At 60.5% G+C, this 56,786-nt stretch carries 52 protein-coding genes (2 of these 52 cut by a window edge); 27 read left to right on the top strand and 25 right to left on the bottom strand.

The window, feature by feature from the left end; genetic code table 11:
* The 3 genes in view from hpaD to ACXAH0_RS16210 are tightly spaced (at most 39 nt apart) and all read right to left on the bottom strand, a layout consistent with a single transcriptional unit that may run on beyond the window.
* Window positions 1–134, bottom strand: the start of a protein-coding gene (gene hpaD, locus ACXAH0_RS16220) for a 3,4-dihydroxyphenylacetate 2,3-dioxygenase (RefSeq protein WP_475192821.1). 721 nt of this gene lie to the left of the window's left edge; 134 of the gene's 855 nt are visible here — the first part of the coding sequence; its start codon is at window positions 132–134; the stop codon falls past the left edge of the window.
* Window positions 135–173: 39 nt separating this feature from the next.
* Window positions 174–1,685, bottom strand: coding sequence for a 5-carboxymethyl-2-hydroxymuconate semialdehyde dehydrogenase (gene hpaE, locus ACXAH0_RS16215; RefSeq protein WP_475192817.1), 1,512 nt, complete (start codon window positions 1,683–1,685; stop codon window positions 174–176).
* A 3-nt stretch (window positions 1,686–1,688) separates the two neighbouring features.
* Complete coding sequence (locus ACXAH0_RS16210; RefSeq protein WP_475182455.1) at window positions 1,689–2,075, bottom strand: 5-carboxymethyl-2-hydroxymuconate Delta-isomerase; 387 nt, start codon at window positions 2,073–2,075, stop codon at window positions 1,689–1,691.
* Window positions 2,076–2,177: 102 nt separating this feature from the next.
* Here ACXAH0_RS16210 and hpaR point away from each other — a divergent pair, with 102 nt between their 5' ends.
* Window positions 2,178–2,630 (top strand): homoprotocatechuate degradation operon regulator HpaR, encoded by a 453-nt coding sequence (gene hpaR / locus ACXAH0_RS16205; RefSeq protein WP_475182459.1) that lies wholly within the window; start codon window positions 2,178–2,180, stop codon window positions 2,628–2,630.
* 40 nt (window positions 2,631–2,670) lie between these two features.
* On the opposite strand, the gene fahA is transcribed toward hpaR, so the two are convergent.
* From fahA to ACXAH0_RS16175, 6 genes are read right to left on the bottom strand one after another with little or no spacing between them, the layout of a single operon-like run.
* Entirely contained in the window at window positions 2,671–3,906 is a 1,236-nt protein-coding gene (gene fahA, locus ACXAH0_RS16200; RefSeq protein ID WP_475192813.1) for a fumarylacetoacetase, read from the bottom strand.
* A gap of 18 nt (window positions 3,907–3,924) precedes the next feature.
* On the bottom strand, window positions 3,925–4,554 hold the full coding sequence (gene maiA / locus ACXAH0_RS16195) for a maleylacetoacetate isomerase (RefSeq protein WP_475192810.1): 630 nt from the start codon (window positions 4,552–4,554) through the stop codon (window positions 3,925–3,927).
* Window positions 4,551–5,909 (bottom strand): homogentisate 1,2-dioxygenase, encoded by a 1,359-nt coding sequence (gene hmgA / locus ACXAH0_RS16190; RefSeq protein ID WP_475192805.1) that lies wholly within the window; start codon window positions 5,907–5,909, stop codon window positions 4,551–4,553. The genes maiA and hmgA overlap by 4 nt, the downstream gene beginning before the upstream one ends.
* A gap of 19 nt (window positions 5,910–5,928) precedes the next feature.
* On the bottom strand, window positions 5,929–6,123 hold the full coding sequence (locus tag ACXAH0_RS16185; RefSeq protein ID WP_475182480.1) for a DUF2783 domain-containing protein: 195 nt from the start codon (window positions 6,121–6,123) through the stop codon (window positions 5,929–5,931).
* A gap of 3 nt (window positions 6,124–6,126) precedes the next feature.
* A complete protein-coding gene (locus ACXAH0_RS16180) occupies window positions 6,127–7,749 on the bottom strand; it encodes an FAD-dependent oxidoreductase (RefSeq protein WP_475182484.1) in 1,623 nt (540 codons plus the stop codon).
* 23 nt (window positions 7,750–7,772) lie between these two features.
* Window positions 7,773–8,723 (bottom strand): MBL fold metallo-hydrolase, encoded by a 951-nt coding sequence (locus tag ACXAH0_RS16175; protein WP_475182487.1) that lies wholly within the window; start codon window positions 8,721–8,723, stop codon window positions 7,773–7,775.
* Between the two features lie 172 nt (window positions 8,724–8,895).
* On the opposite strand from ACXAH0_RS16175, the gene ACXAH0_RS16170 reads away from it, so the two are divergent.
* Window positions 8,896–9,381 carry a MarR family winged helix-turn-helix transcriptional regulator gene (locus tag ACXAH0_RS16170; RefSeq protein WP_475182489.1) on the top strand — a complete coding sequence of 162 codons (486 nt, stop codon included), beginning with the start codon at window positions 8,896–8,898 and terminating at the stop codon, window positions 9,379–9,381.
* Between the two features lie 54 nt (window positions 9,382–9,435).
* On the opposite strand, the gene ACXAH0_RS16165 is transcribed toward ACXAH0_RS16170, so the two are convergent.
* From ACXAH0_RS16165 to ACXAH0_RS16150, 4 genes are all read right to left on the bottom strand, one after another.
* Window positions 9,436–10,791 carry an aminotransferase class III-fold pyridoxal phosphate-dependent enzyme gene (locus ACXAH0_RS16165; protein ID WP_475192802.1) on the bottom strand — a complete coding sequence of 452 codons (1,356 nt, stop codon included), beginning with the start codon at window positions 10,789–10,791 and terminating at the stop codon, window positions 9,436–9,438.
* On the bottom strand, window positions 10,791–11,447 hold the full coding sequence (locus tag ACXAH0_RS16160; protein WP_475182495.1) for an HAD-IA family hydrolase: 657 nt from the start codon (window positions 11,445–11,447) through the stop codon (window positions 10,791–10,793). The genes ACXAH0_RS16165 and ACXAH0_RS16160 overlap by 1 nt, the downstream gene beginning before the upstream one ends.
* Before the next feature lie 31 nt (window positions 11,448–11,478).
* Window positions 11,479–12,963 (bottom strand): aldehyde dehydrogenase, encoded by a 1,485-nt coding sequence (locus ACXAH0_RS16155; protein WP_475192800.1) that lies wholly within the window; start codon window positions 12,961–12,963, stop codon window positions 11,479–11,481.
* Between the two features lie 307 nt (window positions 12,964–13,270).
* Complete coding sequence (locus ACXAH0_RS16150; RefSeq protein WP_475192798.1) at window positions 13,271–14,080, bottom strand: IclR family transcriptional regulator; 810 nt, start codon at window positions 14,078–14,080, stop codon at window positions 13,271–13,273.
* Window positions 14,081–14,199: 119 nt separating this feature from the next.
* Here ACXAH0_RS16150 and ACXAH0_RS16145 point away from each other — a divergent pair, with 119 nt between their 5' ends.
* From ACXAH0_RS16145 to ACXAH0_RS16105, 9 genes are all read left to right on the top strand, one after another.
* Window positions 14,200–15,135 carry a tripartite tricarboxylate transporter substrate-binding protein gene (locus tag ACXAH0_RS16145; RefSeq protein WP_475182505.1) on the top strand — a complete coding sequence of 312 codons (936 nt, stop codon included), beginning with the start codon at window positions 14,200–14,202 and terminating at the stop codon, window positions 15,133–15,135.
* Window positions 15,136–15,201: 66 nt separating this feature from the next.
* A complete protein-coding gene (locus tag ACXAH0_RS16140) occupies window positions 15,202–15,744 on the top strand; it encodes a tripartite tricarboxylate transporter TctB family protein (RefSeq protein ID WP_475192795.1) in 543 nt (180 codons plus the stop codon).
* A gap of 6 nt (window positions 15,745–15,750) precedes the next feature.
* Entirely contained in the window at window positions 15,751–17,241 is a 1,491-nt protein-coding gene (locus tag ACXAH0_RS16135) for a tripartite tricarboxylate transporter permease (protein WP_475182513.1), read from the top strand.
* A complete protein-coding gene (locus ACXAH0_RS16130; RefSeq protein WP_475192793.1) occupies window positions 17,234–18,529 on the top strand; it encodes an aspartate aminotransferase family protein in 1,296 nt (431 codons plus the stop codon). The genes ACXAH0_RS16135 and ACXAH0_RS16130 overlap by 8 nt, the downstream gene beginning before the upstream one ends.
* Window positions 18,526–19,482: a phosphotransferase enzyme family protein gene (locus ACXAH0_RS16125; protein WP_475192791.1), complete on the top strand. Its 957-nt coding sequence runs from the start codon at window positions 18,526–18,528 to the stop codon at window positions 19,480–19,482. The genes ACXAH0_RS16130 and ACXAH0_RS16125 overlap by 4 nt, the downstream gene beginning before the upstream one ends.
* Before the next feature lie 17 nt (window positions 19,483–19,499).
* Window positions 19,500–20,738, top strand: a complete 1,239-nt coding sequence (locus ACXAH0_RS16120) for a Tm-1-like ATP-binding domain-containing protein (protein ID WP_475192788.1) — start codon at window positions 19,500–19,502, stop codon at window positions 20,736–20,738.
* Window positions 20,739–20,746: 8 nt separating this feature from the next.
* On the top strand, window positions 20,747–21,532 hold the full coding sequence (locus ACXAH0_RS16115) for an SDR family NAD(P)-dependent oxidoreductase (RefSeq protein ID WP_475192785.1): 786 nt from the start codon (window positions 20,747–20,749) through the stop codon (window positions 21,530–21,532).
* A gap of 247 nt (window positions 21,533–21,779) precedes the next feature.
* Entirely contained in the window at window positions 21,780–22,331 is a 552-nt protein-coding gene (locus ACXAH0_RS16110; protein WP_475182531.1) for a cytochrome b, read from the top strand.
* A 156-nt stretch (window positions 22,332–22,487) separates the two neighbouring features.
* Window positions 22,488–23,231 carry an aspartate/glutamate racemase family protein gene (locus ACXAH0_RS16105; protein ID WP_475192783.1) on the top strand — a complete coding sequence of 248 codons (744 nt, stop codon included), beginning with the start codon at window positions 22,488–22,490 and terminating at the stop codon, window positions 23,229–23,231.
* Window positions 23,232–23,255: 24 nt separating this feature from the next.
* Here the strand turns inward: ACXAH0_RS16105 and ACXAH0_RS16100 are convergent, their stop codons facing one another.
* A complete protein-coding gene (locus ACXAH0_RS16100) occupies window positions 23,256–23,954 on the bottom strand; it encodes a GntR family transcriptional regulator (protein ID WP_475182539.1) in 699 nt (232 codons plus the stop codon).
* A gap of 274 nt (window positions 23,955–24,228) precedes the next feature.
* On the opposite strand from ACXAH0_RS16100, the gene ACXAH0_RS16095 reads away from it, so the two are divergent.
* The 7 genes from ACXAH0_RS16095 (at window position 24,229) to ACXAH0_RS16065 (ending at window position 31,861) form a co-directional block, all read left to right on the top strand.
* Entirely contained in the window at window positions 24,229–25,932 is a 1,704-nt protein-coding gene (locus ACXAH0_RS16095) for a thiamine pyrophosphate-binding protein (protein WP_475192782.1), read from the top strand.
* Between the two features lie 4 nt (window positions 25,933–25,936).
* Window positions 25,937–27,190: an NAD(P)/FAD-dependent oxidoreductase gene (locus tag ACXAH0_RS16090; protein WP_475192780.1), complete on the top strand. Its 1,254-nt coding sequence runs from the start codon at window positions 25,937–25,939 to the stop codon at window positions 27,188–27,190.
* A gap of 66 nt (window positions 27,191–27,256) precedes the next feature.
* Window positions 27,257–28,255, top strand: coding sequence for a TRAP transporter substrate-binding protein (locus ACXAH0_RS16085; protein ID WP_475182546.1), 999 nt, complete (start codon window positions 27,257–27,259; stop codon window positions 28,253–28,255).
* A gap of 69 nt (window positions 28,256–28,324) precedes the next feature.
* A complete protein-coding gene (locus tag ACXAH0_RS16080) occupies window positions 28,325–28,852 on the top strand; it encodes a TRAP transporter small permease (RefSeq protein WP_475182551.1) in 528 nt (175 codons plus the stop codon).
* A gap of 4 nt (window positions 28,853–28,856) precedes the next feature.
* Window positions 28,857–30,170: a TRAP transporter large permease gene (locus ACXAH0_RS16075; protein WP_475182556.1), complete on the top strand. Its 1,314-nt coding sequence runs from the start codon at window positions 28,857–28,859 to the stop codon at window positions 30,168–30,170.
* 71 nt (window positions 30,171–30,241) lie between these two features.
* The gene (locus ACXAH0_RS16070) at window positions 30,242–30,676 is read left to right on the top strand and encodes a universal stress protein (RefSeq protein WP_475182559.1); all 435 of its coding nucleotides are present in this window, start codon (window positions 30,242–30,244) and stop codon (window positions 30,674–30,676) included.
* Between the two features lie 60 nt (window positions 30,677–30,736).
* Window positions 30,737–31,861, top strand: coding sequence for an enolase C-terminal domain-like protein (locus ACXAH0_RS16065; protein WP_475192779.1), 1,125 nt, complete (start codon window positions 30,737–30,739; stop codon window positions 31,859–31,861).
* 270 nt (window positions 31,862–32,131) lie between these two features.
* On the opposite strand, the gene ACXAH0_RS16060 is transcribed toward ACXAH0_RS16065, so the two are convergent.
* The 9 genes from ACXAH0_RS16060 to ACXAH0_RS16020 form a co-directional block, all read right to left on the bottom strand.
* On the bottom strand, window positions 32,132–33,187 hold the full coding sequence (locus ACXAH0_RS16060; RefSeq protein ID WP_475182566.1) for a sugar phosphate isomerase/epimerase family protein: 1,056 nt from the start codon (window positions 33,185–33,187) through the stop codon (window positions 32,132–32,134).
* A gap of 44 nt (window positions 33,188–33,231) precedes the next feature.
* Window positions 33,232–34,827 carry a glycoside hydrolase family 43 protein gene (locus tag ACXAH0_RS16055; RefSeq protein ID WP_475192777.1) on the bottom strand — a complete coding sequence of 532 codons (1,596 nt, stop codon included), beginning with the start codon at window positions 34,825–34,827 and terminating at the stop codon, window positions 33,232–33,234.
* Complete coding sequence (mgrA, locus tag ACXAH0_RS16050; protein WP_475192775.1) at window positions 34,827–35,870, bottom strand: L-glyceraldehyde 3-phosphate reductase; 1,044 nt, start codon at window positions 35,868–35,870, stop codon at window positions 34,827–34,829. Before mgrA ends, ACXAH0_RS16055 begins: the two co-directional genes overlap by 1 nt.
* Window positions 35,867–37,003: a Gfo/Idh/MocA family protein gene (locus tag ACXAH0_RS16045; RefSeq protein ID WP_475192774.1), complete on the bottom strand. Its 1,137-nt coding sequence runs from the start codon at window positions 37,001–37,003 to the stop codon at window positions 35,867–35,869. Before ACXAH0_RS16045 ends, mgrA begins: the two co-directional genes overlap by 4 nt.
* A gap of 9 nt (window positions 37,004–37,012) precedes the next feature.
* The gene (locus tag ACXAH0_RS16040; RefSeq protein ID WP_475182580.1) at window positions 37,013–37,759 is read right to left on the bottom strand and encodes a sugar phosphate isomerase/epimerase family protein; all 747 of its coding nucleotides are present in this window, start codon (window positions 37,757–37,759) and stop codon (window positions 37,013–37,015) included.
* A gap of 31 nt (window positions 37,760–37,790) precedes the next feature.
* Window positions 37,791–38,879, bottom strand: a complete 1,089-nt coding sequence (locus ACXAH0_RS16035; RefSeq protein WP_475192963.1) for an ABC transporter ATP-binding protein — start codon at window positions 38,877–38,879, stop codon at window positions 37,791–37,793.
* An 83-nt stretch (window positions 38,880–38,962) separates the two neighbouring features.
* Window positions 38,963–39,790 (bottom strand): carbohydrate ABC transporter permease, encoded by an 828-nt coding sequence (locus tag ACXAH0_RS16030; protein ID WP_475192958.1) that lies wholly within the window; start codon window positions 39,788–39,790, stop codon window positions 38,963–38,965.
* Between the two features lie 88 nt (window positions 39,791–39,878).
* Complete coding sequence (locus ACXAH0_RS16025; protein WP_475182584.1) at window positions 39,879–40,772, bottom strand: carbohydrate ABC transporter permease; 894 nt, start codon at window positions 40,770–40,772, stop codon at window positions 39,879–39,881.
* 72 nt (window positions 40,773–40,844) lie between these two features.
* Window positions 40,845–42,077 carry an ABC transporter substrate-binding protein gene (locus ACXAH0_RS16020; RefSeq protein WP_475192773.1) on the bottom strand — a complete coding sequence of 411 codons (1,233 nt, stop codon included), beginning with the start codon at window positions 42,075–42,077 and terminating at the stop codon, window positions 40,845–40,847.
* Window positions 42,078–42,263: 186 nt separating this feature from the next.
* Here ACXAH0_RS16020 and ACXAH0_RS16015 point away from each other — a divergent pair, with 186 nt between their 5' ends.
* The 3 genes from ACXAH0_RS16015 to ACXAH0_RS16005 all read left to right on the top strand — a co-directional run bounded on the left by ACXAH0_RS16015 (window position 42,264) and on the right by ACXAH0_RS16005 (window position 47,339).
* Window positions 42,264–43,298 carry a LacI family DNA-binding transcriptional regulator gene (locus ACXAH0_RS16015; protein WP_475192771.1) on the top strand — a complete coding sequence of 345 codons (1,035 nt, stop codon included), beginning with the start codon at window positions 42,264–42,266 and terminating at the stop codon, window positions 43,296–43,298.
* Between the two features lie 331 nt (window positions 43,299–43,629).
* Window positions 43,630–44,433: a PstS family phosphate ABC transporter substrate-binding protein gene (locus tag ACXAH0_RS16010; RefSeq protein WP_475182594.1), complete on the top strand. Its 804-nt coding sequence runs from the start codon at window positions 43,630–43,632 to the stop codon at window positions 44,431–44,433.
* Window positions 44,434–44,447: 14 nt separating this feature from the next.
* Window positions 44,448–47,339: a bifunctional diguanylate cyclase/phosphodiesterase gene (locus ACXAH0_RS16005; protein ID WP_475192769.1), complete on the top strand. Its 2,892-nt coding sequence runs from the start codon at window positions 44,448–44,450 to the stop codon at window positions 47,337–47,339.
* A 203-nt stretch (window positions 47,340–47,542) separates the two neighbouring features.
* Here the strand turns inward: ACXAH0_RS16005 and ACXAH0_RS16000 are convergent, their stop codons facing one another.
* A complete protein-coding gene (locus tag ACXAH0_RS16000) occupies window positions 47,543–48,559 on the bottom strand; it encodes a 2Fe-2S iron-sulfur cluster-binding protein (RefSeq protein WP_475192767.1) in 1,017 nt (338 codons plus the stop codon).
* Between the two features lie 29 nt (window positions 48,560–48,588).
* Window positions 48,589–50,376 carry an ethylbenzene dehydrogenase-related protein gene (locus ACXAH0_RS15995; protein ID WP_475192766.1) on the bottom strand — a complete coding sequence of 596 codons (1,788 nt, stop codon included), beginning with the start codon at window positions 50,374–50,376 and terminating at the stop codon, window positions 48,589–48,591.
* A gap of 890 nt (window positions 50,377–51,266) precedes the next feature.
* Between ACXAH0_RS15995 and ACXAH0_RS15990 the strand changes: the two genes are divergently transcribed.
* The 6 genes in view from ACXAH0_RS15990 to ACXAH0_RS15965 are tightly spaced (at most 9 nt apart) and all read left to right on the top strand, a layout consistent with a single transcriptional unit that may run on beyond the window.
* Window positions 51,267–52,637: a V-type ATP synthase subunit B gene (locus ACXAH0_RS15990; RefSeq protein ID WP_475192764.1), complete on the top strand. Its 1,371-nt coding sequence runs from the start codon at window positions 51,267–51,269 to the stop codon at window positions 52,635–52,637.
* Window positions 52,637–53,260, top strand: a complete 624-nt coding sequence (locus ACXAH0_RS15985; RefSeq protein WP_475182613.1) for a V-type ATP synthase subunit D — start codon at window positions 52,637–52,639, stop codon at window positions 53,258–53,260. The genes ACXAH0_RS15990 and ACXAH0_RS15985 overlap by 1 nt, the downstream gene beginning before the upstream one ends.
* Window positions 53,257–55,050: a V-type ATP synthase subunit I gene (locus ACXAH0_RS15980; protein ID WP_475192762.1), complete on the top strand. Its 1,794-nt coding sequence runs from the start codon at window positions 53,257–53,259 to the stop codon at window positions 55,048–55,050. The genes ACXAH0_RS15985 and ACXAH0_RS15980 overlap by 4 nt, the downstream gene beginning before the upstream one ends.
* Entirely contained in the window at window positions 55,047–55,496 is a 450-nt protein-coding gene (locus ACXAH0_RS15975; RefSeq protein ID WP_475182620.1) for an ATP synthase subunit C, read from the top strand. Before ACXAH0_RS15980 ends, ACXAH0_RS15975 begins: the two co-directional genes overlap by 4 nt.
* 9 nt (window positions 55,497–55,505) lie before the next feature.
* Entirely contained in the window at window positions 55,506–56,207 is a 702-nt protein-coding gene (locus ACXAH0_RS15970; RefSeq protein WP_475182623.1) for a hypothetical protein, read from the top strand.
* Between the two features lie 2 nt (window positions 56,208–56,209).
* On the top strand, window positions 56,210–56,786 hold the 5' portion of the coding sequence (locus tag ACXAH0_RS15965) for a hypothetical protein (protein WP_475192760.1). Its footprint extends 170 nt past the window's final position; only the first 577 of its 747 coding nucleotides appear in the window; it begins with the start codon at window positions 56,210–56,212; its stop codon lies beyond the right edge, outside the window.

Below are 56,786 nucleotides of genomic sequence, written 5' to 3'. Positions count from 1 at the left end.
GCCTTGGCGCGGCGGGCGATTTCAGCGTGGCCGTCGATGGCCGCCTGCCGGGTCCCTTTCACCGGGCCGTCCTGTTCCGACATCAGCATGGTCGGAACGTGCGTGACCTTGGCGGCAAGAACGATTTCTCCCATGATTTCCTCCCGAAATCCTGTCGTTCAGTTCTAAGTGGTTCAGGCGCCGAGGCGCGGGATCTTGTGATGTCCTGTGGCGAAGGCGATGTTTTTCTGTTCCATGTAGAATTCGAAGGACCAGTCGCCGCCGTCGCGGCCGATACCGCTGGCCTTCACCCCGCCGAACGGGGTCGGCAGGTGGCGGACATTTTCCGAATTGACCCAGATCATTCCTGCTTCCAGCGCGTTGGTGAAACGCAGGGCCCGGGTCAGGTCATTGGTCCAGACATAGCCCGTCAGCCCGTAGTCAATGTCATTGGCCATCTGAAGGGCGTCATCTTCGGACTGGAAGCGGATGCTGGTCAGAACCGGCCCGAAAATCTCCTCCTGGGCAATGGTCATGTCATTGGTAGCCCCGGTGAACAGGGTCGGGCGGACAAAATAGCCTTCCTCGCCTACCTGGCTGCCACCAGCGGCAACGGTTGCGCCATTTTCCCGGGCAATGCCGAAATAGCTGGTGACCTTGTCGAAATGGGTCTTGTGAATGAGCGGCCCGATTTCTGTTGCCGGGTCCAGCGGATGGCCAACCTTGATCGCATTGACCCGCTCAACCAGTTTGGCTTCGAAGTCGTCAGCGATTGAAGCTTGAACCAGCAGGCGGGAGGACGAGGTGCACCGCTCGCCATTGAGCGAATAGATCATGAAAATTGCTGCATCCAGCGCCCGGTCCACATCCGCATCGTCAAAGACGATCACCGGGTTCTTGCCGCCCAGTTCGAAATGGACCCGCTTGAGCGTGTCGGCGCCCTGTTTCATGATCATGGAGCCTGTGCGGCTTTCCCCGACAAAGGCAATAGCCTTGATGTCCGGATGTTCGGTCAGCGCCTTGCCGGCGTCTTCGCCAAACCCGTTCACAAGGTTCCAACCCCCCTTGGGAAGACCGGCTTCTTCTGCGATTTCCATCAGGATACGGGCCGTCAGCGGGGAGAATTCCGCCGGTTTGTGGACGACCGTGCAGCCTGCGGCAAGCGCGGGAGCGATTTTCCAGGTGGACAACATGAAGGGCGTGTTCCACGGAGTGATCACGCCGACCGGGCCGATGGGGACACGTGTCGTCACATTCATGAGGGTTGGAGAGGGCAGAGCTTGGCCATCCCGTGCACTGGGGGCCTTGTCTGCAAAGAAACGGAAATTTTCAGCGCCTCTGAGGGCCGCCTTTGACATGAACCGCAGGGCTTGGCCGGTGTCCCAGCACTCGCACAGGGCAATTTCCTCTGCCCGGGCCACAATGCCATCTGCGATTTTGTGAAGGATTTTCTTGCGTTCGGCCGCGCCCAGGTCGCGCCAGGCAGGGAAGGCGGCACGGGCCGCCTTGGCTGCTGCGTCAATATCGGCAGCTCCACCCTTGGCAACCTGGCAGATCAGGCTTTCATCCACCGGAGAGGTGGTCTGGAATGTGTCTCCAGACAGGGCGGGAAGAGCTTCGCCGTTGATCTGGTTCAAGATCCCCGTTTCGCGGAAGCGGGCAAGATATCCGTCCAGTTTCTGAATGTTGGTTTGAAGATCTGACATGGTTCAACCCTCCCCAAGGTGGTCGCGGATGGTGCCGGTCTTGGGAGACAGGTCCGCGTCAATGTCGCGCATTTCCAGCGACAGGGCGAGCGAACTGGTGTTCAGAACCGGCTGCAGAAAGTCCCTGGCAGCATCGAACAAAGTTTGCGCTGCGGCCTGTTTCACAGCCTTCGACCGACCGGCGCGAAGGCGGACAGATATGTCGAGAAAGGCGTGTTTCGGGTTGCCATCTGCAATGCTGCAATGGTCGGCCTTGAAGGCCCGCACACGCAGGCCCGCCATCGGCAGGGCCTCGATCCCGGTGGCCACCGACCGCAAATGCCCGCACAGAGCCTGAATATCGGCCCGTTCCTCCAGATTGGCGGAATATTCGATGGATAGGTGCGGCATCAAAGTTCCTTAACAAGATAATATTTGCTATGTTAAATATATGAGAGGCCAAATGTCAAACTTTTTGTGTCAACCGTTCCACGTTTCCGCTAAGAGCCGACCATGACCGACAAAAAAGAACGCGAGGGCGCCCACGCCCTGCCCCCAACCCGGCGCTCGGTTCCCATCGCGCTCATCCGGGCGCGGGAAAAAGTCATGGGACCGATCCGGGAGATGCTGTCCGATTCCGGGATTACCGAACAACAGTGGCGCATCCTGCGGGTTCTGGAGGAATACGGCCCTCAGGACGCCTCGTCCCTGGCTGACCGGGCCTGCCTGCTCTTGCCGAGCCAGACACGGATTGTGCAGACGCTGTTTGAAAAGGGTCTGGTGATCCGCCAGCCCGATGCAAGGGACCGGCGCAAGCAAACAGTTGCGATCACCGACGCGGGCCAGAAAATCATCCACGGCAAGCTGGAGGAGGCGGAAGCCATCGCCCGGCGCATCGAAACCGTGATCGGTGAAGACAAGCTGGATCAGCTCCTGGAGATCCTTGAGGATTTCCAGAAGCTCTAAGGTTTTGCAACGCGTTCCGGTTGGAAAGTGTCTTTGCTGCTTATGTCAAGGCCGGCAGAAGCGTGCCGCTGCAATCGCCAAAGCCGATGCGGAAGCCGTTGCCCTGGGCGTGGCCGCGCAGGGTCATGGTGTCGCCATCCTCAATGAAGCTGCGGCTGCCGCCCGCAATCTCGACGGGCTCCTTGCCGCCCCAGCTGAGTTCCAGAAGCGAGCCGCGGCTGTCCTTGTCCGGGCCGGAAATAGTGCCGGAGCCGAGCAGGTCGCCAACCCGCATCGGACAACCGGACGTGGTGTGGTGGGCCAGCTGCTGGGCGGCCGAATAGTACATTTCCCTGTAATTGGTCCGGGCAATCACTGTCTCGGTGCCATTCTCAGGGGTCAGGCCGATTTCCAGGTTGATGTCGTAGAGCATCGGTCCCGGCTCTTCCAGATAGGGCAGAAGCGGCACTTCCCGTTCAGGTGTCGGAACGCGGAAGGCTTCCAGGGCTGCTGCCGTCACGATCCACGGGGAGATGCTGGTCAGGGTGGCCTTTGCCTGGAACGGGCCAAGCGGCTGATATTCCCAGGCCTGGATGTCCCGTGCGGACCAGTCGTTCAAAAGCACGTAGCCAAAAATATTCTCAAACGCCTGGGACACGGAGATCGGGCCATCGGAGGGCTCGCCGACAATCGCGCCCATTTCCAGTTCGATGTCAAACCGCTGGGACGGGCCGAAACGGGGTGCCGTATCGTTCGGGCCCTTCAGCTGGCCATTGGGGCGGCGCACGGGCGTACCTGAAACGGCAACGGAGGACGCGCGGCCATTATAGCCGATCGGAATGTGCAACCAGTTCGGCGGCAGGGCGTTTTCCGGACCCCGGAACATGGTGCCCACGTTGAAGGCGTGATGTTTGCCCGCATAAAAATCCGTGTATTCGCTGACCGCAAACGGCATATGCAGTGCCGCGCCGTCTTGCGGAACAAGATGGGGTTCCAGTGCATGCCTGTCAGCGGAGCCTTCAGCAAGAAGCGCTGTTAGTGTGTCGCGCAGGCGCGCCCAGTTGCTGCGGCCGGAGGCCATGAAGCCGTTCCAGCTGCCCTGCATCAACGTGCCGTCAAAGCCGAGCAGGCCGTATGCTTCCAGCGCATGCACATCCAGAATGAAGTCGCCAATGGCAACGCCCTGATGTCTGGCGCCGTCCACTGCGGAGAACACACCATAAGGCAGGTTGTTCAAGGGGAACCCGGATTCGGGCTTATTGGCGCTCTCCACCCAGGAGGGAAGAAGGTCTGTCATTGGTTTAAGATCCTTGTTTCAGGCGGCGTCGGGCTGATTGTCCGGACGGGCAGCTGCAAAGGCGGGAAGGTCGAGGCAGCGGGCCTCAATCCCGGTCAGGCGGGGAAAGGGTGTCAGATCGCAGCCCCAGCGATGGGCATTATAAAGCTGGGGCACCAGGCAGAGATCCGCAAGGCCGGGTGTCCCACCGAAGCAATAGGGGCCGGACACGTCGATCATCTTGTCAAAGGCCGTCAATCCCCGTGTCATCCAGTCATTCATCCAGGCCACTGCCGTCTCCTGGCTGTGGCCGAGGGATTTCAGCTTCGAGATCACCCGCAGATTGTTCACCGGATGGATGTCGGCGGCGATCACCTGCGCGGCAGCACGCACATGGGCCCGGTCCAGCGGATCACGGGGCAAAAGAGGCGGTTCGGGCAAGGTCTCTTCAAGCCATTCCAGGATGGCCATGGACTGGCGCAAAACCGTGCCGTCATCCAGCACCAGCGCGGGCACGCCCTGCGCCGGGTTCAGGGCCGTATAATCCGGCGCCATCTGCGCCCCGGCCACAAGGTCCACAGGGGCCGCCTCATAGGCGGCCCCTTTCAGGTTGAGGGCGATCCGGACCCGGTAAGAGGTTGTTGACCGCCAATAGGTGTAAAGCTTCATTTCGTGCCCGGCGTGCCGTCAAACTTCTTCTCAAGGGTGGTCCAGCAGTCGATATAGTCGTCCTGCAAGGGGGCTTCATTTCCGGCAAACGCGGTCAGGTGCTGCGGGAACCGGGTCTCGAACATGAACGACATAGTGTTGTCGAGCTTTTCCGGTTTGAGGTCGGCATTGGAGGCGCCTTCAAAAGCGTTCCGGTCCGGCCCATGGGGCAGCATCATGTTGTGCAACGACATGCCGCCCGGCACGAAGCCCTGGGGCTTGGCGTCATACTGGCCATAAATGTTGCCCATCAGCTCAGACATGACATTCTTGTGGTACCAGGGCGGACGGAATGTGTCTTCCATGACCATCCAGCGCTCACGGAAGAGCACGAAGTCGATATTGGCCGTGCCCGGCACGCCGGACGGGGCGGTCAGGACCGTGAAGATCGACGGGTCCGGATGGTCGAACAGGATCGAGCCGACCGGGCAGTAGGTTTTCAGGTCATATTTGCACGGCGCATAATTGCCGTGCCAGGCGACCACGTCCAGCGGGCTCTGGCCGATGTCGCAGCGGTGGAACTGGCCGCACCACTTCACGGTGATGGTCGACGGCACTTCCCGGTCCTCATACGCGGCCACGGGGGTCTTGAAGTCCCGGCGGTTGGCCATGCAATTGGCGCCGATGGGGCCCCGGCCCGGCAGCTCGAATTTCTGGCCGTAATTCTCGCAGACAAAGCCCCGGCAAGGGCCTTCCAGAACCTCCACCCGGTAGACCAGGCCGCGCGGGATGATCGCGATTTCCTGCGGCTCCAGATCGATGATGCCCAGTTCCGTTGCAAAGCGCAGACGGCCTTCCTGGGGCACCACCAAGAGCTCGCTGTCGGCGGAGAAGAAATATTCGTCCTTCATGGAAGCGGTGACAAGATAGACATGGCTTGCCATTCCGACCTGGGTGTTCACATCCCCGGCCGTGGTCATAGTGCGCATGCCGGTCAGCCAAGTAAGCGGGGCTTCGCTATGGGGCACCGGGTCCCAGCGGTACTGGCCGAGGGAGGTGACGTCCTCAACCACATTCGGCGCCGATTTCCAGTAGGGAAGATCGATCTTTTTATAGCGGCTGGAATGTTTGACGGAGGGGCGTATGCGGTAACACCAGGTGCGCTCGTTCTGGTGGGACGGCGCGGTGAAGGCGGTGCCGGACAGCTGTTCGCCGTAAAGCCCGTAGTTGCATTTCTGCGGGCTGTTCATGCCCTGGGGCAGGGCGCCTGGCAGGGCTTCGGTTTCAAAGTCATTGCCGAAGCCGGGCATGTAGCCAGGGGTCGTGGTGGTTCCGCTGGCCTGGATGAGATCGGTATTGGTGTGCGGTACGTTCATGACGTTTGTCCTTCTCCCTTCATGCGCGCTGCGCTGCGGCCGAGATCGCCCGGCTGAGCACCGCGCGGTCGCCGATATGGTTTGCCAGAATCAGGATCAGGCGGGCGTTCAGGGCCGCGCTGTCCTCGTCGCTCAACCCCTCATGGGCTGCAAGAAGCTCGGCGTAAAATCCGTCCGGGTCCTCGATGTTCGGGCGTGTGTTCAGATCAGACATGGCTTACTCCTTGCCGCAGGCTGTGCGCAAAGCTGCGCGCACGGCAGCCTCGTCAAACCGGTCCCACCGCGCGGCCACATGCTGGTCGGGCCGGATCAGGTAGACAGCGGACGGTGCCGAGCCCAGATAGCGTTCGCCCAAGGCTCCGGACGGGTCATCTGCGGCGGAGCGCTTGAGGCGCAGAACAGCAATGCCGTCTTCTTCCAGCCGGTCAGGGGCGTCCGCATCAAGGGTCAAGAGCACAAAGGCAGTGCCCAGTTGCGAGAGCAGATAGCCGTCTTTGACCGGTGCATCCGGGCAGGGGCTGCCCGGCCTTGTCCGGTCCGGACCGCCAGTCAGAGCGTCTTCACCGGTGAGGGAAAGGCCGCCATAGGTGCAGGGCATGGACAGACGGCCGGAATTGACCAGCGGCCGGGCGAAGTCAAAATGCTCGGAAAGGTCCAGCACGGCATTGCGGAAGAGGTGGCTGACCCTGGATTTCGGCGTGATGAAATCCGTGGACCGGGTCGAATTTAAAATGTTCTCATCCGCACCATGGATGCGTTCTTCGTCATAACTGTCCAGCAGGGTTTCCGGCGCCTTGCCCTTGATCACAAGACCCAGCTTCCAGCCCAGATTGTCCGCATCCTGCATGCCGGAATTCGCGCCCCTCGCCCCGAAGGGGGACACCTGGTGGGCGGCATCACCGGCAAAGATGACCCGGCCATGGCGGAATTTTTCCATGCGCTTGCACTGGAATGTGTAGATGGACGACCAGACCATCTCATAGTCCACATCCGGCCCGAGCATGGCGTCCAGGCGGCGGCGTATGTTCTCTTCCTTCATTTCTTCCTTACGGTCCACATCCCAGCCGATCTGGAAGTCGATCCGCCAGGTGTTGTCCGGCTGCTTGTGCAACAGGGTCGAGGCGCCGGAGCCATGGGAGGGCTCGAACCAGAACCAGCGCTCGGTCGGGAAATCGGCGGTCATGCGGATATCGGCGATCAGGAAACTGTCCTGAAACACCCGGCCGTCGAAATCGAGCCCGAGCATGCCGCGCAAGGGGGAGTTGGCCCCGTCACAGCCGATCAGCCAGTCTGCTTCCAGCTGATAAGGGCCATCCGGAGTGGTGATACTGAGGACCACGTGGTCGTCCCGCACATCGACACTGTCGACCCGGTTCTTGCCGCGCAAGTCAATCGAGGCACCCTCCGCCTGGGCTGCGCGCACCCGCTCGACAATGAATTTTTCGAAATAGGGCTGCTGCAGGTTGATGAAGGCCGGATATTTGTGGCCCTCTTCCGGCAGCAGGTTGAATTCATAGACCTTCCGGTCCTGATGAAACACCTTGCCCAGGTTCCAGACCACACCCTTGTCCAGCATGGGCTGGCCGCAGCCATATCGGTCCGCAATTTCCAGGCTGCGTTTGGCAAAGCAAATGGCCCGGCTGCCCATGCCGATGCCCTCATGGTCGTCCAGAACCACGACCGGAATGCCCTGAAGTCCCAGATCAAGCGCGGTCGCCACGCCAATGGGGCCGCCCCCCATAACCACCACCGGATGGCGGACGGGCTCGGCCGCGTCCTGATCCGGTGAGCGCTCATAAGGGTAGAGTTTGAATGCCAGCGAATAGCGATCATCAAACATGTTTGTCTCCTCCCTCTTGCTGCCTAGCCCTGAAGCTGCTCCCACATGTCCAGGTCGCGCTGCGCGGTCCAGATCCGCGGCGTGTCGATGCCCCGGGCCTCGTCATAGGCGCGGGCGACGTTGAACGGCAGGCAGTGCTCGTAGATCGCGTAATCCTGGAATTTCGGATCACATTCGGCCCGTACCGCGTCCCAGGCATCCTTCAGGCTGCCGCCCCTGGAGGCGATCTGCTGCACCGGCCGGTAGGTGCTGTCCACAAAGTCGCGGGTGGAGGCAAGCGCTGCATCAACCATTTCCCGGCCCACCAGCGCATCGCCGCGTCCGGGGGCAATCGATTGCGGGTCATAGGCTTTCACCGCGTCCAGGGTCTTGCCCCAGTCGTTGAAATGGCCATCGCCGCAATAGCAGGCGGAGTGGTATTCCACGATATCGCCGGTGAACATGGTTTGCTGATCCGGCACCCAGATCACGCTGTCTCCGGCCGTATGGGCCCGGCCGATCTGGGTGATCTCCACCTTGCGCTTGCCCAGATAGACGGTCATGGACTTGGAGAAGGTGGTGGTCGGCCAGGTCAGGCCCGGAATGCTCTCATGGCCTTCAAACAGGCGCGGGAAACGCTGGAACTCGCTGTCCCAGTCCTCCTGGCCCCGTTCCACCACCATGGCGCGGGCCGCATCGGACATGATGATCTGTGGCGCGCTGAAGGCGGAGGCCCCGAGGACCCGAACCGCGTGATAATGGGTCAGCACCACATGGCTGATCGGCTTGTCGGTGACCTCACGCACACAGTCGATCACCTTCTGTGCCAGACGCGGGGTCGCCTGGGCCTCGACGATCATCACGCTGTCGTCGCCGATGATCACACCGGAATTGGGGTCGCCTTCCGCCGTGAAGGCATACAGCCCTTCTCCGATCTCGGTGAAGGATATCTTCTTCTCGCCCGTGTCCCCTTGTGATGCGAACGCCTTTGCCATGGGTGGCTCCTCCAACATTAAACGGTCCGCGCTCGCAGCCGCCCGTGACGGATGGGGCGCGGGGGTTAGATCCGGTCAGGATCAGTTAGTTGCAAATGTAACAACATGGTTATCGTTGCATTTGCAACGAAAGTCAATATCATTTCACCTGCAACAACCATAAGGCCTGTGCATGTCCCGAACCACGTTTAATCTTTCTGCGTTTCTGCCCTACCGGCTGGCGGTGCTGGCCGAGCGGGTCAGTCGGCGCTTGTCTGTCGATTATGAGCGCATGCACAAGCTGACCATGGCCGAATGGCGCGTGCTGGTCCATCTGATGCGCTGTGCGGAAGTCTCGGTTCGGGAGATCCATGACTGCGTCAATCTGGACAAGCCCAGGGTCAGCCGTGCGGTGGCCCGGCTGGAACAGGCAGGGCTTGTCAGGAAAGGGCAGGGGGAAACGGATGGACGGCTGGTGGCCGTGTCGCTCACCGGTAAGGGCCGCTCGGTGTTGGCAGACATCCTGCCCACCGCGCAAGCGGTAGAGGATCATCTGATCTCAAGCTTGAGCGACGCGGAATATGAAAGCCTATGCGCGATCATGGAAAAACTGCACACGACCCTCGATCAGGATCCGAGGGCAAAACCAAGAGCGCGGATGGATCTTGAAGGGCTTTGAGGGCGCACCCTCAAAGCCGGGCGTGACGGGCGGGGGCAAACCCCGCAATGAGGCTTAGGAAACAGCTGCGAGCCCCTTGTCGAGCGCGTTCAACACCGTGGTCACATGTGCTTCTGTCAGGATCAGGGGCGGGGACAGGATGATATTGTTGCCCGACACCCGCACCATGGCGCCCGCCTCATAGGCGGTGCGGTGCACCTGGCCGATGGTTTTCTTGTCGATGGGGGTTTTGTCGGCGGCGTCCGAAACCAGTTCCAGCGCGCACATCAGGCCGTGCCCTCCCCGCACATCGCCGATCACGGAATGCTTTTTCTGCAATTCCAGAAGGCCCTGATAGAGCTGCGTGCCGCGCGTGGCAGCGTTTTCGGTTACGTTCAGCTTTTCGGTTTCCTTCAGGCAGGCAATGGCGGCTGCCGCCCCCACCGGATGGCCGGAATAGGTGTAGCCCGAGCCGATGGCGCCCTTGCCGGATGTGTCGCTTTCAAAGGTTTCTGCCACCCCGTCCGACACCATGACGGCACCAAAGGGGAAATAGCCGTTGGTAATCGCCTTGGCCGTGCACATCAGATCCGGCTGGACGCCCCAGTGCCGGGATCCGGACCAGTCGCCAGTGCGGCCGAAGGCGGTGATGACCTCGTCGGCAATCAGGAGAATGCCGTGTCTGGAGCAGATCTCACGCACGCCGGGCATGAAGCTTTTGTGCGGCGGCATGACACCACCGGCCCCCAGAACCGGCTCCATGATGAAGGCGGCAATGGTGGCCGCGCCTTGGAACTTGATCTCGTCCTCCAGGGCGGCAAGGCAGAGCTGGGCCAGCCGTTCCGGGTCGGTCTCGTTAAACGGGTTGCGATAGGGATAGGGCGCCGGAATGTGATAGCAGCCGGGCATCAGGGGTTCATACTGGGTGCGGAAATTGGCGTTGCCATTGACTGAGGCCCCCAATGTATGAGTGCCGTGATAGCCTTTTTTCAAGCTCAGGAATTTCACCCGGCCGGCTTCGCCCCGGATCTTGTGATATTGCCGGGCAAGGCGCAGCGCCACTTCCACACTGTCGGACCCGCCGGAGGTGAAGAAGGCGCGGGACAGGCCATCGGGGGCAAAAAAGTCTTTCAGCATCCAGCTGAGTTCGATCACCCCGTCGTTGGAGGTGCCCCGGAAGATGGAATAATAGGGTAGCTTGTCGAGCTGGGCGGCAATTGCGTCTTTCACCGGCTGGCAGGAATAGCCCAGATTGACGTTCCACAGGCCGCCAACCGCGTCCACGGTCTTGTGACCGTCCACATCGGTGATTTCCACGCCTTCGCCGCCGACAATGATGTCGGGCGGGTTGTTTAGGCTGTCCGCCGGATGAGCCATCGGATGCCATAGATGGCGGGCATTGTTCTCTTTCAGAAAATTGCCGTCCTTCATCACGTCACCTTTTCAGACAGAAGCAGGTCCAGGGCGCGGTCATAGCTTTCCCCCGGACGGGTTACATCAAAATGCACGAGCGTCATCCCGGCGGCCTCGCCGCCGCGGATATTCTTCATCTGATCATCCACGAAAACGCAGTCTTTGGCCGCGATCTCAAGACCATCTGTGATGAAGCCATAGGCGCGCGCATCGGGTTTGAGGATCTTGGTGTAGGTCGCGTCGACAATCAGGTCGAAATCTGCCAGGAAGGGCAGCTTGTCCCGGAAATCCGCACCATAAAAGAGATCCAGCTCGTTGGAGAGGATGGCCAGTTTGCATCCGGCCGCCCGGGCCTTGGAAATGGCTGCCAGCGCTTCCGGGCGGATGACAGCGGCAGGCTCTGCACCGCGCAGGCGGCCGACAAACTGCGGAAATTCCGTCCACTCCTCGCCAACCAGCTTGCCGGTTTCCCGCATCCGCAGCGCCCAGTAGTCGCGCTCGCTCATCTCCCCGGCCTGCATGGCGCGCCAGGCGTCGTCGGTGTCCGGCGCAAAGGGGCCGCGCCAGGTCAGCGTTCCCGGCGCAAGGCCAAGGGCCTGTTCGGAAAGGTCGTGGGTTTCAAACAGCGTCTTGGAAATCACGCCGCCGAAATCCAGCACCAGTGCTTTGCTCATTTAGGTCCCTCCGGAAAGGCGTGCCTGACCATCACAGTTTGATCCAGGCTGTTTTCAGGTCGAGATATTTGTCGAACGCATGCAGGGATTTGTCGTGGCCGTTGCCTGACTGTTTCACCCCGCCAAGGGGCACCGTGACATCGGCGCCGCCATAGGTGTTCACATGGACCACCCCGGCCTTGATCCGGCGCACCATGGTGTGGGCGCGGCTGAGACTGGCGGTCCAGACCGCCGCCGCCAGGCCAAAATCCGTGCCGTTGGCGATCGCGGCCGCTTCGTCTTCCGTGTCAAAGGGGATCACGGCCAGCACGGGGCCGAAGACTTCCTGTTGTGCGATCCGGTCTTGGGGGTGAACCCCGGCCACCACGGTGGGGGCCATGTAATAGCCGCCGGTTTCTTCCAGAATGCGGGTGCCTCCGGTCACGATGGTGCGGCCTGCTGCGCGGGCCTCCTCGACAAAGGCTAGGTTCTGCTCCAGCTGGCGCAGCGAATTCACGGCCCCGGCCTGGGTGGCCGGGTTCAGCGGATCGCCAATGACCATGGCGTTTGCATGGGCGGCGAGCTTTTCGACAAAGGCATCGTGAATGCTGCGCTCCACCAGAAGGCGGGACCCGGCAACGCAGACCTGGCCGGAATTGCGGAAAATGCCGTTGGCGGAGACTTTCGCCGCCTCCTCCAGATCCGGGGCATCGGCAAAGACGATGTTGGGCGACTTGCCGCCAAGTTCCAGATAAACCCGCTTGAGATTGCTGCGGGCGGAGGCTTCCAGAAGACGGCGGCCAGTGGCGCCCGATCCGGTAAAAACCAGCACATCCACATCCGGGGACAGGGCCAGAGCGGCCCCGGTGGTGGCGCCGTCCCCGGTCACCACATTGAGAACGCCGGCAGGCAGGCCGGCCTCCAGAGCCAGGGCGGCAATCTTCAAAAGGGAGAGGGAGGCTGTTTCGGCCGGTTTCAGAACAACGCAGCAGCCTGCTGCCAGGGCCGGTCCCAGTTTCCAGGCGCCGATCATAAGCGGGAAGTTCCAGGGCACGATGGCGCCGACCACCCCGACAGGGTCCTTGTGTACCAGCCCAAGTGTGCCGGGCGCGGTTGGGGCGATCTCACCATAGACCTTGTCGATGGCTTCTGCGTAATAGCGGATAGTTCCGGCGGCAGAGAGCGGCTCCGCCTTCAGGGCCATACCGATTTCCGTGCCGTTGTCACGTACGCCCAGAACGGCAATTTCCAGCGCATTGGCTTCAATCAGATCCGCCCATTTCTGAAGGATCTTCTTGCGCGTGGCCGGGGCGAGGCCGGACCAGCGGCCATCATCAAACGCCTGCCGGGCGGCGGCAACCGCGCGCGCTACATCCTCTGCCGTTCCTTTCGGCAGGGTGGTCAGCTCCTTGCCGTCAAGGGGAGAGACAGTCTTCATCACCTCGCCATTTGAGGCAGGGCAGGGCTCCCCATTGATCAGATGCGCGGCCGGGGGGATGGGGCGTGTGCTGAAACGGGCGATGTCGTCTGGGGTCATAGGCTCGGTTCAATATAATCAACGTCGGTTCATTTTTAATGATGACGGATCTATCTGCGAAAGTCAATCGGCCTTGTTCCCTCGGGCAAGGCTTGAGGGGCGAGCAGGATCGGGAGAAAGTGGCAAGGAAAGGAAGCGGGGGCCGAAAGTGGAGTGCGCATACTGGAGCACAGCGCTGCGGCGGCGGTGGCCAGCCTGCAGCGTCTTGGGGTTTCAAGAAGGAGGGCGCAAGAGTGCCCGCAGTCGGAGAGTGCCAGTCCGGCCATCTCGGTGCGGCCCTGATGGTCACTGAGGTGCCTTGGTCGGGTCAGCCCGCGTTTGCGTTCAGTCCGGCCAGGGTCTTCTCGGCGGCTTTCGAAAAACTGGCAGGCACGCGCCCGCCAGTGCCATTGGTAACTGTTCGCGCTTCATTCATCAGGGCAGTCAGGATTATGGCTTTCAGGGCCTCTGTCATACGGTGGGCCGGCGTTGCAACGGCCAGCGCACCGCAGGCAAGCCCCTCCCGGTCAAAGACCGGAACGGCTATACCGTAGACATCATCTTCATTCGTCTGGTCCGCAGCGGCAAACCCTTGGCTGCGGGTCCTGTCGATGGCTTTGACGAGGGCATTGCCTTCCGTCACGGTCCGGCTGGTTTTGGCTTCGAGACGGTCAGACAGAACCTTCTTGCTCAGATCTTCCGGTCCGAAAGCGAGTGTTGCCAGCCCCGAGGCGGTGGAATGAAGGGGCAGAATCTCGCCTGAAATCAGGGATACCCGGTTGCTGCGCGCGCTTTCGCTGATGCCGATCGTGGCAAGCGCACGGCCTGAAATGAGAGACGCATGGGCCGTTTCGCCGGTCTGTTCCGATATGGTCTCCAAGCCGGACTGAACAATTGATGAAACGGGAAAGCAGGTTTCCCGCACCCGCGCAAGGCGCAGTACCCCGGCGCCCAGCCGGTAGAGTTTGCTGTCGCTGCGCTGTTCCACCAGCCCGGCATCGGCCATGGACCCCAGCATCCGGTGGACTGTTGCCTTGTCGATTCTGGCCCGGCGGGCAAGGTCCGACAGGCCGATTTCCGGTTCATCTTCAGAGAAATAGTCCAGAAGAGCGAGGGCTTTGGCAACAGTAGACGACATGGGTGTTTCCTCAAAGAATTCCCGCTTGGCGGGGAGGTCTTCTCTTTTTGTTGACTTTGATCTGGCGCAAACTATAATTGAACCGACGTTGATAATAATGAACCAGAGGGATACTGTCAATGTTGAAGGGAAAATCTGCTTTAACCGGAATTCTGATGCTGGCCCTTGCCGGACCGGCCTTTGCCGAGTACCCGGACCGTCCGGTCAGTTTTGTTGTGCCGTTTCCCCCAGGGGATCTTGAAGACGTTCTGACGCGCATGATCGCGGAAGATTTTGAGGCGAAATACAATGTGGCCGCTGCAGTGGTGAACCGGCCGTCCGATGGCGGGCCGTTCCCGGGCGCAGCCTCCGTCGCCGCCGCCCCCGCGGATGGTTACACCATCGGTTCCTTCGTGGTGGATGTGCCGGTTGTCGGGCCGGAAGTCGGTGTGCCGGGCCTCAACCCGGATCCGTTCGACCCGCTCGGCATCTTCCTGACCTATCCGTTTGTCATTGCCGCAAGCGCTGACAAGCCTTTCTCCACGATGGAAGAACTGGCAGGCTACTCCAAGGAAAATCCGCAAGTGCTCGGTCACTTCGGTGCCTTCCTGCTGCCGACGCAGGCCACCTTTGCCGCTGCCAAGGAACTTGGTTTTGAATGGGGCGGGGAAGCCTCCGCAGGGGCTTTGGACTGCAACTCGCTGGCCTCCGGCGATTTTGACGTGATCAACACCACCATCCAGCAGCTTCTGCCGTGCCTCGACAAGGTGAACATCCTGGCGACGATCACGGAAAGCCCGATTTCTGTCGTGCCGGATGCCCCGACCCTGGCCTCCGTTGCGCCGAATCTGAACATCTCGCTCTGGAACGGCCTGTTCGTACGCAGCGACACGCCGCAGGAGGTGCGCGAGCGCATCATCGAATCCGCCAAGGAAACGATGGCGTCTGACCGGGCCAAGGACCTGGCCAAACAGACCGGTGCCATCATCTACTGGATGGATGTTGAGGATTCGAAAGCCCGGATCAAGTCCGACATCGAAACCTCCGCCCGCATCAACACCATGATCTCGAACTAAGCCGTTGCGCCCTACTTCCGGCCGCCTCCGGGCGGCCGGAATAGGGCTGCAGGAAGGAGTCCGGGCATGAGTGACGATGTCAATCACGAGCCCCATGTATTCCCCGAAGGGCGCCGGCCCGGGGAGATGCTCTTCTGTACCCTGATGCTGGTCATTGGCGGTCTTCTGATCGCCGCCATCGGATGGCAGACCACCTGGCTTCCGGGTAAGGGATTGGCCGCCCAGCCCCGGCTCTGGCCCTCTCTTGCCCTTGGCGGCATCGTGCTCTTTGCGGCTTTGAACTGGATGCTCAGGTCCAAGGTCATGCGCACACCGGGCCGTTGGCGGGAAGCCTTCACCTGGATCAGGTCGCTGGAATATGTCGGCTGGTATCTGCTTTATGTCTGGTCGATCCCGGTCATTGGCTATCTGCTGGCCACCATTTTCTTCTGCATCGGCCTGACGCTACGCCTCGGCTACCGGCAGGCACGGGCCCTTTGGTCGGCCTTTGGCTTTGCGCTCTTCGTGGTGCTGTTCTTCAAGTCGGCGATGAATGTGAAAATTCCGGGCGGGGCGATCTACGACCTTGCCCCTGAAAGCCTCCGTTATTTCCTCCTACGCTACTTCTGAGGACCCATGGATCTCCTGTTCTCCAGCCTTGAGCTGATCGCGCGCTGGGATGTGATTGCCGCGCTCGTCATTGGCTCCATCGGGGGCGTCATCGTGGGCGGACTGCCTGGCGTCGGCGCGGCCGTCGCCATCGCGATTGTCCTGCCCGTAACCTTCTCCCTTGAGCCGATTGTCGGCCTCACCGCCCTTCTGGGCATTTACGGGTCGTCCATGTTCGGCGGGGCCATCCCGGCGATCCTGGTCAACACGCCCGGAACACCGGTCAATGCGCTGACCACCTATGACGGCTATCCCATGACCCAGCGGGGCGAAGGCCGGCGGGCGCTCAGCCTCGCCTATTCCGCGTCCTTTTACGGGGCCGTCTTTTCCATCTTGTCCCTGATGCTGCTGGCGCCTGTTCTCGCCAGTGTCGCACCCATGTTCGGTGCCCGCGAGATCTTTCTGGCAGCGCTTTTCGGCATCACGCTGGTGATCATCACCCACCGGGGCCAGGTGCTGGCCGCTGGCATGCTCGCCTGTGTCGGCATCTTTTTGCAGACCATCGGCATTGAGACCACCGCCTACAGTCAGCGCTTTACCTTCGGCTTAGGCTGGCTGCAATCGGGCATTGACCTGATCGTGGTGGTGCTTGGCCTTTTTGCCATCAGCCAGGCCCTGATCCTGTTCATGGATAAGGACAAGCCGATGACCTTTCCCCATGTGGAGCGGCCGAAGATCCTGGCGCAGGTGAAAGAGCTCTGGATCTACAAGCGGGTGGCCACCGTCGGTTCGGCCTTCGGCGTCTTTTGCGGCATGATCCCCGGCGTCGGTGAATTCATGTCCCAGTTCATGTCCTACAGCTACGCGCAGCGGACCTCCAAGACGCCTGAACTTTTCGGCAAGGGCAATCCGGAAGGGATCGTCGCCTCTGAAGCGGCCAACAATTCGGTTCCGGCCGCTGCCATGATCCCGCTTCTTGCTCTCGGCATTCCGGGCGAGGAGCTGACCGCCATGATGCTGGCGGTGTTCTATGTCCACAATGTCATTCCGGGTCCGCAGCTGTTTGCCAACCAGATGGACTTTGTCCTGGCGCTCTATATCTGCCTGCTGCTTCTGAATGTCATTGTCGTGGTGTTCCTGTTTTTTGCGACCGACATCCTGACAAAGGTCATCCTGATCCCGAACCGGTTTCTGGGCATGATGATCCTGACTTTCAGCCTGATCGGGGTCTATTCCCTGCGCAACTCCCTGACCGATGTGGCAATTGCGGCCGGGTTTGGTGTCTTCGGCTTCATTTTGAAGCGGCTGGAATATCCGACCTCACCGATCATTCTGGGCATTGTTTTGGGCAAGCTGATGGAAGACAAGCTGCGCACCGCAATGGCGCGGGTGCGCGAGCCCTGGGACTTCATCGACCGTCCCATCGCCTTCATTCTTTTTGCCATGATCGTCATTGCCCTCGTGGTGCAGGCCTACACTGTCTACAAGGCCTGGAAAGGCAAGACCGCCCATGACTGACAGCTCCGTGACCGAACTGCTGGCGCGCCGCCGGGCGCTCCTGGGGCCTAATGTCTCGACCTTCTATCAGGACCCGGTTCACATGGTGAAGGGCGAGGGGGTCTGGCTCTGGGATGCAGATGGTAACCGCTATCTGGATTGCTACAACAATGTGCCTCATGTGGGCCATTGCAACGAGCGGGTGGTCGACGCGCTGTGCCGGCAGGCCCGCACTCTCAACACCCACACCCGCTATCTGCATGAGGGCATTCTGGATTATGTGGAGCGGCTGACGGCGACGTTTGACACACCACTCGACACGGCGATCCTGACCTGCACCGGCTCCGAGGCCAATGACATCGCCCTGCGCATGGCCGAAGCCATGACCGGCAAGCGCGGCCTTGTGGCAACGGATGCCACCTATCACGGCAACACCACTTTGGTCAGTCACCTGTCCAAGAGCAATGTGCCGGAAGTCGGCTTTGGCCTGGGCGGGTATCTGCGCCATGTGGAGGCGCCGGACAGCTACCGGATCGAAGACCCTGACGGAACGCGCTTTGCGCAGAAGGTGGCGGCTGCTGTTGCGGATCTGGAGGCAGATGGCACAGGCTTTGCGGCGCTCATCGTGTGTCCGCTGTTCCTCAATGAAGGGTTTCCGGCCCAGGCGGATGGCTGGCTGCGTCCGGCGGCAGAGGTGGTGCGCAAGGCGGGTGGTCTTTTGATCTGTGACGAGGTTCAGTCCGGGTTCGGGCGCTGCGGCAGCCATTTCTGGGCCCATCAGAAGCAGGGCGTTGTGCCGGACATTGTCTGCATGGGCAAACCCATGGGCAATGGCCATCCGGTGGCCGGGCTGGTGACCACTTCGGATATCATGGAACGCTTCCGCTCGTCCTTCCGCTATTTCAACACGTTCGGCGGGAACCCGGTGTCCTGCGCGGCGGCCATGGCGGTGCTGGACGAGCTGGAAGACAAGAACCTTCAGCAAAATGCCGCTCGCATCGGCCGTCTTGCGGCAGACCGCCTGTCGGCTCTGGCTGAAAAATTTGACGTCATTGGCGATGTCCGCCAGAGCGGCATGGTGTTCGGGGCTGAATTCGTGCACAGCCGCGATACGAAAGACCCGGCCAGTGACTATGCGGACAGGGTGATCAATGCCATGCGCCACCGCGGCATCATCCTGTCCAAGCTGGGCCGGCACAAGAACACCTTGAAGATCCGCCCGCCCATGCCCTTTGGCGAAGAGCATCTGGATCTTCTGATCACCACCCTGGAAGCCGTCATGGCCGAAACACCGGTGGGGGCAGCGTGAAGGATCCGCTTGCAAAGGCCCTGGCGCTTTGGGGCCATGAAACGGCTGTTTGTACCTTTGTCGCTGGACGGGAAAACCGGGTTTACCATGTGCGCACGGACAGTGGCGATTTCGCTCTGCGCTTGAAGCGGCCGGGCTACCGCACGCGGGCCGAGCTGCTGTCTGAACTGCAATGGCTGGAGGCCATGGACCGGGCCGGGCTGTCCGTTCCCCAGCCGCAGCCGTCTCTCTCCGGCGCGCTTCTGGAAGAGGTGGACGGATTGCAGGTGGATCTGATCGGCTGGCTGTCCGGCCAGCCCCTCGGCCGCAGCCGCGATCCGCTCAAGCTGGATGACGCTCAGGCCACATTCCGCGCCCTGGGGGCGGAAATGGCAAAGCTGCATGCGGCCTGTGATGCCTGGCAGGCGCCGGAAACCTTCAGTCGTTGTCACTGGGATCTGGACGGGCTGTTGGGTGAAGCACCTCTTTGGGGGCGTTTCTGGGACAACCCGACCCTGGACGGCGAGACGGCAGGCCTTCTGACAGAGTTCCGGGAGACGGCGCGGCGGGATCTTGCAGACCGCGCAGACGCTCTGGACTTTGGTCTGATCCATGCGGATCTGGTGCGGGAGAATGTCATGCTGGACGGACCGGCCCTCCGCATGATCGACTTTGACGATGGCGGCTATGGCTTCCGTCTCTTTGACATTGCAACGGCGCTTTTGAAAAACATGGCCGAGCCGGATTTCGCTCAGCTCAAGGCCGCGTTGCTTGAGGGCTATCAGGCGGTGCGGCCGCTGGATATCCAGGCGCTGGATCTGTTCATGGCCTTGCGCGCGGTCACCTATGTGGGCTGGATTGTGCCCCGCATGGAGGAAGACGGGGCGCCAGCGCGCAATGTCCGGTTCATCAATCATGCCCGTGAGCTGTGCAGCCAGTATCTTGAGCAGCCGGGCCGCCAAAGCTGCGGTTGATCCAGGGAGAAACAGTCATGACCAAAACCATCCTCGTGATTGGGACATTCGACACCAAGGCGGATGAACTCGTCTATCTGATCGGGCGCATCAAGGCCGGTGGCGGAAAGGTGCTGACCATGGATGTCAGTGTCCTGGGCGACCCGCCAATGCCGGTCGACATATCCAAACATGATGTGGTGGCCTCGGTTGACGAGACGATCGACGGGCTGATTGCTTTGGGAGAGGAAGGCGAGGCCTTTGCCAGGATGAGCTCCGGTGCGGCACTGACCACCCGGCGTCTTTATGAAGAAGGCCGGTTTGACGGCATGATCTCGCTCGGCGGCACCATGGGCACCGACCTTGCGCTCGATTGCGCCCAGGCGCTGCCCATTGGGGTTCCTAAATATATTGTCTCAACGGTAGCCGGCTCCCCCTTGATTGCGGCGGACCGAATGGCCGCCGATGTCCAGTTCATCTTGTGGGCAGGTGGGCTCTATGGTCTCAATCCCTTGTGCAAATCGTCCCTCAGCCAGGCGGCAGGCGCGGTTCTGGGGGCTGCCCAGCTGGTGGAGCCTCCGGCATTTGACCGGCCGATGATCGGCATGACCTCGCTGGGGTCGTCTTGCCTCAAATACATGAAGCCTCTTCATGCGGAGCTGACCAAGCGCGGCTATGATGTTGCCGTCTTCCATACGACCGGCATGGGCGGTATGGCGTTTGAGCGTCTGGCGGCGGAAGGCGCTTTTGCCTGTGTCATGGATTTCTCGCTCCAGGAACTGGTCAATGTGCTGCACGGCTCGGTGGTCAGCGCCGGGGCGGACCGGCTGACCGGGGCGGGCCGCAGCGGCACACCGCAAATGGTGGCGCCGGGAGCGATGGATATTCTCGATCTGGCAGGCTGGCAGGAGATCCCCTCCATTTTTGAGGACCGCCCCTTCCACCAGCACAACCGTCTGATCAAGAACATTGCCTTTAACGCCGAAGAGCGGATCAGCATCGCCAGACGCATGGTGGAGCGGCTTGCTGCGGCCAAGGGGCCGACCCACTTCTTCCTGACGCGGGGCGGGATTGAGGAATGGGACCGGCCCGGCGAAGCCGCTTATGACCCGGAGGCGTTGACGGCCTTTGTTGGGGCCGCCGCAGAAGCGCTTGAGGGCACGGTGCCCACTACGGATCTCGCGTGCCACATCAACGACCCGGATTTCTGTGCCGCGGTCCTGACGCAATTGGATGCCTGGGTGGCCGAAGGTATCGTGCCGCAAGGAAAAAGGTGAGTGGGCCTATGAGATTTGAAGGCAAGACAGCGCTCATCTCGGGAGCTGGCACGGGGATCGGGGCTGCGACGGCGCAGCGGCTGACCGGCGAGGGCGCACAGGTCGTTCTGATGGGCCGGCGCAAGGAACCGCTTGAGGCGGTCGCCGCCAGAACCGGCGGGCTGGTGGTGACGGGCGATGCGGCCGATCCGGATCAGGCCGCCGCTGCGATTGCCCAGGCCAAAGATCGGTTTGGCGGGCTGGATGTGGTGGTTGCCAATGCGGGCGGGCATGGCTTCGGCACCTTGACGGCGACCTCGGACGAGGAGTGGCGCCTGTCCGGTGCCGCCAATCTGGACACGTCCATGGTCCTGCTGCGCGCCGCAATGCCGGACTTGATCGCGCGCAAGGGGGCCATTTGCGTTACCGCCTCCATCGCCAGTCTGGCCGCACCAGCCGATGCGTTCGGCTATACGGTCATGAAACACGCCCAGATCGGGCTGGTCAGGTCCATTGCCCGCGACTATGGCAGCATGGGTGTGCGCTGCAATGCCATTTGCCCTGGTTGGGTCCGCACGGAAATGGCCGACGCGGAGATGGCGGAATTGATGGAGCGCTCGGATCTTGTCTCGGTGGACGCTGCCTATGCCCATGTCACCAGGGATGTGCCCCTGGGCCGCCCGGCAGACCCTGAAGAAGTGGCCGCTGCAATTGCGTTTTTATGTTCTGAAGATGCCTCGATCATCACCGGGGCTGTTCTGACCGCCGATGGCGGGTCAACCATTGTGGATGTGCCGACACTTGCCTTTGGTTAGGGGCTGTCTCCTGAAATGACGCTTGTTTGATCGCAGAGGAAATGGCCATTTCTGCGCTGTAACAACCAGAAAAAACGCGGTTTCCTGTGCTTTCACGCATTGAAGAGACTCGTTTGCCGTGCGGTTTGAAGGCAAAATTCTACGGGGTCGGACCCGTGTCCCTTTTCAGCTTCACACTCTTTGCGTTAGTCTTTGGAGCGCGCCGCGTTTATAGATGCGGCGCGTTCGCAAGCGTGAGGGAGACAAGATGAGTGAGCTGCCTGGGGCATCGTCTGGAACAGGCGGGATTGTCGAGCGGTATGGGGTGCCCGCACGGCTGTTGCATTGGGTCATTGCGGTGCTGGTGCTGCTCACCTGGCCCCTTGGCCTGATGATTGGCTTCGTGAAACAGGAATTCTCCTCCGCATTCTATCTTCTACATGAAAGTTTCGGCTTCCTGGTGCTTTGGCTGATGCTGTTGCGGGTGGGCAATACACTTTTGACCAAGGCACCGCTCCATGAGGGGCCGGCGTTTGTGCGCATCGCGGCCGCCAGTGTCCATGGTCTGCTGTATGTGTTCTTGATCATCATGCCGGTCTCCGGCTTTCTTGCAACCAATGCCCACGGCTTCCCGCTGAAGTGGTTCGGCGCGGTTGAGGTCTGGAGCCCGCTTGGCAAAAGCCCCGACATTGCCTGGACCCTTTCGGCGGTTCATGAATGGAGCGCCTGGATCCTTTTGGGGCTCTTTGCTCTTCACATTGGCGGGGTTCTCTTCCACCACATGATCCAGCGGGACACGACGCTCTACCGCATCTTGTAGGTCTGACGCGCACCAGCCCCGGCGGTTCGCCGGTGTCTCCCTTCTGTTTGCGAGGGAGACGGGGAGCTTTCCGGGTCATTTGCAAAAACTGTATACAGCACTGCATCCGATTTTATATAAGACCGTCGGAACGAACGTGAAGCGGAGGACCGGGCAGTGACAACCCTTCATGGCGGCAAGACCGTCTATGGTGCGAGTGTTGGCATTTTGATGCTGGAAACCCGGTTTCCCCGCATTCCTGGCGATATGGGGAATGCGCTGACCTGGCCCTTTCCGGTGCAGTACCGGGTTGTCCGGGGGGCAAGCCCGGACCGGGTGGTGAGGGATGACGCCTCCCCGCTTCTGGAGGATTTCATAGCGGCAGCGCGGGATCTGGTGGCAAGCGGCTGTGACGGCCTGACCACCAATTGCGGATTTCTGTCGATCCTGCAGGACCGGCTGGCCGCCGAAGTCGGTGTGCCGCTGGCAACCTCCTCCCTGATGCAAGTGCCCATGGTCCAGTCAACGCTTTCACCGGGCAGGCGGGTGGGCATTCTGACGGTCTCCCGCGAGACCTTGACCCCGGCCCATCTGGCCGCTGCCAATGTACCGCTGGACACACCCGTCGTCGGCACTGAAGGCGGCAAGGTATTCACGCGCGATATTCTGGGCGATGCGCCGGAGATCGATTTTGCCGCCTGCAGGGAGGATCTGCTGGCGGCCGCTGATGAGCTTGTGTCGGCCCACAAGGATATTGGCGCGATTGTGCTGGAATGCACCAACATGGTGCCCTATGCCGCCGACATCCGCCGGTTGACCGGCCTGCCGGTCTATTCCATCTACAATTATGTGCTCTGGTTCCAGCAAAGTCTGGCCCCCAGCCGCTTTCCCCTGGATCTGGACGATCCGCGTTTCGGGTAACTGGTGTGCCGTTGAAAGGCAGTCTCAGACGCTTGGTACATAAAGCTGGGAATAGGCGAGCCGGACCAGTTCAACGGTTTCCTCGCTGCGCCGCTCGATATGGTTGCGCAAGGCTGCCACAGCTGTGTCCTTGTCCCGCCGTTGCACGGCTTCCACAATCTTGCGATGGGCCGGAAGCGACGGGTCTTCCACCCGGTCCTCGGGCACCTGTGCCCGGATCTGCTTGAAATTGATCATCCGCACATAACGGATCCGCTCGTTCAGATTGCTCAGCATTCTGACCAGTTCACTGTTGCCGGAAAGGGCAGCAAGCCGCAGGTGGAATTCCTCGTCCTGCAGCAGCACCTCGCTCAGGTCGCCGCAGGTGAAATAGGTTTTTTCGAACGCATCCAGATAGGCGCGCAGGTCCGCGATCTGCTGGTCGCTTGCGTTTTCGATGCCTCGGATGATGCCTTCCGTCTCCACCGCGCAGCGGGCCTGATAAAGTTCCAGGACTTTCGCCGGTTCAAGCGGCCGGCAGAAAAAGCCCTGCCCTTTGGCAAGCGTCAGAAAACCTTCGGCCACCAGCCGGTTGAGCGCTTCTCGCAGTGGGGTCCGGCTGGCACCAAGCCGCGTGGACAGGGCGGATTCGTTGATCCGCTCCCCGGGCTTGAAATCGAAGTTGATCGCCATGTCGCGGAGGGTTTCATAAACCCGGTCCACGCTGCTGATCCGGTCTGACATAGGTTTCCTGCCCCTTGGCAAATGGCCCCTTTCCGGACGGTGCGTCCTGAAGTGGCTCCTGAGTGCGCACCGCGTTTATGCGGTTTCAAACCGGTTTGTCCGTTGCGCTGACGTCTCCGACTTCAGGCAGCCGATCAAATCCGGCCAAATGCGATGTGCCCTTGCTTAAATCAAAAAAAGCCGTTTGGGAACATTTGCGTCTTCACAAGTGCCTACAGAGCTGTATACAATTTTGAAAGCCGTTGGGATCAAGGGCGTTTCAAGAAGTAAAACTGTGGGGGTGACGTTGCGAAATACTCTGAATGGGGCCGAAGCATTGGTGCGGACCCTCGAAGCCCATGGTGTGCGGCACATTTTCGGATTGTGCGGGGACACGACCCTGCCCTTCTATGATGCCATGCACACTCTGGATCACAGTATCACCCATGTTCTGACCCGCGATGAACGCAGCGCCACCTATATGGCCGATGCCTATGCCCGGGTGACCGGGCGCGTCGGGGTCTGTGAAGGCCCGTCCGGTGGCGGCGCCACCTATATTCTGCCGGGCCTGATTGAAGCCAATGAAAGCTCCTATGCGGTCCTGTCGATCACGACAGACATTTCCGTAGCGTCTTACGGCAAATATCCCCTGACCGAAGTGGATCAGGAAGCCTTGATGCGGCCGCTGACCAAGTTCAACACGGTTTTGCGGCGCGCCGATCACATCCCCCGCATGGTGCGACAGGCGTTCCGGGCCATGACCACGGGCCGGTCCGGTTCGGCCCATCTGGGCCTGCCCTATGATATTCAATATGACCCGGTATCGGTGGACGACATCTGGGCGGATCCCAAACACAAGACCTTTCCCGCCTACCGCGCTGCCCCGGAGCCGGGGGTGGCGGAGGCGGCTGTAAATGCCATCCTCAGTGCAAAATCCCCCTTGATCGTTTGCGGCGGCGGCGTGGTGATCGCCGGGGCCATGGACGAACTGGACCGGCTTGCCAGCCGGCTGGATCTTGCAGTTGCCACCTCGATTTCAGGCAAGGGGTCGCTTGCCGACACCCATCCGCTTTCGCTTGGGGTTGTCGGGTCCAATGGCGGTACGGACGAGACCTGGGAAATGATGGAAGCAGCGGATCTGGTGATCTTCCTGGGATGTCGGGCCGGGTCCACCACAACCTCCCGCTGGGAAGCACCGAAGCCGGGGCAGCGTATTGTGCATTTTGACAATGACCCGATGGTCATCGGCGCGAATTATCCGACCGAGGTTGGGGTGGTTGCCGATCTGAAACTGGCGCTGGCGGCGGTCAACGCCTGTCTTGATGAGAGGGTGGACCCGCTGCCGTCTTTTGGCGGCGCAGCACAGGTGGCCGATATCAAGGCGCGCAAATTCGAAAAATTCCAGGCATTGGCCTGCCGTGAAAAGGAGCAGGTGATTCCGGAACAAATCATTGACACATTGAACAAAAATCTTCCAGATAGTGCGATTGTCGTTTCTGATCCCGGAACAAGTTGTCCCTATTACAATGCCTATTCGCAGCAGAAAAACGCTGGCCGTTTTTACATCACCAACCGGGCCCATGGGGCCTTGGGCTATGCGCTCTCCGCAGCGCTCGGTGCCTGGTATGGCCGGCCGGACAGCAAGGTTGTGGCCTTGATGGGGGACGGGTCTTTCGCCTTTGCCTGTGGCGAACTGGAAACCGTCGTGCGGGCCAATGCGCCCATCACCTATATCGTTTTTTCCAATGCGGCCTTTGGCTGGATCAAGGCCAGCCAACATGCCGACTGCGGCAAACGCTATTACAATGTGGATTTCAACCGGACCGATCAGGCCGCCGTTGCGGCTGCCTTTGGCCTGAAAACCTGGAAGGTGGAGCGGCCTGAGGATCTGGACGAGGCAATGAAACAGGCATTGCACCATGACGGACCGTCGCTGATCGACGTCATTTGCCAACCTCTTGAAGAGGCGGCCGCCCCAGTGCGCCGCTGGATGGGCTGATAGAATGGCCGGAGACGCTGCCCCCAATGTCGTGGTAATTGGCGCCGGGATTGTCGGTGTTTCGTCGGCAATCTGGCTGCGCCGGGCGGGTTTGGACGTCACTGTGGTCGACCGGGTCGAACCGGGGACCTCCGCCTCCACCTCCTATGGCAATGCCGGGGTCCTGGCGGCCTGTTCGGTGGCACCGGTCACTGCGCCGGGTCTGATTGCCAAGAGCCCGGGCATGCTCATGAACCCGGATTTTCCGCTGTTTCTGCGCTGGTCCTATCTGCCCAGGCTGATGCCGTGGCTCCTCAAATACCTCGCAAAGGCCAATGACGCGGACACACGCCGGATTTCGCAAGGCCTGACACCGATCCTTTACGATGCCCCGTCCCAGCATGAAGCGCTTGCCTCCGGGACCGAAGCGGAGGCCTGGCTGGTCTCCTCCGACTACAGCTTTGTCTATCCGACCCGCCAGGCCTTTGAGGCGGATCACTATACCTGGATGCTCCGGCGCAAGGCCGGGTTTGAGCCTGACCTGCTGGAAGGCGGCGAGGTGCGCGACTATGAGCCGAACCTGTCGAAAGACATGCAACTGCTCGCCGTCATGCAGGACCATGGGTATGTCCGGGATCCGGGCCGTTATGTGGCCGCTCTGGCCCAGGAAGCCCGCAAGCTGGGCGCCCGCTTTGTCACAGCGGAGGTCAAGGACGTGACCCTGGCGGACGGGCGGGTGAAAGGCGTTGTCACGGACGGGGGGGAGCTGACCTGCTCAAAGGTCATCCTGGCCACCGGTGTCTGGTCAAAGCCCCTGGCGGCGAAACTTGGGCTTCGGGTGCCGCTGGAATCGGAGCGGGGCTATCACATTGTGTTCCGGTCGGCTGAAAACGGGCCGGGCACACCCATGATGGTCACAAGCGGCAAATTCGTCGCGACCCCCATGAAGGATGGCCTGCGCTGCGCAGGTGTTGTTGAATTCGGCGGATTGAAGGCGCCCGCATCCAGCGCGCCCTTTGATCTGCTGCGCCGGAAGGTCCAGGAGACCTTCCCGGGTTTGATGTTCGAACAGGAAGACAGCTGGCTGGGGCACCGGCCAGCGCCTTCCGACAGTTTGCCACTGATCGGAGAAATCAGGGCATCCGGCATCTATGCCGGGTTCGGGCACCATCACATCGGCCTGACGGCCGGACCCAAGACCGGCCGTATCCTGGCGGGCCTCATTTCCGGGGACCGGCAGAATATCGACCTGTCGGCCTATGACCCGCAGCGGTTCTAGGCTGGCCTGAAAAAGACTGTGTCCCGCCGGAGTGGGGCACGAGGGGACAAAAGCAGGAGGTTTTCCATGTCCGGATTTGCAAAAGTACTTATGACCGGCGTTGCTGTTGCCACGCTGACAGCAGGCCCCGTTTCCGCCGAAACCTGGGACATGCCCATGGCCTATTCGGCAACCAATTTTCACTCCGCCACCGGCGAAAAATTTGCCGAATGCGTAACACTGGGCACGGGCGGTGCCCTTGAAATCAAGACGCACCCGGGCGGTTCTCTTTATGCGGGCTCGGAAATCAAGCGCGCAATCCAGACCGGCCAGGTGCCAATCGGCGAGCGGCTCTTGTCAGGCCACCAGAACGAGAACCCGATTTTCGGCTTTGACAGCGTGCCGTTCCTGGCCACGTCCTTTGAGGATTCCGAGACGCTTTGGGAAGTTGCCAAGGAGCCGCTGACCAAGATCCTGGCAGACCAGAACCTGCACCTGCTCTATTCTGTGCCGTGGCCGGCCCAGGGGCTTTATTTCGACCGGGAGGTGAACTCTCTGGAAGATGTGAAGGGCCTGAAATTCCGCACCTACAACACCGCCTCCGCACGCATGGCCGAGTTGGCCGGCATGCAGCCGGTTCAGATCGAAGCCGCTGAAATCAGCCAGGCCTTCGCCACCGGCGTCGCGCAGGGCATGGTCTCCTCCGGCTCTACCGGCTATGACCGCAAGATCTGGGAAAGCCTGACCCATTTCTATTCCGCTGACGCCTGGATGCCGCGCAATTACGTGATGGTGAACATGGACAGCTGGAACGGTCTTGATGACGCCACCAAGAATGTCATCAACGGCTGCGCGGCTCTGGCGGAATATGCCGGGGACTGGCGCTCCATCCAGTACACTGAATTCACCGTTGGTGAGTTGGCCAAGAACGGCATGGCCACCGGCCCCGTCAGTGACACCATGGCGGCCGAACTGCAGGCGATTGGCGAAACCATGACCGCAGAATGGCTGGAATCCGCAGGCGAAGAAGGCAAGGCCATTGTCGACGCCTACAAAGCGGCCAAGGCCGCCAAGGCGGCCAAATAACCGTCATCCGGCAAAGCATGGCCCGGCGGTTTCCGCCGGGCACACTCTTTTATGGGAAGGGGGACGGCAGTGGCCATATTCCGGGTGCTGCGCACCATTCTTGACGGGCTCTACAAGGGCGCCGGATATCTCGGGGCGGTTTTTCTCATCATGATCCTGTTCTTCGTCGCCTCCCAGATGGTGGCGCGCTGGGGCGGGGGCATCATCACCGGAGCGCCGGATTTCACCGGCTATTGCATGGCGGCGGCCTCGTTTCTGGCTTTGCCCTATGCGCTGAATTCCGGCAGCCATATCCGTGTCAATCTGTTTCTGACCAAGCTTGGCAGATACCGGAAGTTCGGGGAACTTTGGTGCTGGGGAATTGCCAGCTATCTCACCTTCCTGTTCGCCTATTATGCCATCAAGCTCACCTATGAAAGCTACCGGTTCAACGACATCAGTCAGGGGCAGGATGCCTGGCCGATCTGGATCCCGCAGCTGTCCATGGCCGCAGGAACGGTGATTTTGGCAGTCTGCGCCTTCGACAATCTGATCTGCACCCTTTTCACCGGCCGCGACAATATCAAGGCGGCCGGCATGAACCCGCACGGGGAGTGACACGATGGAACAGTTCTACCTGGTTGCGATTTTCCTGTTCGTCCTGTTCCTGCTTTTGGGAACGGGGGTCTGGGTGGGCCTCGCCCTGTTCGGGGTTGCCTATCTCGGGCTTGAGATGTTTACCACGCGTCCGGCGGGCGATGCCATGCTGACGCGCATCTGGACCGGTTCCTCCAGCTGGACACTCACGGCCCTGCCGCTGTTCATCTGGATGGGGGAAATCCTGTTCCGAAGCCGGCTGTCCCAGGACATGTTCCGGGGGCTCAGTCCCTGGATGCAGCGCCTGCCCGGCGGGCTGGTCCATGTGAACATTGTCGGCTGCACCATTTTTGCCGCCGTTTCCGGATCTTCCGCCGCCACCTTGACCACTGTGGGCAAGATGTCGATCCCGGAGCTGCGCAAGCGCGGCTATCCGGAATATATGACCATCGGCACATTGACGGGCGCGGCAACCCTGGGCCTGATGATCCCGCCCTCCCTGACTCTGATCGTCTACGGGGTGGCCGTGGAACAGTCGATCTCCAAGCTCTTCATGGCGGGCATCCTGCCGGGCATTGTGCTGGCCGGGCTGTTCATGGCCTATGTGGCCGGCTGGTCGGTGCTGCGGCCGGCAGAAGTGCCCAAGATTGCCAATCCCATGACCTTTCGCGAGAAGATCAAGGAAAGCCGGTTCCTGATCCCGATCATCCTTTTGATCCTGTTCGTGATCGGATCCATGTATCTGGGCTTTGCCACGGCGACGGAAGCCGCGTCCATCGGGGTAATCGGGGCTTTTGTGCTGGCCGCCGTGCAAGGGTCCCTGACCTGGGACACCTTTTTGGACAGTCTTCTGGGCGCAACGCGCACCTCCGCCATGATCGCCCTGATCCTGATGGGCGCCATCGCCCTGACGCTGGCCATGGGCTTTACCGGTCTGCCCAGAGCGCTTGCCGAATATATCGAGAGCCTGCAGCTCTCCCGGTTCTCGCTGCTGATGGCGCTGATGGTGTTCTACATCATTCTGGGCATGTTCCTGGACGGCATCTCCTCGGTTGTGCTCACCATGGCCATTGTCCAGCCCATGGTGGCAGGCGCCGGGATCGACATGATCTGGTTCGGGATCTTCATCGTGATCGTGGTGGAAATGGCACAGATCACCCCGCCCATCGGGTTCAATCTCTTCGTCATGCAGGGGATCACCAAGCACGAGATGGGCTATATCGCCAAAACCGCACTGCCGCTCTTCCTGATCATGGTGTTCATGGTCTTTGTGATGATCGGCTTTCCCGAACTGGCGACCTATCTGCCCGAGAGCATGCGCAACGCGGCCGGGCGGTGACAGAGCGCTGGTGGCGGGCCCGGGGGTCCGTCTCCGGCCCGTTTCTTCTTAAACAGCCTGAAGGGGGCATCATGGCAACCTGCAAGATCATTGCGGCCGTCGATCTGCATCACAGGGAAGCGGATTCCTGTGTGGTGCAGGAGGCCATCATGCTGGCCCAGAGCCACGGGGCCGAGGTTGAACTCGTCTTTGTCATTCCCGACGAGCAAAACACCTATGTGCAGGCCTATATCCCCGAAGACATGCGCAATCAGGTCGAAATAGATGCCCGCCGGGATCTTTCGGTCTATGCGGCCGACTTCGACTGGGGCAGCGTGCCCCACAAAACCGAAGTGCTGCGTGGCGGGGTCTATGAAAAGCTGATCGGCCATGCGGATGCGCTTTCGGCCCGGTTTATCGTCATCGGAGCCAGCCGTCCAAGTGTGAAGGACCTCTTTATCGGGCCAAATGCTGCCCGGGTGTCCCGTTTTGCCTCCTGCAGCGTTCTGGTCGTCCGCCCGTCTTGAGGCCCCAACCGGCAGGGTTGCGCGGCTCACCCTTTTCTTTTGTCATGTTCGGAGCCTCCCGTGAGCGACCATAAAATTGAAACCCTCCGGGTCCACCGGATCGAAATTCCGGCCAGGGCCGTGCATTCCCATGGCAGCGGTGATGTGGCTGGCATTCACGTGGCGGTTCTGGAAGTTACCACCGATACCGGCCTGACCGGCTGGGGAGAGGCCTCGCCCTGGCCGGTCTTCACCGGCACTGCGGAGGGCTGTGCGGCCGCCCTTCATGTGCATTTGCGGCCCCATCTCATTGGCCAGGACCCGGTGCAGGTGGAAAAGCACATGACCATGGCTGACAAGGTTCTGGTCGGGCATCCGGAAGCCAAGGCCAGCCTGGAAATGGCCCTTCTTGATATCACCGGCAAGATCACCGGCCTTTCCGTCTGCGAATTGGCTGGCGGGCGGATGCGTGATGACATGGGCATGAGCTTTTCCATCGCCAATCCGGATTTCGGCAAGGATCTGGAAGATGTGGCTGCCATGTGGGCGGACGGGGTCCGGATCTTCAAGTTCAAGACCGGCTTCAAGGATCACCGCTTCGATCTGATGCGCTTGGAGAAAATGCGCGGCATCTATGGGGAGGAGGCGGATCTGCGCATCGACTACAATCAGGGCTTGCCCGCCTATGATGCGGTCCGGCGTATCAAGGATCTGGAAGCGTTCCGTCCCACCTTTGTCGAGCAGCCGGTCAAGATGCACGAGCGCGAGGCGCTGGCCCATATCAGCCGGGTGATCGATACACCGGTCATGGCGGATGAAAGTGTCTTTGACCCGAAAGGGGCGCTTTATGGGGCGCAGATCCGGCTGGCAGATATTTTTTCCCTGAAGATCATGAAATCCGGCGGGATCCGCCGCGCACTGGAAGTTGCGGCCATTGCCCGGGCGGCCGGGATCGAAATCTACGGCGGTTGCATGTTCGAGACCGGTCTTGCCCATGCCGCAGGTGCGCATCTGATGGCCGCCGTTCCGGACCTGATCCTTCAATGCGAGTTCTATATGGCAACCTATTACGCCGAGGACGACATCCTCACCGAGCCGTTTCCAGTCCGGAACGGGCGGGTCCATGTGCCCGAAGGTCCAGGGCTCGGCGTTGAGGTCGATCCGGACAAGCTTGCGAAATATGCGGTCACGGAGCCTTTGGTTTAGGGCGTGCCGCGTCGATCCGGTTTCAAGTTTTTTGTCTTTTGCGTTGAAAACTCTGATGTCAGGCTTGGCACGGCAACTCCGATGACGCGCAATTTGCGCTAGATCACCCTTTCAAAGGGTCTGACCTTCATTCAGCAAAAGCAGAGAGAGCGAACTTTTCTTGAAGAAAACCACTCTCTCTCTGGCCTTCCAGCCCCTTGTGGGGAGGGGCTGGAGGGCGATCTGGCTCCGGGCTCACTTACGTTGTGCAGACTTATCGCCCGAGGCGCTCTAAAGGCCCAGCATTTTGCGGATCTGGTCTCGGTCCGTCTCGCCGCCGGCAAAATCGTCAAAGGCCTTGTCGGTGACTTCAATAATGTGGCTCTCGATGAAAGGTGCACCTTCGGCTGCGCCCTGTTCCGGGGACTTCAGGCAGCATTCCCATTCCAGAACGGCCCAGCTGTCATAACCATATTGGGCGAGCTTGGAGAAAATCGCGGAGAAATCGACCTGCCCGTCGCCGAGGGAGCGGAACCGTCCGGCCCTGTTCACCCAGCCCTGATAGCCGGAATAAACCCCCTGGCGGCCATCGGGATTAAACTCCGCATCCTTCACATGATAGGCGCAGATGCGCTCGTGATAGATGTCGATAAAAGCCAGATAGTCGAGCTGCTGCAGCAGGAAATGGGACGGATCATAGTTGATCTGGCATCGCTTGTGTCCTCCAAGGGCCTCCAGGAACATCTCGAAGGTCGCCCCGTCAAAAACGTCTTCCCCCGGATGGATCTCGTAGCCGACATCAACCCCGTTGTCTTCATAGACATCGAGGATCGGCTTCCAGCGCCGGGCCAGTTCCGCAAAAGCTTCTTCGATCAGCCCGGCCGGACGCTGGGGCCAGGGGTAGAGATAGGGAAAGGCGAGCGAGCCGGTAAAGCTGACCGACGCATCGAGGCCCAGGTTCCGGCTCGCTACGGCGGCCTTTTTCATCTGGCTGACAGCCCATTCCTGACGGGCCTGCGGGTTGCCGTGAACAGAGGCCGGGGCAAAGCCGTCAAAGGCAAGGTCATAAGCCGGATGAACGGCAACAAGCTGGCCCTGGAGGTGGGTCGACAATTCGGTGATCTCCACGCCCGCATCCGCGCAGATACCCTTGACCTCGTCGCAATAGGTCTGGCTGTCTGCAGCCTTGTCGAGATCAAACAGGCGGCTGTCGAAGGTGGGGATCTGGATGCCTTTATAGCCAAGACCGGCCGCCCATTCTGCAATGGAGGGCAGGGTGTTGAACGGGGCGTCGTCGCCGCCGAACTGGGCGAGGAAAATTGCGGGGCCTTTGATCAGTCCAGCCATGGGTGTCTCCCTGTTGTCCTTGGAAAGAGCGGCGGCAAAGCCGGTCAGGTTCCGGAAGGCGCATATGTAAATCTGAGGAAATCGGCCGTCTTGCCGCGACCTGTCACATCAAATGCCAGCATGCCGACAAAAGCGCCGGTAAAGGAGCCGTGTTCCCCACGGCCACCCTCATCTGAAATCACGCTGGCATCAAGCGCCGGGCCGGCGGCCAGCCAGCTGCCCTCCTGGCGCCAGAAAAACTGCTGGCTGGCTCCGTCCACCTCAACGGCCAGCTCGACCGGACCCTCGCTGACCGGGATATGATCTGCAGGATATTCCATCCGGCTGTCCGGCCAGACGCCGGGACAGGACAGCAGCATCAGGCAGCGCCCGGTCTCTTCCGTGCAACTCACGACAAGTCCGTGAAACTTGTGCCGGTTGTAATAGGTCACAAGGCCTGCCGCCTGCTGATAGGTGTCCGGCTCAAAGGCTGTGAGCAGTGTTTCGGCCCGGTAGGCCAGATGCTCCTGGCGGCGGGCAACCAGTGCCTGTTCATACCAGCTGCCGACGCTTTCGCGTCCGGTCAGGCGCAGGGCCGAGCCGGTGAGGGAAAAGAGCCGCGAGGGCTCCGGCGTGCGCAGCCACTGAAATTCCGGCGGCAGGATCTTGTCCTCAAACCGGCGCACGATTTTTTTCGGCGGCCGGGGCTGAGCCCCGGACGGGGCGGGCACCTCCATTTGCGGCAATGTGCCGCCGCTCTCCAGATAGAGCCAGTCATCGTCTTTCCAGACGCACTTTTGAAGGGCGGTTTCGCGCCCGAGCGGCGAGAACCGGCCGGGCAGGGGCCGGGAGCACAAGTGGGTGTGATAGACTGCGCCCTCGGGTGTCTCGATGATCTGGCCGTGACCGGCCCGTTGAAGCGGCCAGTCCTCCCGGTCCCTGGCGGTGATCAGATGGGTTTGCGGGTGCAAGTCATAGGGCCCGTCAATCGACCGGGAACGGGCCATGGTCACCGCATGGCCATAGCCTGTGCCGCCTTCGGCCACGGTCAGATAGTACCAGCCGTTGCGCTTATGAAGATGCGGTCCCTCGGTCAGGCCGAGAGCGCTGCCGGAAAAGATCTTTTTCGGTTGCCCGATCAGCCCCTCTGTTTCCGACCACTCCTGCAGCAAAATGCCGTCAAAGGCGGACGTCCGGGGTTTGCCGCCGACGGAATTCGACACATGGTTCCATTGCAGGACCATGTACCATTTACGGCCGTCGTCATCGTGGAACAGGGACGGGTCAAAGCCGTGGGAGGATACATAGAGGGGATCACTCCAGGGGCCGTCAATGTCAGGGGCAGAGACGATGTAGTTATGTGCGTCCTTGAAATTGCCGTCCAGCCGTTTGACATCCGTATAGACCAGCCAGAACCGCCCATCCGCATAGCTCAGGCAGGGCGCCCAGACCCCGCCGCTATCCGGGTTGCCGCGCATGTCCAGCTGGCTGGCCCGTGACAGCGGCCGGCAGGCAAGGTCCCAGTTGACGAGATCCTTTGAACGGTGGATCTGAACCCCTGGATACCACTCGAATGTGGAGGTCGCGATGAAATACTCATCGCCCTTCCGGCAGATGGACGGGTCCGGATTGAAGCCCGGCAGGATCGGATTGCGGATCATCAGCGCGACGGCCCCGTGCGTTCCGAAGAGGCAGCCCACAGGTTGATATTGGCGTCCACGGTGGTGGCCTCGATCTCCTGAAGCTCCGCTTCGGTGAAGTCCATATTGTTGACCACAGCCGCGCAGTCGCGCACCTGTTCGGCCCGGCTGGCGCCGATCAGGGCCGTGCTCACCCGGCCGTTGCGAAGGACCCAGGCAAGAGCCATCTGGGCCAGGGTCTGCCCGCGCCGTTCGGCTATGGCATTCAGGCCCCGGATCGCGGCAAGGGTGTCTTCGGTCAGGAACTCGTTTTTCAGAGACTTGCCCTGGGTGGCGCGGCTGCCCTCTGGAATGCCGTTCAGATATTTGCTGGTCAGCATGCCCTGAGCGAGCGGGGTAAAGGCAATGGAGCCGATGCCCAAATCATCCAGCGTGTCCAGAAGCCCGTCCTCCTCCACCCAGCGGTTGAGCATGGAATAGCTCGGTTGATGAATGAGGCAGGGGGTGCCCAGTTCCTTCAGGATCTCGGCTGCTTCCCGGGTCCGTTTGGAATTGTAGGACGACAGGCCCACATAAAGCGCCCGGCCGGAGCGGACGATATGGTCGAGCGCCATCATGGTTTCTTCCAGCGGCGTCTGCGGATCATAGCGGTGGGAATAGAAGATATCGACATAGTCCAGACCCATCCGTTTCAGGGACTGGTCACAGGACGCAATCAGATATTTGCGGCTGCCCCATTCACCGTAAGGTCCGGGCCACATCAGATACCCCGCCTTGGACGAGATGATCATCTCGTCCCTGTAGGGCTTGAAGTCCCGTTTCAGCATGTCGCCGAAGGCGGTCTCTGCCGCCCCCGGTTTCGGCCCGTAATTGTTGGCCAGGTCGAAATGGGTGATACCGAGGTCAAAGGCCGTGCGCGCAATTTCCAGCTTCCGCGCATGGGGCGTGTCGTCCCCGAAATTGTGCCACAGACCCAGCGAGACGGCCGGCAGTTTCAGGCCGGACCGTCCGCAGCGTCGGTACTCCATATGATCATAGCGGGAAGATGCGGCGTGCCAGGTCATGCGCTCTCCACCGGGGCCAGAAGGCTCTTGGCCGCCTGTGGATCCAGGGCGGCCGGCCGGTCGCAGGTCGTGCCGATGTCCACACCGTTGCCGGTCTCCCCGGAGGCCAGAATGGCGGTCATCACGTCCACAACATGCAAGGAGAACTCGCAGGAACACCGGTGCGGCCGGTTTTCCAGAATTGCAAGCGCCATATCCGCGAGCCCGGCGGTGCGGTAGTTCGCATGGCCCCTGTCATTGACCTTGGAGAACGGGTGATCCCAGTTCCGGGACACATTCACAAACCCGGCCAGCTCGGTCATGCGCACCTCACCGCCGAAGAAATTGGGGTCGGGCACATGCAAGGTGCCTGCCTGGCCGTAAAGCTCCATGTTGGAATGGCCGTGCTGCCACACATCCCAGCTGGCGCAATAGGTCACCTGGGCACCGGAATGGAATTGCAGGATGGCGTGGATCGTGGTTGGGGTCTCGACCTTGATCTTCTCGCCATAGCGCGGCTCAGAGGTGATCGTGCGGTACTCCGATCCGGACGAACTCATGGCCGTCACCCGCTTCACAGGGCCCAGAAGCTGCACCAGATTGGAAACGTAATAGGGGCCGAGATCAAGGACCGGGCCGCCGCCGGGCTGGAAGAAGAAGTCCGGATTGGGATGCCACATTTCCATACCCGGGCTCTGCACGAAACAGGTGCCAGAGGTCACCTTGCCGACAGAGCCGTCATCGATCAGCTGGCGGGCCAGCTGGTGGGCGCCGCCCAGGAACGTGTCGGGGGCGGACCCGACCCGAAGACCCATTTCCGAAGCCTGGGCCGCAAGCGCCTTGCCCTCGTTCACGCTCAGCACAAACGGCTTTTCGGAATAGACGTGCTTTCCGGCTGTCAGGATGTTCCGGGACACCTCAAAATGGGCCGCCGGAACGGTGAGATTGACGATGATGTCAATATCCTGTGCTGCCAGCAGCCCGTCCACCGTCTCTGCCCGCAGATTGAATTCTTCAGCACGGGATTTGGCGGCATCCGGGTTGAGATCGGCGCAGGCGCGCACCTCAATGCCGCGGAACAGCGGTGCAAGGCGCATATAGGCCGCCGAGATGTTGCCGCATCCAAGAATGCCGATACCGAGTTTCTCCGTCATGGTGTGTCCTCAGAATGTCTTGAGCGTTGCCAGGGAGCGGCGGGCGAAGCGTTCGAAATCGGACGGATTGTCGTGTTCCATCACGAACAGATCGACACCGGCCTTCTGAAGGGCCGCCATGATGCCGCTCCAGTCCATGACCCCGTGGCCCACATCGGCCCAGCCATCCTCATCCGCACATTGGCCGTCCGGGGCAATGTCCTTCACATGGGCGGTGGTGATGCGCTCCTGATAGCGTTCGATCCAGGCAATCGGGTCCTGTCCGCCGCGTACGATCCAGGCAATATCGGCCTCCCATTCAATGGACGGGGCGCTGTCCAGCAGAATGTCCATCGGCAGGCGGCCGTCTGAGCAGGCGGCAAACTCAAAATCGTGATTGTGCCAGCCAAAGCGCAGGCCGGCGTCCCGCACCCGTGCGCCGATGGCCTCCAGCCGCTTGCCAACGGCCACCCAGGCGTCCGGATCGGCCACCCGCTCTTCCGGTGGCAAGGCCGGGCAGAACAGGCGTTCCATGCCAAGGGTCCTGGCGGTGGCCAGAACCGTGTCCGGGTCGTCTTCAAACTGGGCCAGCGGGAAGAAATGGCCCGACGGCATGGTCAGCCCGTGCTCATCCAGCAGGCTGCGGAAGGCGGCCGGGTCTTCGTAGTTGCCGCCGAAGCCCTCGACCTGGGTGTAGCCGGTCTTGGCCAGATAGGCGATCACCCCGTCCCATGGGGCAAAGTTGCGGGCGGAATAGAGCTGAAAGGAAACGTCCATGACTGATGTCCTGAAGGTTGGAGGAAGACGATCAGATCCGGTCTTCACCGGATTTGCTGAAGAGATTGGCACGGGCCGGTTCGAAACCGACCTGAAGGGTGTCACCGGGCGCGACATTGGCCTGCCCGTCCAGGCGCACCCAGACAGAGCGGTCTGAAAGAGCCACCTGGGCCAGGGTGTCGGAGCCGAGCGGGTCGACCAGAACAACTTTGCCGGACAGGCGGACCGGGGCGGTGTCCGCCTCTGCGCCGGTCACCATGTGTTCCGGCCGGATGCCGAGCCAGGCGTCTCCCGGCAGGGCTTTGCCGGTCTTGAAGGCATAACCGGTCAGGGCGAAGTCATGCGGTCCGCTCAGAAAGCGCGGTGCGTCTCCGCCGGTCACCGAGCCGTCGAAGAAATTCATGGTCGGGGACCCTATGAATTCGGCAACATATTTGCTGGCCGGGTGGTTGTAGATCTCTTTCGGGGGGGCGAGCTGCAGGATCTGGCCGCCGCGCATGATGGCGATCCGGTCGGCCAGGGTCATCGCTTCGACCTGATCATGGGTGACGTAGATCATGGTGTTGCTCAGCTTCTGGTGCAGCTGCTTGATCTCGACCCTCAGATCCGCCCGCAGTTTGGCGTCCAGATTGGACAGCGGCTCATCAAAGAGAAAGACATCGGCATCGCGCACAAGGGCCCGGCCGATGGCGGCCCTCTGGCGCTGTCCGCCGGACAGGGCCGCAGGCTTGCGGTTCAGGAGCGGTTCGATCTGCAGAATTTTGGCCGCACGCGCCACCCGCTCCTTGATCTCCGATTTGGGCAGACCGGCATTTTTCAGGCCGAAACTCAGGTTCCCTGCCACAGTCATTTGCGGATAAAGGGCATAGCTTTGAAAGACCATGCCGATACCGCGCTTGGCCGGCTCCTCCCAGGTGACATTGCGGCCGCCGATGAAGATCTGGCCGTCGGTGATGTCCAGAAGTCCGGCAATGCAGTTCAGCAAAGTGGACTTGCCGCAGCCGGAGGAGCCGAGCAGGACCAGGAACTCTCCCTGGTGCACATCCAGACTGAGATCCTTGAGCACCTCCAGGGCACCGAAACTCAGGCACAGGTTGTTGATCGAGATGCTGGGTGTCAGAGCCTGCCCGGCTGCGCTCGTGTTCACCGGCTCTTCGGTGTCTTGAGGGGCGGGAACAGATGCGGTTGTCGGTTGCATGGGGCTCAGCCTTTCACAGCGCCTGCGGCGATGCCGCGCACAAAGAGTTTACCGGAGACGAAATAGACCAGCAGCGGGACAAGGCCGGTCAGGATCGTTGCGGCCATGTTGACGTTGTATTCCTTCACGCCCTGGACCGAGTTGACGATGTTGTTGAGTTGCACCGTCATCGGGTAGGTGTCCGGTTTGGTGTAGACGACACCAAAGAGGAAGTCGTTCCAGATCCCGGTGATCTGCAAGATGACCGCCACCACGAAGATGGGCAGGCTCATGGGCAGCATGATGCGGAAATAAATGCCCCAGAACCCGGCCCCGTCGACCCGGGCCGCCTTGAACAGTTCCTCGGGAACTGAAACAAAATAGTTGCGGAACAGCAGCGTCAGGATCGGCATGCCGAAGATCGTGTGCACGATCACCAGTCCGCTCAGCGAGCCATAGACGCCGATCTCCCGGAGCACGATCACGATCGGGTAGATCATCACCTGATAAGGAATGAAACTCCCGAAGATGAGAATGGTGAAGAACACTTCCGATCCGCGGAAGCGCCAGTTGGCCAGCGCATAGCCGTTGACCGAGGCAATGGCGATGGACATCAGCACGGAAGGAATGGTGATCTGGACCGAGTTCCAGAACCCCCGGCTGAGGCCGTCGCAATTGAGCCCTGTGCAGGCCTCCGCCCAGGCTTTGACCCAGGGTTCGAAGGTGATTTCGAGCGGCGGGGCGAAAATGTTGCCAAGGCGGATTTCCGGCATGCCCTTCAATGAGGTCACAACCATCACGTAAAGCGGCAGCAGATAGTAGAGGCTGATCACCATCAGTGTGCCGTAGAGCATGATGTTGCGGCGGGACAGAACGGGTTTTGGCCGCTGCCCGCGCGGACCTTGCACATAGATCGTGGACGCTCCGGGTTCGGTCGTGGTCTTAAGCACGGCGCTTCCCTCCGAATTCCAGATAGGCCCAGGGAATGACGATGATGGCGACCGTCAGCAGCATGATGCTGGAGGCGGCAAAACCCTGGCCGAGATTTTGCGACTGGAACATGTAGTCATAGACATATTTGGCGGGCACTTCCGAGGCGATGCCCGGCCCGCCGCCCGTCTGGGCCACCACCAGATCATAGACCCGCACAATGCCGGAAGTGATGATGACGATGGTGGTGATGAAGACCGGCCGCATCATCGGAATGACAATGAAAAGATAGGTCTTCCACATGGGAATGCCGTCGACCCGGGCCGCCTTCCAGATGTCCTCGTCAATGCCGCGCAGCCCCGCCAGCATCAGGCACATGACCAAGCCCGTGCCCTGCCATAGGCCGGCAATCAGAACCCCGTAAATGACAATGTCGGCATTGTAGAGCGGGTCGAAACTGAAGCTTTCCCAACCAAGGCCCCGCACAACGTTCTGGATGCCGAGATCCGGATTGAGCAGCCATTGCCAGACCAGCCCTGTGACAATGAAGGACAGGGCAAAGGGGTAGAGCATGATTGTTCTGAACGTGTCCTCGAACCGGATCTTCTGGTCCAGAAGGGCGGCCAGAAGAAAGCCGATCACCAGGGAGAAGATCAGGGACAGGCTGCCATAGATGAGAAGGTTTTCGATGGACACCAGCCAGCGGCGGGCGCCCCAAAGCCGTTCATACTGGTCGAAGCCGACGAACTTGGCCTTTGGCAGCAGCTTTGAATTGGTAAACGAATAGAAGATCGTCCAGGCCGTACACCCGACAAAGATCACCAGTGCGGTCAGCACCATGGGGATTGAGGCGATCTTGGCATTCAGGTTCCGGAACGGCTGAAACGGGCGGTTTGCGGTCGCCATCTGCTACGTCCTGAAGAAGGGAGAGAAAAACCGCAGAGCCCTCCGGGCCCTGCGGAGTTGGGCGGAATGGGCTCAATCCGCCTGAGCGATGATATCCACGAACCGGGACTGGGCGTCCTGCGGCGTGATGCTCTCGTCATTGAAGAACTCAACGAAAAGATCATTCAGCTGCGTGTTCGTGTCTTCGGTGTTGAGCTGGTTGACGTCTGGCAGCGTGTTGCCGGAGGCTAGGATGTCCAGTCCCTTCTTCATGCAGTCATTGGCCGTATCCAGATCGACGTCACCGCGCACCGGCAGGGAGCCTTTCTTCAGGTTGAAGGCGACCTGGACCTCAGGGGACATCATCAAGGCGGCCAGCTGGTCCTGGGCCTCTTTGACCTCCGGATCGTCAATCACCGGGAAATAGAAGGCATCACCACCGGTGGAAATCACCTCATGGACCCCAAGGCCCGGCAGGCAGGTATAGTCTTTTCCGGCGACCTTTCCGGCGATCTGGAACTCACCCTGGGCCCAGTCCCCCATGATCTGACCGGCTGCCTTGCCGGTGATGACCAGATTGGTGGCCTGGTTCCAGTCCTGCACCTTGGAGCCCTGGCGCATGCGGCGGGCATCTTCGGCGGCCTTGAACACCCGGGCAATTTCCGGGCCTGCGGCGACTTCCGTATCCTTGTTGCCATAGACCTGAACCAGCGTCTCCGGGCCGGCAAGGGTGGCTATCAGAACGTTGAAGAGGCCGGAATTCTGCCAGGGCTGCTGACCGAGGGCGAGCGGGATGATCCCGGCTTCTTCCAGCTTGGGCGCGGCAGCGGCGAATTCATCCCAGTTTTTCGGCACAGGCAGACCGGCCTTTTCGAAGGCTTCGTTGGAAAGCCACAGCCACTGCCAGGAATGGATGTTGATCGGAACGCAGTAAATCCGCCCGTCCTTGGTGCAGCTGTCCAGGAGAGAAGGCGGGTTAACCACATCCTTCCAGCCTTCGGCTTCGGCAAGCTCGGTCAGATCGCGCAGCAGGCCGGCTTCAATCAGTTCTTCGGTCTGGCGGCCGTGGTTGAACTGCGTTGCTCCCATTGGGTCTCCGCCAATGATGCGGCTGACCATGACCGGACGCGCGGTGCCTCCGCCGCCTGCAATGGCGCCGTCCACCCATTTGTTGCCGGTTTTGTTGAAGGCCTTGGCGAATTCAGCCACAGCGGCCGCTTCGCCGCCGGAGGTCCACCAGTGGGTCACTTCAAGATCCGTCGCCTGGGCCGCTCCGGCCAGGCAAAAGGTTGTTGTTGCGACAAGAGCCGCGCGTAAAGCTTTCATGTTTTCCTCCCATCGAACTTTGGCTGTTCGAAATCTCCTCCCGGCGGAACAGAAGCCGGATTTTGTAATCGATTACATTTTGTTGTATGTGTCATGTAATCGATTACATTCATCATCATTTGCCCGAAACGTCTTTCTGTCAACCCGGAATGTGAGACAGGGGCATCGCAAGCACAGGAGATGGGGTTGGTTCAGAAAAACGCACGCATACGTGATGTTGCCGCAGCGGCCGGAGTGTCGACCGCGACCGTCAGCCGCGCACTCAGCAATCCGGAATTGCTCAGCGAAGGCACCCGCACAACCGTGTTTGAAGCGATCCGGGCCACCGGCTACCGGGTTAACAAGGCGGCACGCACGCTCAGAACCCGCCGGGCTGGCGCGGTTCTGGTTCTGGTGCCCAATCTCGGTAATCCGTTCTTTTCCAGAATTCTGGCGGGGATCAGTGCGCATCTGGGGGAGCATGACATTTCGGTCCTGATCGCAGACACAAAGGACGGTGCGGCCTCCGGGACCTCTCTGGAGGATTATTTCCAAGATGCCCGGATTGACGGAGTGATCTGCCTGGACGGAGCGCTGCCTGAGGAGGAGCTTCTGCGGTGCCGGGACCATGGGGTTGATGGCAGGATTGTCTTTGCCTGTGAGTGGCCTCAGGGCTTGCTGATGCCGTCCGTGCGCAGCGACAATCGGGAAGGAGCGCGCCTGGCGGTCCGGCATCTCTATGATCTGGGCCACCGCGAGATCGCGCATGTGACCGGGCCGAAAGACAATGTCCTAACCCATGCGCGCCGCAAGGGCATGCTGGAAGAGCGGGCCCGTCTGGGCCTGCCCTTTCGGCAGGACTGGATCCTGCGCGGTGACTTCTCCCTGGCCTCTGGCCGGCAGGCGGCAGAGGCCATCTCGCGCATGGAGCACCGTCCGACCGCTGTCTTTTGCGCGTCGGACCAGGTGGCCTTTGGTCTGATCTCGGGCTTGAACGCGCAGGGTCTTCAGGTGCCGCAGGATATCTCGGTTATCGGGTTCGATGACATCGAGCTGTCGGAATATTTCGGACCACCTTTGACCACGATCCGGCAGGACCGGCACGGGCTCGGGGCGGGGGCGGCCCGTCTGCTTCTGGAGCGTATCAGCCAGCCACATGCAGGCGGGCCGGAGCCGGAAGGCCCGATGATAATAGGGGTTGAACTGGTGGTTCGCGAAAGCACGGCAAGGCTTTCGTCATGACCAGATCATTTCTCCCGCGCAGAGAATTCAGGATTGTCCAATGATTTCTCACAACGCAGGGAGAAGAGAACGGAAAAATCTGTTTAAAATATGTTTAATCTCAAATTTAACCAGCGTGGAAGTGGGTCGAGGCAATGAAAAATCGGGAAACTATTTGCCGGTCTCATGAAAATTTCACAGTCCAGAGTTGCGTCGAGGTTGTAAATGGTTTGGTATTTATTATCATTCTGGCCGCATACAGCAGCGTTATAGTAAAAAATATCGGTAATTTAGCCCTTAATTAACTTAGGTCCGCCAGTATGTTCAGTAAAATATACAGGGATTGTTAAAAATGCGGATGTTAAGCCTGAAAAGGGCGCTGTTTCTCTGCGTCATAGCGCTGCTTTCAGAAAAAACGCATGCAGGGCCGGTTCTGAACGTTGTCGGAACAGGTGATGGTCTGGAGATGCTTCAGGAGATCGGTGAAGGTTTCAAGGCAGCCCATCCTGGCATCGGTATCAAGATTCCTCCCAGTATTGGCTCTGGGGGCGGGATTGCCGCCGTCAGTTCCGGCACGGAGCGTATGGGCCGGGTCGCACGGCCGCTGAAGGACAGCGAAGTCGAGTTCGGTCTCAATTATGTGCCGGTCGCAAAGATCCCGAGCGCTGTTTTTGCACATCCCTCGACGGGGGTCACAGAAGTGTCGAGCGCAGATCTCGCGAAGCTATATGCGGGTGAGATCCAGAACTGGTCCGAACTGGGAGGGGCGGACTTGCGTGTCAAGATCGTGCGCAGGGAAGATGCGGACAGCACCCTGCAGGTTCTCAGGGCCACCATGCCCGGCTGGACAGATCTGAAAATCTCGCCCCGCTCGAAAACGGCTGTGACAACCCAGGAGGCCATTTCCACGGCCCGGGACGTGGAAGGAGCAATTGCGTTCGGACCCTATTCACGTCCGTTGGAGGAAGGGCTGTCCGTGCTCAAGATCGATGGTCACCATCCGACCGATGCGGCCTATCCGAGTACCGTCACCCTGGCCCTGATCTACAAGCAAGGCACCATGGATGACACCATGCAGGCCTTTATCGACTTCATCCGTTCCGGAAAAGCGAAAGAACTGATCCGGGATTTTGGCGGCGTTCCCGCCGCGCCCTGACCTTTGCAGTTCTGATGATCCGTCACGCGTCTCTTCTTTGGCACTTTACCTACGGCGCCGTCTTCACAGCGCTCTGCGCCTTTGCGGGGCTGATCGGACTGGTGGCCTATCAGCTGGAAGACAGCATGCAGCGCCAGCAGACGGAGCTGCTAAGACTATCCCATACCGGTCTGTTGGAGACGCTGACGGCGGATGTGAAACTGGCCGGAAAGCGCCTGGACTTCCTGTTCGAGGACCGGCTGCGCCGCCTCAGCGCCATTGGCGCGGATCCGGATACGGTCCGGGCCATCGAATCGCGGAACAATGTGGCCATGTCCGAATTGCTCGGGCCCCTGGCCGCGCTGGACGATATTGACGGCATCGTTGTTCTGGATGAGGCGGGCCGGATCATCGGCGCGTCGTCTTATGAGACAGACATGGTGGCCCTGGGCGCGAAACTCACCAAACTGGACTTTTATGAGGACATCACCAGATCGCTTGAGGAAAGCCTGCCCGGAACGGAGCTGAGCTATAGCGCGGTCCTGCCGGTTTCCGAAAGTCAGGTGTTTGTTCCGGGCCGGAACGAAAACACCGTTTCGGAAGTTATGTTCGTGCCCGTATTTGACGATTTCGGCTATGTGATCGGTGGCTTGCTGGCGCAGCGCTGGCTGCGGGAGAACGAGCCCCTGCTGGCGGATCTGACCAGCATCAACGCCTTTGGTCTGGTGATTGTTCACGAGGGCCGGATCATTTCAAGAGCCGGGTTCAATGGGAGTCTGGCCGATCTGAAAGTGTCTCTCGAGACACCCAATATCACGCTGAATGGCAGACATGTCATCAAATGCGGTATGCCGGTGCCACCGATCGAGATCTGCGCCCTTCTGCCCATCGGGAAGCTGACGGAAACCCAGAGCGAGCTGACCAGGATCGGGGCGGAAGAAGAGGCAAAGCTTTTGCAGAAGCTGCTGCTGTTCGGCTGTCTGGCCCTGATTGCCTTTGCGGCGATGGCTTATCTCCTGTCCCGCCGGATCACCTCGCCCCTGACCAAGATCACCCGGGTCCTGTCCGGGATTGTGGATGGCGACTTTGAGAACCGGGTGGCAGGTACGGAACGCCTTGATGAAGTCGGGGATATCGCCCGTTCTGTGGTCTCCCTGCAGCAGTCGGTGCGTGAGCGTGATGCGCTGCGGGCAAGGGTGCATGAGAAGAACACGATCCTGAAATCCCAGGAAACCAAGCTGCGGAAACAGAATGTCCTGTTTGATGCAGCCTTGAACAACATGTCCCACGGTCTGTGCATGTTTGACGCCAAGGGCAAACTGATCGTCTCCAACCAGCGCTACACGTCCCTGTTTGATCTGGCCCCCGAAACGGTCCTGCCGGGCATGACGGCCGCCGATCTTGCCGCGATCTTGAAAGTGGAGCCTATTGAGGCAGACGCGCCGGTTTCCGTGGATGGACGCCTTCCCGGTGCGCGCGCGGGATCGGTCCCGCACAGCACGGAAATGGTCAAGTTGCGCTCCGGCCGGATCATACTGACCACCCGCCAGCCCCTGTCCGACGGAGGCTGGGTTGAAATTTCAGAAGATATCACTGAGCGCCAGGAGGCCCGGGATAGGCTGGCGTTCCTGGCCCGGCACGATATCTTAACCCAACTGCCCAACCGGATCGAATTTCGCGACCAGCTGGACGCGCTGCTGAAGCGGCAGGAGTCCTTCGGGGGCGAGTTCGCGATCCTTTGCCTGGATCTGGATGAGTTTAAGACGGTCAACGATTCCCTTGGCCATCCGATCGGAGATGAGTTGCTGCGCCAGGTTGCCGAACGCCTGAAGAGACTGGTCAGCGAACGGGAGCTTGTGGTGCGGCTCGGCGGTGATGAATTTGCCATCCTCACCAGTCTGCCCGTGGACCTATACACCGTGGATGAACTGGCCCAGTCGGTCATCTGGGACCTGTCGAAACCATTCCGTATCGCCGACCACGAGATCGTCATCGGCGCGAGCATCGGCATTGCCGTATCGAAAGGCGACGGGGTTGCGGGAGACGACCTGTTCAAACAGGCTGATCTGGCACTCTACCGGGCCAAGGAAGATGGGCGCAACACCCACCGCTTCTTCAAGGCGGACATGGGCACGGCCGTCAATCAGCGGCGCGAGCTGATCACCGACCTGCGCGGGGCGATCGCCAATGAGGAGTTTGAGCTGTATTTCCAGCCGCAATATGCGCTGAAAACCAGTACGGTAACCGGGTTTGAGGCGCTGTTGCGCTGGAATCACCCAACACGCGGCAAGGTGCCGCCGATGGAGTTCATTCCGCTTGCCGAGGATACAGGCCTGATCGTGCAGCTTGGCGAATGGGTGCTGAACGAGGCCTGCCGGCTTGCGGCCAGCTGGCCCGGGCATTTGCGGGTGGCCGTTAACCTGTCGCCGCGCCAGTTGCGCGGCCATGCGTTCGGACCGGTTCTGATCGGGGCCTTGACCAAGTCCTGCCTAAAAGCGGAGCGGCTGGAACTGGAAGTGACCGAAAGTGTCCTTTTGATCGATTCAGAGGAAATTCTGGATGCGCTGCACCAGGCCAAGGCGCTTGGAGTGAAAGTGTCGATGGACGACTTCGGGACGGGCTATTCGTCTCTCAGCTATCTGCGCAAATTCCCTTTCGACAAGATCAAGATCGACCAGTCTTTCGTGCGTTCCATGGCCTATTCGGACGAATCCGTCTCCATCGTGAAGGCGGTGATCGACCTGGCCAAGAACCTGGACATGACCACGACTGCCGAGGGCGTGGAAACCGAGCTTCTTCTGGAGATGCTCAAGGATATCGGCTGCACCGATGCGCAGGGTTATTTCCTGGGCCGTCCCATGCCCGTCTGGGAAATGGATGAGTTGCTGTTTGAATGCAGGCGGCCCCTGATTGTGGCTGCCCAATAAGGAGCCGGCCGGTCCCGGTGGACGTCACAGGTGACTTCGCCTGCCCTTGAGGGAGCGCGGACGCACTTGGGCGCAACTGCCCCTATAGCTTGCAGTTTGTTTGAGTGCAGTCCGCATTCGATCGATTGGCCGCTCGCTGTCTGAAGAAAAAGATTTCGATGCAAAAGCCAAAACGCTTCTGCCCTATAGGAAAGCGGGGCGCTCTAATTGACAGGCGCGCCTGAGAACGGGGTTCTGGCCTTGCGCAGCAAGTGGGTGGCAAGGCTGCGCAGCCCGGAGCTTTCCTCCGCCACATAAAACGGATCGGCATAGAAAACGGCCCCGGCGTGGCGGGCGGCGTCGCGCGTGGTCTCCACATGGGACGGCGACCCTGCCGAATAGACAACATGGTCAGGTGTCAGTGCGCCCAGAAGTTCATAAGGCCGGGCGGTCATGACCGTTTCGTTGTCGCCATCGCCCGCGGTCAGGGTCACATCGACACCGCGGTTGCGCAGCCAGCGGATGGCATCGCGCATATAAAGGCCGTCTCGTGCTCGGGCGCCGACGATCATCCGGATGTCCCGCTCCGGCTGGCCCATCACGGCGGCAACAGCGATGGCCCAGATCGGAGCAAAGCCGGTGCCGGTTGAGGTCAGGACCAGAGGTTCCGACTGGCGGCGCAGGAAGCCGTTGCCAAAGGGTCCGCGCAGTTTGACGCTGTGGCCCTTGCCGATCTCCGTTCCCAGCCGGGAGGAGACGACGCTGCCGGGATAGACTTTGATGTGAAACGCGACCACATCCTGCTCCGCATCCAGATTGAGAGGGGTGGTCGGGCTGTAGTCCCTTGAAGGAAAGCCGGAGAATGTGGTGCGCAGATATTGCCCCGGCAGCCACGGCACCGGTTTGTCGACCTGGACCCTGACTTCCAGATAGCCCTCCTTGATGGTCCGGATGCTGTCCACCGTTCCCTTGACGGTTTTGACAATCGGCACCGGATCGTAGGAAATCTCCGCATCCCCCTCCAGCACCGCAAGGCATCCCAGGACGGTGCTCTTCTCCTCGGTTCCAAGGGCGTCCACCTTGCCATTCAGAACGCGCACACGGCAGGTCTCGCATTGGCCCGAACAGCAGTCATGGGGCAGGACCAGCCGGCCTCCCAGCCCTGCATCGATCAGCGTGTCGCCGACATTGGCCTTTATTTTCTTTCCGTTGATGGTGACGGTGCAGGTGCTTTTTGACATGAAGAGGGTCCGTGCTGGGCGTTGCGGCATCAGTTGAAGGTCAGGCGGAGCGGCCGGGAATGCCGCGTGTGGCGGGTCTGGTTGTGGTCAAAGACGGACAGCCAGACATAAAGCCCGTCCGCCATGGCCAGATCCTGGACGTGGCCGGTGTCCATGGCCCGGGTCACCTCCAGGGTCCAGTAGCCGTCCTGCCATCTGGCGCCGCCGGTCAGGTCGGCCCGGCTGCCGGTATAGTCTCCGGTAATCAGGACGCCGGGAATGATCGTGCCAACGGGAATTTCGGCATCTTTTTCCGGTGAATAGGGAACACTCTCCGCATCGAACATCCACCATTGCGAGCCTGCATCGTCACTGGCTTCCAGATCCAGATCGATCTTGCCCATCAGGGCCGCAGTCTTACGGTAGTCGGCCGGCAGGCGGCGCACGTCAACGGCATGCTTGTAGTCCGAGCCGCTGCGCTTCTTGTAGTTATAGACATAGAAGGAGGTGCCCTTGTCGGCGCCATAGCCGGCGCTGTATCGCTTCTGCCCGGCCAAATGGGCCTCGTCCGGCTCTTTCGGCGTGCCGAACCACATGTCGTCGACCCGGCCCAGCATGCCCCCGCGCGAGGCTTTCCATTGCCACACGTCCAGAAGGCTGCCATCGGTCGTGTAATGCAGGCCACGCCCGTGAAAGGCCGACGGTTTTCCTGCCAGCGGTTTGGGGCCCATATGGGTTGAGCCGCCACCGCCAAACGTATCCGTTTTCGAAAAGGCGATGGAGAACTTGTCCTCATAGTAGGCGGTTTCATCGGACATATCCGCCCGGTTGTTGAGCATTTTCCAGCCGTCTCCGGTCTTGATCAGGGGGTGGCGTTTCAAGGAGCGGTTCGCGTCCTGCCAGCGGAAGGCGAAGGCAATCTTGTCGCCGACCTGGACGGCTCTGGCTTCGACCGTAGAGGCCCCGGTGCCGTCCAGATTGGAGCCCTGGTGGGTCCTTAAGGACACCGGACGGGCATCCCGCCAGGCCGGGTCATCCAGGATCCCGTCCAGCTTGGGCAGGGCCGTGGCCTGAGCGACCACCAGATTTCCGCGCGTGGCAAAATCCAGCGACACGGCTGCGGCAATCACGACCACGCCGATGGCCACCGATTTCAGCAGCGGATAGTGGCTCATTCCGGGGAACTGGCGAAGGCTTTGCGGCCGGAACAGGCGCACAAGCTGGGCAAGGCCACCGTACAAATAATGCAGCCCCACATGGGCCACCATGTAGCCCATCACCATAAGGGCAGAGACATAATGCACGGTCACCCAGCCCCCTCCATGGCCGAGATAGAGAAGAACGCCAGTGGCGGTCAGGGTGAGAATGGCGGCAAACAGCAGCCAGTAGGCAATCACATTGACTGCGGCAAGGCGCAGTTTGGTGCTGGCCGGAAGGGACAGCACCACGATTTTTTTCAACGATATCCGCCGCTTCAGCCGGGCGGCGGACATGTAGAGAGCATAGGAAAAGATCAGAGCAAGCACGAAGACGGCGGACACGTAGTGCCAGGTCCAGATTTCCCCTTGGGGAAGTATCGGCTCGAACAGTTTTGAGAACCACGCGCCTTCCGCGTCCGAAGACAGGCGGAGGCCGGTTACGAGGCTGGTGACAATGGCGGCCACAAGGGGCCAGTGCAGCACAATTGTGCCGACATCGCTGCGCACCACGGCTTGCGGAGCGTTCGGGCTCCGGGACGCCCGGCCGGAATGCCCTGCGGCCGTGTCCGCAGAAACTCTCCTAGCGGAGCTTTGTGCGTCCGTTAGGTTAAGGTTGCGCTCGTTTACGTGATCCGACAAAGGCCTCTCCCGACATCGTCTTGGCACCGCATCTCAGGATTGTGTTTCGATTCGTCAGTCAATGACTAATCGAACACTATTCTCTTGATGTCTAAGAAGCTGATTTCAACAGAAAAGGAAAGGATAAAACCGCTATTCTGAAATTTACGGAAGCAAAAAAGCGAAGCAATGCATGCATTATCTGCAAAATAGTGCAAAAAGAGAAGCGTTCATAACTGTTAATTGTGATGCGGGTTGCAGTTTTGACTTGCAGATATGCTGATTGGTTTACTGAATATAATCAAAGGTAATTTCCTAATTTTCGCAGAGGTGAAAATCGCAAGGGGACAATTTCGAAGGAAAGGGCTGCGGCCTCCAGTGCGTGCCGGTCGCCGAGAAGCAAAATGCCGCGATTCAGCTTGCTGCAGGGACCGCAATGTGTGGGATTGAAGATGTTTGCTGAGTTTCTGCGGCCGCAGGAATGACAAGCAGATGAGACTGCCGCAAGTGGATCCTTCTGCTGCTGTCCTCTCGCTGCTGTGCCGCATTGCGCCGGGTCTTGGAAAGAGACGCAGCCACTTCCCCAAGTGTCATTCCCGGATTGATCGGTTCCTATCTAGTGAGGTTGGTATAACCTCGCCTCAGCATTTGCCCTTGCGTCGTGTTGTTCGAGACAAGCCTCTGGCCTTCCTCAGAATGATTGGTCCGGCAATGATCCAGGTCATACTGGCGTAATCTATTCTCGCTTACGCTCACTCCGGTTTCTTTAAGAGTAATCCGGAGAGGCTTGAAACGGGTTGTTGTGGTGTCAATTGCACGTCTAGAATGAGTTTTGCGATTGCAGGGCCGTGTTTTATCCGGTGGGCCGGATCAGGCTCTTGAAAAAAGCAGTGCATTCCCAGGGGGCCGTCATGCTCGTCTCGCATACCCGAATTGTCGACATTGTCGGAGATATCATCCGCATTCAGGTGTCTGCTTCAAACGCGGACTCTGAAGGCCGCCCCTGTCTGGGTGATCTGGCCGTGGTGGACGCCGGCAATGGCGCGGCGTCCCTCGCCCAGGTCATCAATATTGATGCGGAAATGGTGTCGCTCCAGGTGAATTCGGGCACCAAGGGGCTGGCCAACAACGCCTCTGTGCGGTTTCTCGGCGAAGCGGCCAAGGTGACCTATTCCGGTAATATCCTTGGACGGGTGTTTGATGGTGCGGGCCATCCCATTGATCAGGGGCCGGACCTGTCCAGCGATCCGGCGGTGCCCATCGGCGGACCGTCGGCAAACCCGATGAAACGGGTTCTGGCCTCCAGGATGATCCGCACGGATGTGCCGATGATCGATATTTTCAATTGCCTCGTCGAAAGCCAGAAGATCCCGATCTTCTCGGTCTCCGGAGAGCCCTACAACCCTTTTCTGGCCCGGATCGGCATTCAGGCGGATGCGGATATCGTGGTGTTTGGCGGTCTCGGCCTGATCTTTGACGACTATGCGTTCTTCCGGAAACAGTTCGAGGACGCAGGAGTCTTTCCGCGCACGGTCATGTTTATCAATCAGGCGTCCGATCCGGTGGTGGAGCGGCTGCAGGTGCCGGACATGGCGCTGGCGGTTGCTGAAAAATTTGCCGTGGAAGAAGGCAAGCGCGTGTTGGTCCTCCTGACCGACATGACCGCCTTTGCCGATGCCATGAAAGAGGTTTCCATCGCCATGGAGCGGGTGCCGGCCAATCGCGGTTATCCGGGGGATCTCTATTCCCAGCTGGCGCGGCGCTATGAAAAGGCCTGTGACTTCAAAGGGTCCGGCTCCGTCACCATTCTTACGGTCACGACCATGCCGGGGAACGATGTAACGCACCCTGTGCCGGACAATACCGGCTACATCACCGAGGGGCAGTTCTATCTGCACAGCGGGGTGATCGACCCGTTCGGGTCCTTGTCGCGGCTGAAACAGCATGTGATCGGCAAGGTTACCCGGGAGGATCATAATCAGATCATGAACACCATGATCCGGTTCTATTCCGGCGCACGCGATGCGGAACAGAAGCAGTCCATGGCGTTTGAACTGTCAGGTTATGACCGGCAGTTGCTTAAATTTGGCGCATTATTCCGAGAGCGGTTCATGGATATTGATGTCTCCAGGCCGCTGGAAGAGGCGCTGGACCTGTGCTGGCAGACGCTGGCGGAGTGTTTCGAGGCGGATCAGCTCCTGATGAAACAGGGCCTCATCGACAAGTATTTTCCGAAGGCGGCCCCGGCCACCGGCAGCACAGATGGTGAGGCTGCGGCCTGATGGCGAAGCTTGCGCTCAACAAGTCATCCCTGGCTCGGGAAAACACACAACTGGCCGAGTACCGCCGGTTTCTGCCCTCTCTTGAGCTCAAGCGGCTGCAGATCATGGCCGAGCGCGCCAAGGCGCGGCAGGTTTTGGCCCGGCTGGAACAGGACTGTGAACAACGCTTCAAGGATGTCGCGGCAGACCTGCCCATGCTTGCCAACACGCAGGTTCCCCTGGAAGGCCTGGTGACATTGAAAGCCGTCCGGCGCGGCGAGCAGAACCTGTCGGGCACGGTTCTGCCGGTGCTGGACAGTATTGAGGTGGAAACAAAGCCCTATTCCCTTCTGGCGCGCCCGCACTGGGTCGATCCCTATGTGTCGGCCATGCGTGATTTGCTCAAGCTCACTCTGGAACGGGATGTGGCCCGGGAGCGGATTGCCCGGCTGGTGGAGGCCGAAGCGGTGATCTCGCGCAGGGTCAATCTGTTTGAAAAGGTGCTGATCCCGAAGGCGGAGCAAAATATCAAGAAAATCCGCATGGCACTGGCCGATGCGGAACGGGATGCGGTGGTGCGCGCGAAAATATCCAAACGCAAGACAGCGGCCCGCAGCGCAGGCGTCAGGATGGCGCAGCTATGACCATTGTTCCGCTCGTCAAGGTCAGTCTGATCGGCATTCTGGAAGACAAGGACAAGGTGCTGGAAGCCGCTCAGGTGTTTGGCTCCCTGCATCTGATCCCGCTCGGTTCCGCGCAAAAGGAACTGGAAGCGGTTCCGGCCGGTCTCGGCCGGGAGGCGGTTGAGGCTTTGCGCTGGTTGATCGACGGCCCCGTGCAGCGCCACCCCCAGACCCTGGCAGAAGGCTTCGATCTGGAACATGTGGTGACGGCAGCCCTGGAAAACCGCAAGGCCTTGCAAGCCTGTCAGGACCGGTTGGCCCAACTGGCGCGCAGGATCAAGGATGTGGAGCCCTGGGGGGAATTCAGTTTCTCGGATCTTGCGGAAATCGGTGACAACAGGCTCTGGTTCTATGTGGTGCCCACCGGCACGCTCAAACATGTGGATCCGGCGGGTAAGGTCATGGAGATCGTCCACCGGGACAGGTTCCGTGCCTATATTGTTCTGCTTGCGCCGGAGGAGCCGCCTCAGAGCGCCATGCCTGTGCCCAGGGTCCATATCGGCGCCCAGTCCCTTTCCCAGTTGAAAAACGCCCGTGAGCAGGCACTGGTGGAACTGGAAGAGCTGGACCTGGAGCGGCAGTCTCTGACCAAGTGGCGCTATTTGCTGGCGCAGAACCTAGCTGCCGCCCGTGACCGGGCAGCCCGGCAGCGGGCGGCGCTGGAAACCGCCGATACCGCCCGTGTCTTTGTGCTTCAGGCCTGGGCCCGGCAGGATCAGGAAACTCGCATTCAGGACCTTGCCGCCGGGCTTGGTGTGGCCGCCGTCTTTGACAAGGTTTCGCAGGACGACCGCCCGCCAACCCTGCTGGAAAATCCGGCGGCCCTGGAGGGCGGCGAGGATCTGGTGGAATTCTACCAGACCCCCGGTTACCGGGACTGGGATCCGTCGGCAATTGTCTATGTGTCCTTCATCATCTTCTTCGGCATGATCATGACGGATGCAGGGTATGGCCTGCTGCTTCTGTCCCTGCTGGTCCTGCTCCGCAAGCGCTTTTCCGGTTCTGCCCAGGCACGGCGGCTCTGGCGCATGTCGGTCTGGCTGATGGTTTCCACAACAGTCTTCGGGGTCGCAACGGGCAGTTATTTCGGGCTGGCGCCGCCAGAGGGCGGTTTTCTGGCCCATCTGAAAGTGCTTCATCTGAAGGATGTGGACACGATGATGAAAATCACGCTGACCATCGGCGTCGTTCATATCGTTTTGGCCAATATCATGCGCGCGCTCCACGAGACCGGCCTGAGCGGCCGGTTGCAGCCCGCAGGCTGGTGTCTGGTGGCTCTCGGCGGTTTGGCCACCTTTCTGGGGCAGGGCACGGCACTGGCTGCGGCCGGACCGGCAGCGGTCGTCGGTGGTCTGTTGCTGGTCGGGATCTTTGGGAGCGACCGGAAGATCACCTCCCTGAAGGCCGGCGGCCTCAGGGTCTTTGACGGGCTGGCGGCGCTGGCGCGGGTGGTCAATGTCTTCTCCGATGTGCTGAGTTACATGCGTCTGTTCGCGCTGGGCCTTGCGGCGGCGTCCCTGGCGGAAACGATCAATTCGCTCTCCGGGCAGCTCAATCAGGCGGTTCCGGGCATTGGTCTTCTGATTGCGCTCGCGGTTCTGGTGCTCGGCCATGCCATCAATATCGGTCTTGGGCTGATTGCCGGCTGCGTCCATGGCCTGCGCCTGAATGTCATTGAATTTTTCAATTGGGGTCTGAAAGACGAGGGCATGCCCTTCCGTCCGTTCAAGAAAGAGGAGACACGCCTGTGAACGAATTCGTTGTGGCTCTCGGCTGGTTTGGGTTATTTGCCCCCGTGGCCCTAGGTGCCATTGGCAGCGCCTGGGGCTGTGCGCTGGGCGGCAGTGCCGCCATCGGCGCCATGCTGGACAGTGAGGGCGGCTATGGCCGCTTTATCGGCGTCTCGCTGATGCCGTCCTCCCAGGTTATTTACGGCATCGTCATCATGTTCTCGCTGCAGCAGTCAAGTGTTGATGCGGCCAATGGCGCAGCCCTGTTTGGCATCGGTGTCCTGTCCGGAGTGACCATGCTGTTCACCGGCATCCGTCAGGGCGAGGTCCTGGCCTCGGCGATCCATGCCTCCAAGGCCAAGCCGGAGATTTTTGGCATTTCACTGGCCCCGGCTGCCGTGCTGGAGGGCTTTTCCGTATTCGCGCTGGTCTTTGCGCTGGTGCTGGCCGGATCGATCCCGAACTAGGAGGCGCGCATGTCCAAACATGACGGCACGACGGATCTGGAAAATGCGGCCGGGGCCGGGGTCCAGGCGCTGATTGACCGCCTGAAACAGGAAGGTGTGACAGCGGGTGAAAGCGAACGGGACGAGATCCTGGCCAGGGCAAAGGCGCAGGCCGGGGAGATCGTTGCGGAGGCCCGCCGGAAGGCGGATGATCTGGTGAACAGCGCTCGCAGTGAAGCGGCCCGGGAAAAGGCGGCAACGGAAGACGGGCTCAAGGTTGCCGCACGCGATCTGGTGCTCAGCCTGCGCAATGAACTGGGCGAGCGCATCCAGCAGGAGGCCGCCCGTCTGGTCGGCACCACCCTGGGCGATGAGGCGTTTTTGCAAAAGCTCATTCTGGCCATGGCTGCGACGGCCCGTGACAATGCCTCCGTGAATGACAGCGAACCGATGGTGATCGTGCTGCCGGAAAAGATCGTGACCTTCGAGGAGCTGAAACAGTCTCCTGAGGCGGTCGAGCCGGGCACATTGACCCATTTTGTCATCGCCCTCGCGGGAGATGCCTTGCGGGAGGGGGTGACTTTCTCCACCGCGCCGGGTTTTGACGGCATCAAGGTGAAACTGACCGAGCGGGATGTTTCTATCGACCTGACCGAAGAGGCAATTGCCACCTTGCTCAAACGGCATTTGCAGCCGCGCCTGCGGGCGGTGATGGAAGGGGTGCTCCGCTAACCATGCCGCAGCCGCACCAATATATCGCGCTGGTGACCAGCCTGCCCCATTTGGGCAGCCTGTTTTCCCGCAAAGAGGTGCCGATCTCCGAATTCCGGCTCAGGCAGCGCCTTGCCATGCTGGAGGCGGAGCATCAGCGCCTGCTCAAAGAGCTGGTGGAAATCACCGCCTGGGCGGGTGTGGCCAAATATGACACCGACAGTGAGGTGATCGGGCGGGCCCGTCAGATCACCGCTGATCTGAAGAACATGCCGGATCTTCAGCATCTGGTCACGGCGCGCATGGAGACACGGACCCTGATTGCGGCGCTGCGCCGCCGCCGGGACGGACAGGAGAGCGCCGGAAACATTTCCGACTGGGGCTATGGCCGCTGGTGTAGCCGGATCAAGGCCAATTGGAGCGACCCGGCTTTTGGCCTCGGGCATTTCATGCCCTGGATTGGCGAAGCGCAGCGCCTGATGCAAGCGGGCGACCATATCGCCATGGAGCGTTTGGCCCTGACCCAGGTGTTCCGCCAGCTTGACCAGTATGGGGCACTGCATGAATTCGATTTCGAGGCTGTCTGCATCTATGTGCTGC

This window comes from Roseibium sp. AWQ4_290, from assembly GCF_056160985.1.
Note: the sequence above shows the minus strand (reverse complement) of the source record. Positions and strands in the feature narration are given on the sequence as shown.

What these genes read in the sequence shown, in the direction of transcription:
- hpaE (WP_475192817.1), bottom strand. Translation starts at nt 1,685, where the DNA reads ATGTCAGATCTTCAAACCAACATTCAGAAACTGGACGGATATCTTGCC.
- ACXAH0_RS16210 (WP_475182455.1), bottom strand. Translation starts at nt 2,075, where the DNA reads ATGCCGCACCTATCCATCGAATATTCCGCCAATCTGGAGGAACGGGCC.
- hpaR (WP_475182459.1), top strand. Translation starts at nt 2,178, where the DNA reads ATGACCGACAAAAAAGAACGCGAGGGCGCCCACGCCCTGCCCCCAACC.
- fahA (WP_475192813.1), bottom strand. Translation starts at nt 3,906, where the DNA reads ATGACAGACCTTCTTCCCTCCTGGGTGGAGAGCGCCAATAAGCCCGAA.
- maiA (WP_475192810.1), bottom strand. Translation starts at nt 4,554, where the DNA reads ATGAAGCTTTACACCTATTGGCGGTCAACAACCTCTTACCGGGTCCGG.
- hmgA (WP_475192805.1), bottom strand. Translation starts at nt 5,909, where the DNA reads ATGAACGTACCGCACACCAATACCGATCTCATCCAGGCCAGCGGAACC.
- ACXAH0_RS16185 (WP_475182480.1), bottom strand. Translation starts at nt 6,123, where the DNA reads ATGTCTGATCTGAACACACGCCCGAACATCGAGGACCCGGACGGATTT.
- ACXAH0_RS16180 (WP_475182484.1), bottom strand. Translation starts at nt 7,749, where the DNA reads ATGTTTGATGATCGCTATTCGCTGGCATTCAAACTCTACCCTTATGAG.
- ACXAH0_RS16175 (WP_475182487.1), bottom strand. Translation starts at nt 8,723, where the DNA reads ATGGCAAAGGCGTTCGCATCACAAGGGGACACGGGCGAGAAGAAGATA.
- ACXAH0_RS16170 (WP_475182489.1), top strand. Translation starts at nt 8,896, where the DNA reads ATGTCCCGAACCACGTTTAATCTTTCTGCGTTTCTGCCCTACCGGCTG.
- ACXAH0_RS16165 (WP_475192802.1), bottom strand. Translation starts at nt 10,791, where the DNA reads ATGAAGGACGGCAATTTTCTGAAAGAGAACAATGCCCGCCATCTATGG.
- ACXAH0_RS16160 (WP_475182495.1), bottom strand. Translation starts at nt 11,447, where the DNA reads ATGAGCAAAGCACTGGTGCTGGATTTCGGCGGCGTGATTTCCAAGACG.
- ACXAH0_RS16155 (WP_475192800.1), bottom strand. Translation starts at nt 12,963, where the DNA reads ATGACCCCAGACGACATCGCCCGTTTCAGCACACGCCCCATCCCCCCG.
- ACXAH0_RS16150 (WP_475192798.1), bottom strand. Translation starts at nt 14,080, where the DNA reads ATGTCGTCTACTGTTGCCAAAGCCCTCGCTCTTCTGGACTATTTCTCT.
- ACXAH0_RS16145 (WP_475182505.1), top strand. Translation starts at nt 14,200, where the DNA reads ATGTTGAAGGGAAAATCTGCTTTAACCGGAATTCTGATGCTGGCCCTT.
- ACXAH0_RS16140 (WP_475192795.1), top strand. Translation starts at nt 15,202, where the DNA reads ATGAGTGACGATGTCAATCACGAGCCCCATGTATTCCCCGAAGGGCGC.
- ACXAH0_RS16135 (WP_475182513.1), top strand. Translation starts at nt 15,751, where the DNA reads ATGGATCTCCTGTTCTCCAGCCTTGAGCTGATCGCGCGCTGGGATGTG.
- ACXAH0_RS16130 (WP_475192793.1), top strand. Translation starts at nt 17,234, where the DNA reads ATGACTGACAGCTCCGTGACCGAACTGCTGGCGCGCCGCCGGGCGCTC.
- ACXAH0_RS16120 (WP_475192788.1), top strand. Translation starts at nt 19,500, where the DNA reads ATGACCAAAACCATCCTCGTGATTGGGACATTCGACACCAAGGCGGAT.
- ACXAH0_RS16115 (WP_475192785.1), top strand. Translation starts at nt 20,747, where the DNA reads ATGAGATTTGAAGGCAAGACAGCGCTCATCTCGGGAGCTGGCACGGGG.
- ACXAH0_RS16110 (WP_475182531.1), top strand. Translation starts at nt 21,780, where the DNA reads ATGAGTGAGCTGCCTGGGGCATCGTCTGGAACAGGCGGGATTGTCGAG.
- ACXAH0_RS16100 (WP_475182539.1), bottom strand. Translation starts at nt 23,954, where the DNA reads ATGTCAGACCGGATCAGCAGCGTGGACCGGGTTTATGAAACCCTCCGC.
- ACXAH0_RS16090 (WP_475192780.1), top strand. Translation starts at nt 25,937, where the DNA reads ATGGCCGGAGACGCTGCCCCCAATGTCGTGGTAATTGGCGCCGGGATT.
- ACXAH0_RS16085 (WP_475182546.1), top strand. Translation starts at nt 27,257, where the DNA reads ATGTCCGGATTTGCAAAAGTACTTATGACCGGCGTTGCTGTTGCCACG.
- ACXAH0_RS16075 (WP_475182556.1), top strand. Translation starts at nt 28,857, where the DNA reads ATGGAACAGTTCTACCTGGTTGCGATTTTCCTGTTCGTCCTGTTCCTG.
- ACXAH0_RS16070 (WP_475182559.1), top strand. Translation starts at nt 30,242, where the DNA reads ATGGCAACCTGCAAGATCATTGCGGCCGTCGATCTGCATCACAGGGAA.
- ACXAH0_RS16060 (WP_475182566.1), bottom strand. Translation starts at nt 33,187, where the DNA reads ATGGCTGGACTGATCAAAGGCCCCGCAATTTTCCTCGCCCAGTTCGGC.
- ACXAH0_RS16055 (WP_475192777.1), bottom strand. Translation starts at nt 34,827, where the DNA reads ATGATCCGCAATCCGATCCTGCCGGGCTTCAATCCGGACCCGTCCATC.
- mgrA (WP_475192775.1), bottom strand. Translation starts at nt 35,870, where the DNA reads ATGACCTGGCACGCCGCATCTTCCCGCTATGATCATATGGAGTACCGA.
- ACXAH0_RS16045 (WP_475192774.1), bottom strand. Translation starts at nt 37,003, where the DNA reads ATGACGGAGAAACTCGGTATCGGCATTCTTGGATGCGGCAACATCTCG.
- ACXAH0_RS16040 (WP_475182580.1), bottom strand. Translation starts at nt 37,759, where the DNA reads ATGGACGTTTCCTTTCAGCTCTATTCCGCCCGCAACTTTGCCCCATGG.
- ACXAH0_RS16030 (WP_475192958.1), bottom strand. Translation starts at nt 39,790, where the DNA reads ATGCTCTACGGCACACTGATGGTGATCAGCCTCTACTATCTGCTGCCG.
- ACXAH0_RS16025 (WP_475182584.1), bottom strand. Translation starts at nt 40,772, where the DNA reads ATGGCGACCGCAAACCGCCCGTTTCAGCCGTTCCGGAACCTGAATGCC.
- ACXAH0_RS16020 (WP_475192773.1), bottom strand. Translation starts at nt 42,077, where the DNA reads ATGAAAGCTTTACGCGCGGCTCTTGTCGCAACAACAACCTTTTGCCTG.
- ACXAH0_RS16010 (WP_475182594.1), top strand. Translation starts at nt 43,630, where the DNA reads ATGCGGATGTTAAGCCTGAAAAGGGCGCTGTTTCTCTGCGTCATAGCG.
- ACXAH0_RS16005 (WP_475192769.1), top strand. Translation starts at nt 44,448, where the DNA reads ATGATCCGTCACGCGTCTCTTCTTTGGCACTTTACCTACGGCGCCGTC.
- ACXAH0_RS16000 (WP_475192767.1), bottom strand. Translation starts at nt 48,559, where the DNA reads ATGTCAAAAAGCACCTGCACCGTCACCATCAACGGAAAGAAAATAAAG.
- ACXAH0_RS15990 (WP_475192764.1), top strand. Translation starts at nt 51,267, where the DNA reads ATGCTCGTCTCGCATACCCGAATTGTCGACATTGTCGGAGATATCATC.
- ACXAH0_RS15985 (WP_475182613.1), top strand. Translation starts at nt 52,637, where the DNA reads ATGGCGAAGCTTGCGCTCAACAAGTCATCCCTGGCTCGGGAAAACACA.
- ACXAH0_RS15980 (WP_475192762.1), top strand. Translation starts at nt 53,257, where the DNA reads ATGACCATTGTTCCGCTCGTCAAGGTCAGTCTGATCGGCATTCTGGAA.
- ACXAH0_RS15970 (WP_475182623.1), top strand. Translation starts at nt 55,506, where the DNA reads ATGTCCAAACATGACGGCACGACGGATCTGGAAAATGCGGCCGGGGCC.